This is a genomic window from Phycisphaerae bacterium, from assembly GCA_018003015.1.
Classification (GTDB): domain Bacteria; phylum Planctomycetota; class Phycisphaerae; order UBA1845; family PWPN01; genus JAGNEZ01.
This window is the reverse complement of record JAGNEZ010000010.1, coordinates 1-57,033: the sequence shown is the minus strand read 5'-3', so window position 1 is coordinate 57,033 and position 57,033 is coordinate 1. Positions and strand designations below refer to the sequence as shown.

The following is a 57,033-nucleotide window of genomic DNA, read 5'->3' as shown; positions in this document are numbered from 1 at the left end:
GAGCCGACCGTATCGGGCTCCGTGGCGTTTGGGCTGAACCTGTGGGCAAGGAGATCACCCCCATGAGCGAGAATGCGCTGGCACCCTCCAGCACGAGCACGCGGCCCGCACAGAACGCCGCGGATGCCCGCGCCCCAGAGGCACTCCAGCCGGACGATCCGCGGATCGCGGCACTGGGTGCCGACGACCCCGCAGCCATTCGAGGTGCCTTTAAGAGTCTTGTAGAGGCAGGAACAGCATCCGTGGCCGCGTTGGTGCCGGTGATGGACAGGGAGACCGGCGACCTGGGCAGAAACGCCCGAGAGGCGCTGCTCCAGATCGCGGCTCGGGCATGGGCCGACGGACACCAGAGGCAAGTGTCCCTGGCCCTCGTGGAACAGATGCAGCCCGGCTATTCGGTCGAGACGCGGCGGTGGATCTGCCGGATGCTGGCCGTGGTGGGGAACGCCGAGTGTGTCGATCCACTGTATCGCTGGCTGGCCGACGAGCAGATCGGCGAGGACGTGCGGCGAACCCTGATCGCCATCCCGTCTCGGAACACGCTTGAGGCCCTGGTGGGGGGGCTGCAGCTCGTCGTCGGCGATCGGCTTCTGGCGATCCTCGATGCCCTCGGCGAGAAGGCCGAGCGGGACGTCCTTCCTGTTCTGCGTGTGGGGGCCGAGAACGGGGAGGATCCCATCCGCACCAGGGCCCGAGACGCTCTGGCCCGAATCGCCGATCCGGCCGCCTTGGCGACAATCCAGAAGGCGTTCGAGGCCAGGGAGCCAAACGCAGCCCGGGCACTCCTCACCGCAGCCGAGACCCTGGCCGACAGCGGGGTCGAGGCGGATGCCCTCGCCGCCTTCCGCAGAATGGGTTCGTTTGGCGCCGCAACCGCCATCGACTACTGCCGCGCCCTGCATGGCCTGGGACGTCTTGGGGGGGCAGAAGATGCCAGAATCGTGCTCGAAAACCTGGCCAACGCTGCCCGCTGGGGCAAATTCGAGTCCCGGATCCAGGTGGCCTCGTGTGACGCTTTGGCGTCTATGCCCGGCCAGGGGGTGACCGAGACCATCACCGAGGCCGCCGCCAGACTCGACGGGCAGCTGAAGCAGGCTCTGCAGCGCGTCCTCGCCCGGCGGCAGGCAGGCCCGGATACTGGGTCCCTTCGAGAAACGGGGACTACAATACCGGCAAGCAAGCCCGCGTCTTCTTAGAGACGGTTTTCCGTCTAGCGGGCGCACTCAGGCAACGACGGCGCTCCCATCAGGAGAATGACCATGAACCGCAGGACCTTCCTCCAGTCGGCCGCAGCATCCGCCGCCGCGCTCGCCGCCGGACAGGCGGAGAGCATGGAAACCGCCCCCGCCGACGAGGCCCCCTCGGGCAACGCCCCGACGCTCCCCCGACGGGAGTATGGCCAAACCGGCATCAAGCTGTCGGTGGTGGGCTTCGGCGGCCTGGTCGTCTCGAGCATGGAACAGAAGCACGCCAACCGACTGGTGGCCGAGGCCGTGGAACGTGGGGTCAACTACTTCGACGTGGCCCCAACCTACGGCAACGCGGAGGAGGTGCTCGGCCCGGCCCTTGAACCACACCGCAAGAAGGTCTTCCTCGCCTGCAAGACCACGCAGCGCGGCCGCGACGGGGCGGCCGCGGAACTCGATCGATCGCTGAAACGGATGCGGACCGACCATTTTGACCTGTACCAGCTGCACGCGATCACCGACGTCGCCAAGGACGTGGACGCGGCCTTCGCCAAGGGCGGGGCGATGGAGGTCTTCAGCGAAGCGAGAAAATCTGGTCGGCTTCGGCATTTGGGCTTCTCCGCCCACTCGATCGCGGCGGCGGTGGCGGCCATGGACCGCTACGACTTCGATTCCGTCCTGTTTCCGGTCAACTTCGCCAGCTTCCTGAAGAACGACTGGGGGCCCAAGATCCTTCAGAAGGCCCAGGCCAAAGGTGTCGCCAGGCTGGCCCTCAAGGCCCTGGCTCGTCAGAAGTGGCCCAAGGACGCCCCCGATCGTTCCAGGTACAGCCGATGCTGGTATCAACCTCTCACCGATCACCGCGAGGCGGAACTGGGCCTGCGGTTCACGTTGAGCCAGCCGGTCACGTCGGCCGTCTCAGCCGGCGAGGAAGTGCTCCTCAAAATGATGATCGAGCTGGCCATGAACTTCCGGCCGATCGGTGGGGGGGAGGAGGCTGAACTCAGGACCTTGGCGGCGAAACTGACGCCGGTGTTTCCCTCCACTTAGCCCGGGGCCGCGCTGCCCACCCCGGGGAACCGGAGCAGCCATCATTCATCAACCCTGTAGGAGCTTGATACTTCTACTAACAAGTCATGGGAGGTGGAGCATAATGGTTCCATGTCCACACCCCTTTCCGTTCCCGGTAAGATGCGCTGCCCGCTCTGCGGCTACAGCCTCCTGGGCCTGCCCCCGGTCCACACCTGCCCGGAGTGAGGCTTTGCGTACGACCCTCACTGCATGGTGTGGCGTCTGGGTAGACGACGGTGGCATGCGGCGATCATCATCTCTGGAGGGCTCTGCGCGGTGAGCTACATGCGGCTCTCCTCATCCATCGTCTTGAGGAACGCCAGGGCCTCCTCGACGGTACACACCTCTACCCCGGTGCGACGAGCTCGGTCGTCGACGTCGCGCAGCGTCATGAGATCGTCGAACCACTCGGAGGCTTCGAGCGCGGCCCGGGCCCTGGCCCCAAGGGTAGGATCGCCGTACTCCAGCGCCGCCATGTGATGGCCAATGAGATACTCCTCGCGCTCGGTCAACGTGCCCTCGAGCGCCTCCAGCCCTGCGGACACGTGGTCGTGCGGGTCAATGGCCTTGCCCACGTCGTGCAGCAGGGCGGCGGTGATCAGCTCCTGGTCGTACGGCACCTCCTCGCGGGCCAGCTTAAAGGCCTGCAGCGAATGGTACAGGGCGTCGCCCTCGGGATGATGACGCGGGTCCTGCCCGACGCCCTCCAGGGGCGCGAGCAGCAGCGACCAGATGAGCAGCGGATCGACCGCCCCGATCGTTTCCGCTTCCTCGCTGGTGTCGGCACCCGGATGCTCACGGGCGATGAGCTGTTCGAGCTCCGCGATAGACGCCCGCTCGATGGCCGTCCCGGTAATCGAGCTCTTGAACGTGTAGTTCGCCAGATCGCGGGTGTAAATGGTGAGCTCGGAGGTGTAAATGCCCGCTACGTGAATGTGGGTGAACATCCGCTCGTTGTTGTGCTTGATCACCCGCTTGTGCTCGACCTCGTACTCGTGGCCGTAAGTGTCCAGCACGTCCGTGATCGCCCCTGTCTCGTTGCTAAATACGTGGATATCGATATCCGAGCCCTTGCGGATGTGCCCGGTGAGCGTGCTGCCGATCAGCCGGGGATTGAACGCGGCCAGCAGCCTCATGAGCCGCAGGGCCGTGACCCGCATATCCTGCAGCTTGCGCAGCCGGTTGTCGCCCTCGATCATCCGGGCCATGATCTGGACCTGGTCGCGGATCTCACGGTTGGAGGGCAGCTCCTGCGGATGGCGGACGAAGTTCACGCCCAGCTGTGCCGCGGCCTTGCGCTTGGCGGTGAAGTACTCTTTCTCGGACCGCTCGTACATGAGCCGAGCAGCCACGATGGCGATGTGACGCCGGAGACGGTTGTCGGACATCGGTTGCGTGCGCTCGATATACCGAAGGCCGTCGATGCGAGCGCTAGCCTTGGCCACGTTTCCCGAGCGGCCAGCCTTATTCTACGAGCGGCCGACCGAGGCGCCAAGGACGATGGTCGAGAAGCCCGCGGAGGTCGGCGGAAACACACTGTTCCCCAAGGCCGCCGTGTGGGCGGAAGCCGCTGGACGGACAAAGAATCTCAATTTCCGGCGGTGGAAACTCATCGACACCGCCTTTTGTAGGCGTACCATGGAGAAGGTGGCCGTCTTCCGGCAGACGGACAGGACGGATCACCCTACCACAAGGAGACACGTCAACATGACACCCCGAAGGACCTTCGTCTGGGCGGCGGCAGTGGGCGCTCTCGCGGCGGTGGCCCCGGCCCAGGAAGCGGCCATCACCATCCATGCCGACCAGGTTCGACATCGCGTGTCGCGCTACCTGACCGGTGCATGCATCGAGGACGTCAATCACGAGATCTACGGCGGAATCGACAGCCAGATGGTCTTCGGTGAGAGCTTCCAGGAAGCTTCACCCTCTCCAGAGTTACGGGGTTTCAGAGCGTACGGCGGCCGCTGGCAGCCAGACGGCGGTGAACTGCACGCCGCGGGCGGCGACGGGCCCAAGCTCATCGCCGACGTCCCCGCCTTGGCCGACGGCGAGGTCAGAATCCAGGTGCTCCTCCCCGACTCGAGGGACGGCAACGCAGGATTGATCGTCAAGGTACGCAGCCCCGGCAACGGCGCGGACAAGTTCACCGGCTACGAGATCTCCCTCGAATCTTCGGGACAGCTGGTCCTTGGTCGCCACCGGCAGAACTGGGAACCCATCGGCAGGGTGCCCTGCGAGGTGCCGGTTAATCAGTGGGTCACGCTCGCCGTACGCATGGTGAAGCAGCGCCTGGAAGTGCTGGTCGACGGCAAGGAGGTCATGCGATACGACGACAACGACTACCCGCTGGAAAGCGGGGCGGTGGGCCTGCGAACCTGGCAGCGCGAGGCGAGATTCCGCAGCCTCGCGGTTACCCTGGATGGGCAAGCTCGGAACTTGCCGTTTGAGCGCGTCGCCGAAGATGCCTGGCGCGACAACGTCAGCGGCATGTGGCGAGCCATGCGACGCGGCACGGCGACCGGCGGGTTCGCCCTCGAGCCCCGCGAAGCCTTCCTTGGACGCCAGAGCCAGCGAATCACCCTGACCGGAGGCGATGGCGAAATCGGCATCGAGAACCAGGGCCTCAACCGCTGGGGCATGTCCTTTGTTGCGGGCAAGCCGTACGAGGGTTGGGTGTGGGCGCGTGCGGCCAAGCCGGCGGAGTTGTCCGTAGCCCTGGAAAGCCGGGAGGGCGACCGTGTCCATGCGGAAGCGAGAGCGATGGTCGCGAGCGACAAGTGGCAGAAGATCGAGTTCGGGCTGACACCCGCCGCGACCGAGAAGACCGGACGGTTCGCACTCAAACTCAAGCAGCCGGGGTCCGTGGTCGTGGGCTACGCCTTGCTGCAACCCGGTCCCTGGGGCCGATTCAAGAATCTGCCTACACGCAAGGATGTCGCCGAGGGCCTCATCGACCAGGGCATTACCGTCCTCCGGCAGGGGGGGGGTATGGTCAACCACGCCGAGTATCGCTGGAAGAAGATGATCGGCCCTCGCGACCACCGGCCACCGTATCAGGGCTTCTGGTATCCGCATTCCTCCAACGGTTGGGGCATCCCTGACTTCCTGAACTTCTGCGAGGCGGCCGGTTTCCTGGGCATCCCCGACGTGAACATGGGCGAGACGCCGCAGGACATGGCCGATTTCATCGAGTACGTCAACGGCCCGGCTGACAGCGAGTGGGGCGGCAAGCGCGCCGCCGACGGCCATCCCGCTCCGTACCGCCTGAGATACCTCCAGCTCGGCAACGAAGAGAAAGTCAACGAAGACTACTGGGAGAAGTTCAGACCCATGGCCGAGGCGATCTGGGCCAAGGATCCGGACATCATTCTCGTTGTGGGGGACTTCTGCTACGGCCACCCAATCGTCGATCCGTTCCACATCACGGGTGCGGCCGGCGGCATCACCACCTTGGCAACCCAGCAGAAGATCCTGCGGCTCGCCAAGCAGCACAACCGCGAGGTGTGGTTCGACGTCCACATCAGCACGGAAGGCCCGCGGCCCGACTGGGGGGGGACCATTTCCTACATTGATGCCTTGGCTCGCATCGCCGATGGAGCCAAGCATCGGGTCGTGATTTTTGAGTTCAACGCCGGCAACCACTCGCAACGCCGAGCACTCGCCAACGCGATGGCCATCAACGCCATCGAGCGCGACGGCCGGATTCCCATCGCCACGTCGGCCAACTGCCTCCAGCCCGACGGTCAGAACGACAACGGCTGGAACCAGGGCCTGCTCTTCCTGAACCCCTCTCAGGTCTGGCTGCAGCCGCCGGGATACGTAACCCGAATGATTTCCCGCAATTACCAGCCCATGCTGGTCGCGAGCGAAGTGCACAGTCCCGGCGAGGTACTCGATGTCAGTGCGAAGCGCAGCGCGGACGGCAAGACGCTAGTTATCCAGGTGGTCAATCCCGGCGATCAGCCCGTGCCGACCGCCCTGCGCTGGAGCGGATTCACGCCTGCCCAGCCGGCCGCGGCCGTGGAGGTCCTGGCCGGACCCCTGGACGCCGTCAACACCGCGGCGAGCACGCGGAGTATCGTCCCTGCCCAGAGTCCCTGGACTCACCACGATGGGCGCTACACGTTCGCGCCGCGGTCGTTTACAGTGATACGCTTTAACTGAGAGAAGCTCAACCAGCTAGACCTTCTCGGGAAGCTCGTACCCTTGGCGCCGCTTGCGGTCCAGGTAGGCATTGGCCTCTTCGTCGCCGGCGAACGTTTCCCTGGCCGGATCCCACTTGAGCTTCCGGTTGAGCCAGCGAGCGATATTACCCAGATGGCACACGGTGGAGCTCCGATGGCCGGTCTCGACATCGGCCACGCACGGCCTCCTCGACTTCATGCACTCAAACCAGTTGCGCATGTGGTCGTCGCTGCGATAGAGATGGAGCTCGTTCTCCTTCGCCGGCTCCTTCACGATCTCGACCGGGTCGGATTTGACCTTGGCCCGGTCGATGGTGATCTTGCCCCTGTCGCCGATGAAAACCGCACCACCCTCGGGGCCGTTGTCCAGCCTGACGACCGTGCCGTTCTCGTACCGGTAGAAGATCATCGGCTGCTTGCAGCGAGCCTCGCCCACCGCCCGCGGACCCGCATCGGTGTAAGTTGGCGGGTCAAACTTCGGTCCCTCCACCCACACTTCGACCGGTCCCGACTCGTCCATTCCCAGCGCCCATTGGATCTGATCCAGCCCGTGGCTGCCCCAGCCGGTCATCTCTCCGCCGCTGAACTGTCGGAATGAGAGCCAGCCGGGGTTCGCCCGAGGGGCATAGAGGTCGTTGTGGAATGGCACCGGCTCGACCGGCCCGCACCACGTGTCCCAGTCCAGACCCTCCAGGATCGGCTTGGCCCGCATGGCACACTCCCACGGACTGGGGTAGTTGGCGCCAATGACCGTGTGTACCTTGCCGATGTGCCCGTTACGCACCAGCTCGCAGCCCAGCCGGTTGGCGGCCATCGACCGCTGCTGGCTGCCGGTCTGGAACACACGCTTGTACTTGCGGATCGCATCGACCAGCACGCGGCCTTCACGAATCGTCAGCGTGAGGCACTTCTCCGCGTACATGTCCTTGCCTGCCTGGGCCGCGTGAATGCAGCACAGCACCCGCCAGTGGTCGGGCGTCGCCACGATCACCGCATCCACCTCCTTGAGCTCGAGCATCTTGCGGTAATCCTGGAAGGCCTTGGCGTTGTGCTTGCTGGCGCAGGCCTGAGCCCTCGGTAGGTTGACGTCCGCCACCGCGACCACGCGACCCCGTTTCGCGGCGTCCGCCAGAACGGCCGAGCCCTGCCGGCCGGGGCCGATAATCCCGATGCCGATGCGGTCGTTCGCTCCTTCCCGGCCCGGCGCCGCCAGGACATGCGAAGGGATGATCGTCGGGAAGCCGATCGCGCCGGCCGCAACCGCCGCCCCACCCGTCAACACTTCTCGCCGCGAGATACGCTTGGCATCGCTCATGTTGTGGCCCCTTGGACCGGTTGACTCGCCGCCCCACACGCCGCCTCTGGGGCCGGGACGGCGGCTTGTAGTATACCACGAGAGACTCCCGGACTTCACTGTCGGCCGATGCTGGCGCGCCACCGCCTTGTCACGTTGCGTTCGCCGCCTTATCATTGCATCGCTGACGTGGGCCCCTGCACAGCACGGGGATGGAGATTCTGTCCATACTGAAAGGCAAGCGCATAGCGATGGCCAAGCGCAACGGTTCCTATCTGTTCACATCGGAGTCGGTTTCCCAGGGTCACCCGGACAAGGTCTGCGACCAGATCTCGGATGCGGTGCTGGACAGCCTGCTCCAGCACGACCCCGACGCGCGCGTGGCGGTGGAGACCCTGGTGACCACCGGCCTCATCGTCATGGCCGGCGAGGTGACCCCTCACAACGCCGCCGCGGCCATGGCCCTGGCGAACGCCGAGGCCACCGCCCGCGAGACGGTTCGCGAGATCGGCTACGACGATGCCAGCACCGGCTTCGATTATCGCAGCTGCGCGGTGGTTCGCGCCCTGCACGCCCAGTCGCCCGATATCAGCCAGGGCGTCACCAAGGGCCAGGGCCTGCACAGAGAACAGGGCGCCGGCGACCAGGGACTCATGTTCGGCTTCGCCTGCCGCGAGACCAAGGCCCTCATGCCCCTGCCCATCCATCTCGCCCACCGCCTCGTCGAACGCCTCACCGAGGCCCGCGAACAGGGCGAAATCAAGTGGCTTCGCCCGGACAGCAAGAGCCAGGTCACCGTCAAGTATGTCAACAATCTGCCCAGCCAGATCGACACCATTGTCGTTTCGACACAGCACACCGAGGATGTTGTCGATCGCAGCGGCAACATGTCCAAGGCCGCCCGCCAGCAGATTGTCAACAAGATCGTCAAGCCCGTCGTGGTCAAGGAGCGACCGGACCTCTGGCGCAGCGGCATCAAGTTCCACATCAATCCCACCGGCCGGTTCGTGGTCGGCGGCCCGCACGGCGATTCCGGCGTGACCGGCCGCAAGATCATCGTGGATACCTACGGCGGTCGCGGCCGTCACGGCGGCGGAGCCTTCAGTGGCAAGGACCCGAGCAAGGTTGACCGATCCGCGGCCTACATGGGTCGCTACATTGCCAAGAACGTGGTCGCTGCCCGACTGGCCCGGGAATGCGAGATCCAACTTGCCTATGCCATTGGCGTGGCCGAGCCGGTCAGCGTCCACGTGGACACCTTCGGTACTGGCCTGATCGACGATGTGAAGATCGCCGGCCTGATTCGCGACCTGTTCCCGCTGACGCCACAGGGCATCATCAAGCACCTGAGGCTCAAGCGCCCGATCTACCGCGAGACCGCCCGCAACGGGCACTTCGGGCGGAATCTGCCCGGGTTCACCTGGGAGAAGACCGATTTGGCGGCCAAGTTGAAGAGTGCGGCTGCCCGGTGGATCAAGTGACCGGGAGGGTGCCCCACCGCCTCCGTGGCATCGGTATCTCGCCGGCCTTGACAGGCCCATTCTCGTCCAGGTCGGCCACGATGCGTGGACTCCCGCCGGCTGCCCGCTACCTTCCCCCATTCAGCCTCAGCAGCGCCGCCAAGTCAGCCCTGGCCGTGGTGGCCGTGATCGTGCAGCGGTGGATGGCCGTCTCGCCGGGCTCCAGCGTCCTGAACCAGCCGCGCTGGCGGTCGACCGGCCGGCCTTCGACGCCGGCGGTCATCGGCTCGAGGGCCCCGGTGTACGAGCCGTTCGGCCCCCAGTGCTGCCAGTTGCCCAGTCGGGCGTAGTCACTGCGCGGGTACTCGACCTTGACGCCCAGCCCGCGCTTCCGGTTGACCAGCCCGCAGCAGACCAAGCCCTTCGCGTCGGCCTGCGGGTCGATGTAAGTGAAGACCTCGCCGGTGCCGCGGTGGGCTGCCTGCGGAGCGGGCGCGGAGCGGAAGTCCTTGCGCTTCGTGAACCAGTCCACGCTGTCGCCGCGGGGCGTGATCTTGCCCCTGTAGCAGTAAACGCTGGCACCGGGCTCCAGCAGCGGATAGCCGAAGTTGATGTGCAGCAGCCAGGCGTGCGGGACCGGTTGGTTGCCACGATTGGTGAATTCGTCGCGAACGCGGATGGCCGACTCGCCCAGCGTGCTACTCATCGTCCGGCGCAGCTCGACGTTGGGGCCGAAGACGCGGGCCGTACGAACCAGGGCGGTCATGCTCATGTCGAACTGCCCGCGGGCGGGGTCGGGATTGATGATCGACTCGACGATCGCGCAGGTGTGGGAGTGCGTCCCATGGAGGCCGTAGGTCTCTTTGTCCTCGACGAACGGCCCGCCGGTATTCAGCGGTCCGCAACTCACCATCAGGCCGCCGTAGAAGCCGCGCAGCCACTCCATCCAGTGGTTGTAGCTGTGCGACGGGGCCGTCGTGCCGGTCAGGGAATGCCAGGTCAGCGACTGCCCGCAGAACTCGGCGTCGGCGATGTCCAGCCCGCGGTCGATGACGACCTTGTATCGCAGGCCGGTACCGGTGTTCACCCAGGCGATGCGCACGCCGCGCCCGGGGCCGTTGTCCAGTACGGAGGTCTCGATGCCGCCGAGCTGAGAGGGGTTCTCAACCGGTGCATTCGCGAACGGGTTTCGGCCGGCTTGTGTCTTGCTCATGGCGTGCTCCTTCCTTGAAGGGTTGAATGATGCGTCCAGTGCGGGTCATTGTGCGGCCGAGTCCGGCGGCTGTCAAAACGCTGCCGCGTGGCTCCCGCCCCCCGGCCGCACCCTTCGAACAGGCGGAAACTGAGGTTCGCCGAAGGAGTGATGATACAATGGCTTGCCGTGGCGGTGTGGCCGGACGAGGTGTCACGGGAGAGGCGGACCATGCGGACGAGAGTGCTCATCACGGCTGCGGTCAGTCTTCTGTGGCTTCAGTCAGCCTTGGCGGAGGTCACCCTGGATCTGGGAACAGGGCGTCTGGTACTCGACGAGCACGGCTATGTCGCCGGCCTGTTCCTTGGTGAACGGGACACCGGTCTGACCGGAAGCCAACCGATGATGATGATCGAGACGGACCGGGGTGAGCAGTTTCCGCGGGCTCTGTCCTGGCAGGGCGATCGGCTGATCGCCTTGTTTGAAGACGGGGCCTCGGCGGAATGGTCTGTGGCCCGGCATTCGGGATTCGTGCTGCTTCGGCTGACCAAGCTGTCCTGCGACCGGTCGGTCAAGCGGCTCCGGACGGCTGGGCTGCCGGTGCCGGACGGTGCCCGCGTGGCCCACACGCTGAACGCCGCAGACGTGGGCGAGTGGACGGTCGCGGTGTTGGCCATGGATCCTAACGTTCACGCGGAACCCGGCCAGTTGGCCGCCCGCGCCAACCGTTCCGAATCCCGCCCGTCGAAAGCCGCCTCGTCGCTGGCGTTGATCGCCGAGACTTACGATCGCCACGGCATTGAGCCCGCGGGTGCGGCGATCGTGGTCTGCCCGACGTCGCAATGGACCGAGACCCTGCAGCGGCTTGAAGCGGCTGCCGGCCTGCCCACGCCACGGCCAGGCAATGAATGGAACAAACGCTCCCCCTGGATCGATCGCTCTTATCTGTTTCTGACCAGCTTCGACGAGTCCCAGTTTGACCGGGCTCTGGTCCTCGCCCGACGGGGCGGTTTTCACATGATTCTGCTCGGCCAGGAATCCTGGTGCGAGACAACCGGCCACTACCAGGTCAATCGGAAGCACTTTCCGGACGGCGTTGAAGGCTTGCGACGAACGATCCACCGCTTTCGTGAGGCCGGCTTCCGCGTGGGACTGCATCTCCTGGCCGCTTCCATCTACCCGCCCGATGCGTACCTGACCCCGATTCCGGACCCGCGGCTGGTTCGAGACGCCTTCGGCACGCTGGCCGTCGACATCGACGAGAACGCGGCCTTCGTCCCGGTCACGGCGGTACCGGGGGACTTTCCGAACGAGGACGGCGGTTATGAAGGGCCGGGGTCCGTGCTGCAGATTGGCAACGAGCTGGTCTGGTACGGGGCCCGCCGCATGCAGGCGCCATGGGGATTCGAGCAGTGCCGGCGAGGCTACCTCGGCACGAGGGCCGTGGGTCATTCCCGGGGCGATCGAGTGGCCCACGTACGCAAAGCCTATGGCTACTTCCTTTACGATATGGACACGAGCATCCTCGGGGAGATCGCTGACAACTTCGCAAAAGTGGCTAATACTGTCAACGCGGAGATGCTGTATTTCGACGGCTCGGAGCGACTGCAGGGCGATCATTGGTACTACAACGCCCTGTTGCACAAGACCATTTATGAGAAGCTGAGCAACAAGAACGTGCTGCTCCAGGCCAGCAGCTTCAGCCACTACTCCTGGCACCTGCTGGCCCGTTCCGCCTCGGCCGACGGGCACGGGGACATCAAGGGCTATCTCGACGAGCGGTCCAGTTGGTTCGATTCGTTCGCCCGGGACGGCATGCCGTTGGACATCGGCTGGTACTACGGTTACGACCCGATGGCCACGATCGATCAATTCGAGTACGTGCTGGGAGCCACGATCGGTTACGGCGCCTCGATGTCGTTCCAGGTTTCGGTGGACGCGGCGGCCCGGCATCCGTTCACCGCGGACATTCTCGATCTCATCGCGCGGTACGAGAAGTTGCGGCTTTCCGGCCGAGTCTCACCGGAGATGCGGCAGCGGCTGCGCGTCGATCCAGCGCTGGCGGTGAAGATGGAACCGGCACAGCGGCTGGCCCGGCTTGGGAGGCGGCGGGAGTATCGACTGCTCGATACGCCGCAGGGGCAGGTGTTTCAGCGCGTCGTCTATGAACCTTGGCGAGACGTGTCTCGAGTCGATGGAAAGGAGAACGTCTGGAACGTCCGCAGCGGCCAATCGGAAACGCGTTGCGGTTTTCAGATCCAGGCTCTCTCCGGCCCTTGGCTCGAAGCTGGGCCGGCCTATTCCGCGCCCGAGGCGGTGACGCTGGAACGCTTCGCGAGCCTCGAGCCGTATGAGCCGGGCGAGCGGGCCACGCTGCAGCAGGTGACGCAGAAGCTTGAACTGGGCGGCGAGGAAGTCCCCGGGGGTTCGAGCTGCGCGGTTTACACGGCGGTGAGCGATCGGAGCGGTGCGGATGGCTGGTCCTACATCGGCCGGCGATTTGATCCACCGCTGGATCTGACGCGGCACAGGGGAATCGGCTTCTGGCTGCGCGGTGACGGCAACGGGGGCGCGTTCAAGATTCAACTGCGTGACGAGAAAGGAGCGACCGACTACTACATTCAGAACAACTTCAACGGGTGGCGCTATCAGCAGTTGGATCGTCCGGCCCAGGATCCCATCGATTACCGCCGGGTCCGCTACCTCGGTTTGTACTACAACGGTCTGCCCGGCCGGAAGACCGTGTCGTGCGGAATCGGGGGGATCAAGGCCCTGCCGGTCCTTGACAAACGCACGATCAAAGACCCTTGGGTTGAACTCGCCGGCCGTCGATGGACATGGAAAGGGGAGTTGGAGGAGGGCCAATACCTGTTGCAGTGGCCCAGGGAGCCGATCCGTCGTTTCGGACCGCCGCTGAACGAACCTCAGGCGTTGCCGCAAGAGGCGGATGAACACATGCTCGGGGCGGGTGATTACCAGGCTCGTGTCGGCTGTGCGGGCGGTCTGCTCCTGCCGTTGCGGGTTCGGTTGACGATGCAGCCGCCGGAACGCCACGAGATCAAGTGACCGCTGGTCATCGGCGATATGGCATGGCCCATCGCGGAACACTGAGCTAAGCCAGGAGAGGGCCGGGACCTCACCCGGCATGTCCGGGGTCAGGAGGCGCTGGGTCCCGTTTCGCTGCCACCGCCGACCTCCTCGCGGACCACGTACAGCGGCCGGTGCTTCACCTCTTCGAACACTCGCCCGATGTACTCCGCGATGATGCCCAGGCAGATGAGCTGGACCCCGCCGAGGATCAGGATAGTCATGATCAGGGCGGGCCAGCCGCGGGCCAGATCCCAGCCATTCCACCAGGCGAATAGAACGTAAGCGGCGTACGCGAGCCCGGCCAGCAGCGTCACGAGACCCAGCAAAGACGCCAGCCGCAACGGAATGATCGAGAACGACAGCACCGCGTTGAGGGCCATACGGGCCGTTTGGTGCAGCGTGTAGGCCCGCTGACCGGCAAACCGCTCGCGGTCCTGGTATCCCACGCCGGCCTGCCGGAAGCCCAGCCAACTCAACATGCCCCGGATGAACCGGGTCCGCTCCGGCATGTGCCGGAAGGCCTCCACGACGCGGCGATCCATCAGCCGGAAGTCGGCCGATTCGGGGGGAATTCGCACCCTCATCAGCCGGTTGATGATTCGGTATCCCAGCCGCGGCTTGACCCCCTCCCGGTAGGCGTACACGATGTCGTAGCCCTCGCCCCATTTCTCGACGAAGCGGCGGATCAACTCCGGCGGATGTTGCAGGTCGGCGTCCATGACCACGACTGCGTCCCCCCGGGCATGGTCGATCCCCGCCGAGAGGGCCGCCTGGTGCCCGAAGTTGCGCGACAGGCTCACCGCCCGCACCCGCGCGTCCCGCCCGGCCAGACCGCGCAACCGGGCCAGCGTTCCATCCCGGCTTCCGTCGTCGACAAACAGGAACTCGGCGTCGCCGCTGACGCAGCTGACCACCTCACAGAGCTGCCGGTACAGCTCGGCCACGTTCTCGGCCTCGTTGTAGCACGGGATGACCACCGACAGCCTCGGCATCAGCGACCTCCGGCAGGTGCCGAAAGCTTCTCAAGTTCGCCCGGTCTCATGTGGATCGCGTCGGCCTCAACCGGAAACCGGCCCGCATGAATATCGTCGACGTAGTCTCGGAACGCCTTCGACAGGACCGCGGAGAGATCCAGGTACTGCTTGACCGCCCGTGGCCGATGACCTCCACCCAGTCCGAGCATGTCGTGCAGAACCACGACTGTCCCGTCGCAGCGCGGGCCGGACACGCATCCGATCACCGGCACTGACGCCCGGGCGGTGATCTCGCCCGCCACCTCGCTCGCCACGGCCTCCAGGAGGAGGAGAGAAGCGCCAGCAGCTTCCAGACGAGCGGCATCCTCGATCAGTTGGGCAGCCTCCTTCGCGTCGCGGCCGAACGCCCGGTAGCCCTCTCGTCCGGTGATCCACTGCGGCAGCAGACCCAGATGGGCCACAACCGGTATGCCCGAGGCACGGATCGCGGAGACCAGGGCGGCGTCCTTTCCTGTAACCTCGACTTTAACCGCGTCAGCCTGGGTTTCGCGGACGAAGCGCCCGCACCCGGCCACCGTGCCGGTCACGTCCTCCTGGCGGTAGAACCAGGGGAGATCGGCCATCACGAACGCCCCCGGGGCGGCGCGACGAACCGCCGCGGTGATGCCGAGCAGAAACTCCGCCGGTACGTCGCGGGTGCTCGACAACCCCAGGACCACTTCCCCCGCGGTGTCGCCGACGAGCAGAACCTCAACGCCGGACGCGGCCATAAGTCGTGCGAATGCCGCGTCATAGCAGGTCAAGACGCTGAACTTGCGCCCGGCCCGCTTGGCCGCCGCCAGCGTGCCCACCGTGATTTTCTCGGGCGTGCTCATCCAGTCCAGCATAAGGAGGAATTCGCGAGTTCACAAGCGATTCGGCCTTGCGAACGGTGCTCGGAACGCGGATAATAACTCCTTGCCCTTTGCTCGACATGGGCGCATCCGATCGACCGTGTCGGGGCACTGTCAGGGCGGCGTCTCCGAGCGGCGATCGGAACGCGGTTGACAAGCTGATACCTGCTGGTCCGCCGACCAAGACATGGAAATGTGAATATGGGAGCCACGCTGGACGCACTGCTTCGGCTGCAGACCATCGAGAATCAACTCCGCAACCTCAATGAGAAGATCCTCTCCAAGCGCCGAAGCGTTGAAGTCTGCCGCAAGCGAGTTTCCAAGCTGGAGCAGCAGATCGCCGAGACCCATCAGAGCATCAAGCAGGCTCAGGCCGGTGCCGACCGGTTCGAGCTCGACCGCAAGGCCAAGGAAGAACACATCCAGAAGCTCAAGGAAGCCCTCAATCGCACCAAGTCAAACAAAGAATACGCCGCCCTGTTGACCCAGCTCAACATGGAGAAGGCCGACAGCCTCAAGATCGAGGATCAGGTCCTCGCGGTCATGGGCCGCGTCGACGAGGAACGCAAGAAGGAACGGGACTTCAAAGCTAGGCTTGAGAAAGAGCACGCCCAGGTCGCCGAACTGACCCGCGTCGCCGCAGCCAACGAAGCCGAATTGGCCGCCGAGGTCAAGGAACTCGAGAGTCAACGCGCCGAAGCCGCCGCACTCGTCCCCTTGGGTGTCCTCCAGATCTTCGAGAAAACCTGCGAGAAACACGACGGCGAGGCCATGGCCCTCCTCCACAAGACCCACCCCAAGCGGGCCGAGTTCGTGTGCAATGGATGCAACATGTCCATCCCCCTCGAGATCGTCAACGCCCTGCAGTCCGGCGACAAGGTCTACCAGTGCCAGACCTGCTCGCGCATCCTCTTCCTTGAGTCCAGCGGCATCGCGGTCTGACGCCGGGGCGGCTCGAATGACGTAAGGCCTTGTAATGATTGAAGTAACGACCGAACCGAAAACAAGTGGTCCCGTGCCCCGGGCGATGGTATCATGTTTTCGCCCGTCCAGGCAGGGGTAGGGGTACGTCTCGGAACTCATTCCCCGGACGGCATCAACCGATGTTCGGACTGTCGGTATAATGATAGGGCAGGGATGGGCGGGCCGACCCTTGCAGGTCCCAGCCGCTCTGTGTGGATGAACACCCGGCTACTCGCGGGAGGATTTGCATGAAGCTTTCCCACTTACAGCGATCGTCACGTCGTCGCCTTATGGCTTTCGGGACCGCCATCCTGCTCGTGGTGGGCGCCGTCGGCTGCAACGATCCCGACGTGCAGACGGCTGTCGTCAACGGCTTGAGCGACTTCGCCCAGGCGATGATCGCCGCCTGGTTCACGACCCTGTTGCCGAATACCAGCAGCACAGTGACCACGAGCCTGATGAGCGCGATATCCGGAGGGTTCTGCTAACCCCGGCGCCTCCTCGTTGGATCGTTTCCTGACACCGTCTGCTGATCACCTCCGACCCGGGCACTGCCCCGAGCGAAGCGTGAACGTCACCGGCTCGGCTCGCGGTCAGGGCCTTGCAGCCGCTCCCATTTCTCCTCCGCCTCTGGACGACGGATGTACAAAGGCAGCAACTCGCCACTGGGTGTGAATTGCCCCTGCATGGCCCGGGTCCGACCCACGGCCAGCACATGCTCTGCCCGCGGCCACCACAGCTCCTCCGCCATCACCGTGACGCCGCCGTCGTCGATCGCCTGCCGATGGTATGGAATCCCCTCCCCCAGCACGCTCAGCGGACGCGGGCAGCGGGCCAGAAACTCGGCCGGAGGAGCCATGTGCGCGTCGATCACCTTCTCGTAGGCTCCATCGCGCAGCGAAAACGCCGCCGCAAAGACCTGGGCCTGCTTGGCATCCAGGAGCACGGCCACATGCTCCGGTCGCGGTATTGCCGAGAAGGCATTGTGCGAGAGGCCGTCAACGGTGGGGACCGCCACGATCCGGGTGCCGATCGACCACGCCAGCGTGCGGGCAACAGTGACCGCAATCCGCAGCCCGGTGAAACTACCCGGGCCGATCGAGAGGTAAATGTCGGTAAGGGTGTTCGCCGGCCAGCGCGCCTGCCTGAGCATGCTGTCCACGGCAGGCATGAGCTCACCCGCGTGCCGCATCCGTCCGGGCAATCGCTCGGCGCTCACCACGCCCCCGTCCGTCGCCAGGGCGACGCTGCCCACCCGGCTGGAGGTCTCGATCACCAGGATGCGCGGTCCTTGCAGGGTCACGACCACCATTGTAGCGGCTCCGGACTTGCGTCGGCGATATCCAACCGTTCTACTGTCCGCATGGCCGCACCCCGGATCATTCTGTTTCCTGGCATGGGCTGTGACGAGCGGCTCTTTGGCCCGCAGCGAGAAGGGGGGCTGGAGATCGAAACGCCTCCAATGCCGGTGGCGGAGGCGGACGAAAGCCTCCCGGCGTACGCGGCCCGCACTGCCCGGTCCCTGGCGATCGACCAAACCTGCGTGGTTGGCGGCGTCTCATTTGGCGGTATGCTAGCTTGTCAGATCGGGTCACTCGTCCACCCGAGATGCGTGCTGCTGATTGCCTCCTGCCGCGGCAACGCCGCCATTCCACGCACGTTCTGGCCCTTGAGATGGCTCTCGCACTTGTGTCCCGATTGGTTCATTCGCCGGCGCGGCCAGGCGAGCTGCCGCCTCCTCGCCCGGCTCGAATCGCTCACTGAGCACCAGTCTCGGCTCATCCGGGACATGTCCTTGTCAGTACCTGTGCCCCACCTGCGCCGGATCGGCCGGATGATCCTGCAGTGGAACGGAGACCCACCACCCACCTGTCCCGTTCACCACATCCACGGCGCAAGGGATCGGATCATTCCCCTCCGCAAGGTCAAGCCCGACCTGGTCATTCCCGACGGGGGTCACATGATCAACCTGACCCATGCGGATCGGGTCAATGAGTTCATCGCCCGACACGCCACCGACGCCGGGGACGCGAGCCGGCATCGATGAGCGGAACCGACCAGGAGATCGACCGCCCTGCGGCCTGCTGGGATGGCCCGTGGCGCGGCCGCGAAAACAGGCCGAGCCGGGTTCGTCGCCCGGCTCGCCTGGTGGAATCGTACGCGGCAACGTACGAATCAGCCTGTAGGGTCCAGTGTACCGCCCACTGTCGCTCGCCGCAACGTCGCCGAACGACCCAGCCAGCGCATTTGGAGGGATCTCCCCGGATCCGCGACGCCCGCTTACTTCGGCAGGTAGAGGTTGCCCAGGGTCACCGGGCTGTAAAGATGCCTTCGGGACCCCGACCAGGAGCCGTACTCGCCCAGGCGGGGGATGAACCGCCCGAAATTGACACCGCAGAATGTCGCTCGCGGACCGAGCGAGGCCAGGGGAATGCGGATCTCCACGCTCCACCGGCCCGAACGAGATTGATCATCCACCGCCGCCGTGACCCGGGCCGGCCAGTCCTCGCACCGGGCCACCCGGGCAAGACACGGCACCCCTTGCTGGGTGATCACCGCCCCATTGGCCTTGATCACGACATGGAACAACTCGCCGGGGTCGACCACCTTCCCGCTCGGGTCGAGCACCACTTCGACCAGATCCTCGCCCGTCGGCCATAGTTCGTCGTAACGCACCTGATTGTCACGAGAGAGGCGGCGCTCGGCCATCTTGTCGTCGTCGCAGGCAAAAGCGATGTACAGGTACTCGTCGTCATGGGTGACGAATGCGGTGGTGATCTGGGACAGTCGATCGGGTGAAGGACGGCCCTGCTTGGGTATGTCCAGGGCCCCCACGAGGACGAAGTCACCCGCCACGTTGCCGGCCCCGAGCGGCCAGTCGTCGAGCTTGCCGTCGATGGTGAGTGGCCGGGCCAGCCGCTGCGAGGTCAGGACGCACAGTCGGCCGGTTGCCATCACCGCGTCACCACTCTCCGGGGTGAACGCCAGCTTGAACGGCGTGACACCCTCGAGACGGGCCTCCAGCGACGGGGCTTCCATGACCACATCGCGCCGGGCGGTGCGGGCCGAGGCGAGACTCTGAACCGTGGCCGCCGTCTCGCCCTGGGTCCAAGCCTGCGGCGCCTCGGCGACGGTCAGACGCCCGCTCACTGCCTGACGAGTCGCATTGAACACCGCGACCGTCGCGGTCACGCTCAGCCCGTCGGGCGTGCCTGGCGAGCCCTGCACCCGGATACCCTCCACTGCCACGCGAACGTTGCGCACCGCCCGGGTGAGCCGGGCCCACTCAATCTGTTGTGAGAGCCGCTTTGTTTCGCTGGCCTCGTCCTGGGTCGGAGCGGAGGCGGGCTGCTGGATCGCCGCGGTCAGCTCGTTGGCCATCAGCTTGCGAGCCAGGGACCACGCGGTCGGGTCAGTTGCCCAGCCGTTCGGCCGCCCGTCCAGCAAGTGCTCGCCATAGCAGCCGGCGCCCCCGAACGGGAAGAGATCCTCGGAGAAGATGCGGGCAATCCCCGGACGACGGTTTCGCGCCAGCAGCCAGAGGTATTCATAGTCCTGTAACCCGCGGCGCAGTCGTTTCAGCCGGATCGAGGGTACCGGACCCTCCAGCCCGTAGGGCTTGCCGGGCCAGAGCAGGCAACCTTCGCTGCCCGAAGACCGCGGTACGCCGTCGTCCGCCCATGCGTTGATGCCGGGCAGCAGGATGGCATCACAGCCGAACCGGTACGCCTGCCAGGCCAGCGTTTGGGCATCCACCGGCGCCGCCAGCATGGAGAGTGAACCGCTGTACGGTGGTCGGTCGGGGTTCAACCACGTTCGCCGCCCCGCCGCCCGCTGCCGGGCGAGTTCTTCGGCGTCGGCCAGACTGGCGGGCACCGCCCAGACCGCAACCAGCTCGCCCAGGTCCACGAAACCGTCATCACGCCAACCGTAGGCGGCCATCGACTCCGACGGGACCGGGCACACCATCCTCAGCCGACCATCGATCTGCTTGAACAGCTCACCCAGGGCCCTGTACTGGCGATATCGTTCAGCCTGCGATCGCCCCGGAACCCCCATGAACGCATAGTGCTGATCCATCCAGCGGCGCTCGACGAAATGCCCGATGCACTGCCGGAGATAATCCGTCAGCATCCGTTGGTAGTCGGGAGATCCCCACCCGCCATACAGTTCCGGTGGCGGCCGGCGCTCGTCGATGGGCAGGGGCCACGCAGGAGCTGCTGCCCGGTCATCGAAAACCGTACCGTCGATCAGGCCCGCGACCAGCCGGTCATAGTCCGTCCAGTCCAGTTCCGCTTCTCCGGACCCGCCCAGGCGGCGGAAGGGCTGGATGTCGGCCAGAATCGGACTACACCGATGATCGTGAAGCAGGTGCGTGGCGCTATCCAGGACGGTCACTGCCCGTTGATAGCCGGGATCGTCGAACGTCAACCGGTTGGGGGTGTACGGACGACCATGCAACTCAACGTGCTGACGCAGCAGCTTGGCGGTATCGACGGTGGCCAGGGCGGCCAAGTGGCTGGTCTGGGGCAGGGCGAAGGGCCAGACCTCCAGCGTCAAAGCCAGGTTCACAGCCGGACCCCCTGCGGGGGTAATATGAATGGCGGAGTCGTATGGGCCCGCCGGCGTGCCGGGCGGAACGCGAACCTCAGCCCAGACCACCTCGCATTCACCGGCGCGAAGCGAGATCGGCAAGGCGCCACGCGGGGCGGTCAGCGGCACGAGAACGTCCGGGAAAAACCGGAGCTTGCGTAGATCCGGCGTCAGCCGAAGATACCAAGCCGGGTAGTCCTCGACGGCCACGCGGACCTCACGAAACAGGGCAATTCGATCGAGTCCGACCGTCTGGTCGCCCAGGCGAAGTGGATCGAGAGCGACACTCATGACCCTGCCGACCTGGCGGGTTCGCATCACAACCTGAAAAGCCACGGTCTCATTGACGGCGGCGCTGAGCCGGACCCGCCCATCAGCCTCACGGTAGACCTCGTTTTCGCCCTCGGGCAGGGCATCGGGATGGACGGTCACCGATTCCGGCACGACCCAGACCTGGATCGGGCCGGTCGCCGCCGTGAACGAGGCGCATCCCGCCATGATCGGCAGGCTCAGGCCAACGATGCTGAGCGGTAGGATTCTCACCGTCGAACGACTCACCTGGGTATCCGGGCGCAGGGCTCGGCGACCTCGATTCTCCCCCGTCAGGTACGGCCATTCCTATACTGGCAACTCAACTTTGTGGCAACCGTTGCCGACATTAAGAAGATCTGGGCGGGGGTCTGGCACGGGGAGCCCGCACCAGGGGTGGAGGTTCTCATGCCGGAGAACAGTGGGGTCCCATCGACGTTTCATCAACAACTGCTGTGGGGGAGATGACGTATGGTCACCCAGTTACCCGACGGTTCGGTCGAGTTCACCTTCTATCGTCCCCAGGCGCGCCAGGTCTGCTTGGCCGGCGATTTCAACGCCTGGCAGACCTGTTTCCTCATGATCCGTCATCTGGACGGCTGGTGGCGATGCCGGTTGATGCTCGCTCCAGCCACCTACCAGTTCCGCTATTGCGCCGACGGGGTATGGTTCAACGACTATGCGGCCTTCGGGCTGGAACATGGCCCCTACGGGCTCAATTCCGTGGTCAAAATCGACCCTGTGCCTGCCGGCGAACGGGTCGCGGCCTGACGCCGAGGACCCAAGATTCCCACCCCGCGGTCGGGGCTCGAGGCTGGCCCGTCGACTTGACCGCCGACCCACAGGCGATTAGCGTAGGGTGTGCGCCAGCCGAGAGGATTGAGCCCTTCAGGCTGACAAGCCCCCAGCCCGGGTGGCGGAACTGGCAGACGCGCATGGTTGAGGGCCATGTAGCCGAAAGGCTGTGGAGGTTCGATCCCTCTCCCGGGCAGTCATTGTCTTCAAGGCTTCCGATTCCGGTGCGGGGTAGCATCGTAGTCCGCCTCACGACAAGACCTTGTTTTAACTGGAGTTAAATAATGATCCGAGTTCTAAGCGCCCTCGCTGTCGTTCTCTTTTTGTCCACGAGCATGGTCTGGGCTGAAGAAAAGCCCGCCGCCGCAGCGACGGAGACCGTCAAGGCAACCACCCCACCCTCCGCCGCCGATGGCGTCTTCAAGACCCAGATCGCCAAGGTCAGCTACGCCATCGGTATGAACATGGGCAACATGCTCAAGGCCCAGTACATTGAGCCCGATCTCGACGCCCTGACCCGTGGCATCAAGGATGTTCTCGCCGGCGGCAAGCCCCTCATGACCGACAAGGAGGTCACCGAGACCTTCAGGGCTTTCCAGACTGAGCACCAGGTCACCGTCGAGAAGAAGAAGAAGGAACTCGGCGAGAAGAACAAGGCGGAGGGCGACAAGTATCTCGCCGCCAACAAGACCAAAGAAGGCGTGAAGACTACGGCCAGCGGTTTGCAGTACAAGGTGATCAAGGAAGGCACTGGCGCCCAGCCCAAGGACACCGATACCGTCAAGGTTCACTACACGGGCAAACTGCTCAATGGCAACGTGTTTGACAGCTCCGTCGATCGTGGCCAGCCGGCCACGTTCCAGGCCAACCGCGTGATCAAGGGTTGGACCGAAGCCTTGCAGCTCATGAAGGTCGGTTCGAAGTGGGAACTCACCATCCCCTCGGAGCTGGCCTACGGCCCGAACGGCTCGGGCGCCCGGATTCCTCCGAACTCCGTGCTCGTCTTCGAGGTCGAGTTGCTCAACATCGAGCCGCCGAGCACCGCCCCCGCCCCGCGCATTCGCATGAACCCGCCGGCGGGCGGCGCCACCACCAAGCCGGCCACCCCGGCCGCGCCGAAATGATCGCGGCGCCATCGGGACCGTGGGCCTGGTGAGAGGTCCTGCCCGGCCCCTGGTCTGATCGGCTGACGACGACGATTCACGGTCCAGAATCGCTCCTTCCCCGATTCTGGACCGTTCTCTTTTGATGCCGCTACAATACGCCCATGTCCCCGATTGACGTCCATCAACTGAGTAGGATCTTCAAGGTGCCGGAGCGCGAGAGCAGCTTTAAGGCCGCACTGGCCAGCTTATTCAACCGCCGGTACCGTGAGGTTCGGGCCGTCGATGACATCAGCTTCAGCATCGAGCAGGGTGAAATCGTCGGCTTCCTCGGCCCCAACGGGGCCGGCAAGACCACTACCCTGAAGATGCTGGCCGGCTTGCTCCACCCGACCAGCGGGACCGCCTCCGTCCTAGGCTACACACCCTGGCGACGCGAGGCCGACTACCTCAGTCGCATCAGCATGGTCATGGGCCAGCGGAGCCAGCTCCTCTGGGACCTGCCGGCCATGGACTCGTTCCGCGTCCAGCTGGCGGTCTACCGCGTCGACAAGAAGACTGGTCGCGATACCCTCGACGAGATGATCGCCATGCTCGACATTGGCGACGTCCTGCGCAAGCAAGTTCGCACCCTCTCTCTCGGCGAGCGGATGAAGTGCGAGATCTGCCTGTCGCTCCTTCACCGCCCGGCGGTTCTCTTTCTCGACGAGCCCACCCTCGGCCTGGACGTCACCATGCAGGGCCGGATCCGCGATTTCGTAGCCGAGTACAACCACCGCCATGGGGCCACCATCATTCTGACCTCGCACTACATGGCTGACGTCACCGCCCTGTGCAAACGCATCGTGGTGATCGACCACGGCAAGATTCTCTTCGATGGCCCTCTGGTCGATCTCAGCGCCCGTCTGGCCCCGTTCAAGGTCATCTCCATCGATCTGGAGACCAGCCCTGACGGCTACGACTTCGATCGCATCGGCGAGGTTTGCGCCCGCAAGGATCAGAAGGTCTCGATCCGCGTTCCTCGCGAACGCGCCGCGGAGCTGGCCGGCCGACTCTTAGCCGAGCTGCCCGTCCGCGACGTGACCGTTGAGGACCCGCCCATCGAGGATGTCATCAAGATGGTCTTCGCTCGGGGCATGGAGCAGACGCCGTGACCGTCCTGCGGGTTATCCTGTCAGCCATGCCGGCCTACCTGCGGGCCTCGATGCAGGGCATGTTCCAGTACCGGGGCGAGCTGATCCTCTGGGCCCTCTGGGGTGTGGTTTATCCCACTGTGGCGATGGTTGCCTGGCAGGCCGCGGCTCGCGATCCGATCGAGGGAAATACCATCAAGGGCTACGGGGCCCAGGAGTTCGCGACCTACTTCCTGTTGACCATGGTCATTGGGCACCTGTGTACCGCGTGGGACATGTTCGAGATTGGCTACCTCATCCAGAGCGGCAAGATGTCCACCAAGCTTCTCCGGCCGATCCTGCCGATCTGGGAGAGCATCTCGGACAACCTGGCCTACAAGGTTTTGACCCTGGTGATCCTCCTGCCGCTGTGGTTGCTGGTTGCCCTGTGGGCCCGGCCGCGCTTCGACGTGAGCGGCATGCAGGCCCTGCTCGGGGTGATGGCCATCGGCCTCGGCGCGGCCCTGAATTACATCTTCAACTATGCCCTCGCCATGCTGGCTTTCTGGATTACCCGGACTGATGGGCTGGGCCAGTTGTGGTTTGGCATGAGTCTGTTTTTCGGCGGCCGGTTGGCCCCGGTGACGATCATGCCGTCACCGATGCAGCCGCTGATCTCTATGATGCCCTTCAAGTGGATCATCTGGTTCCCCAGCGCGGCCCTGATGGGCCAGCTCTCCGAGCGCGAGATCCTCATCGGCCTCGTCTGCCAGTTCGCCTGGCTCGCCGCCGGCCTGGTTCTCTTCCGCATTCTCTGGCGGGCCGGTGTCAAGCGCTTTACCGCCGTGGGGATCTGAAAAGAGCCTCTTCCCCCTTTTTGCGTAAGCCGCGCCCGAACGGGCAGCGCCGGACCACCGCATTGTCCAGCGGACGCGAAGCCGCTCAGCCGTTATCCTGGTGAACGCCGGCGGGGAGTCGTAGACGCCTTGGTCGTCACACCCACTGGCTGTGGAACACGCCGGGCATGTCCACCCGCTCGTAGGTGTGGGCCCCAAAGTAGTCGCGCTGGGCCTGCAGCAGGTTGGCCGGCAGACGGTCTCGACGGTAGCTATCGAAGTAGGCCAGGGCGGACGCGAACGCCGGAACCGGAATGCCTCGCTCCGCGGCCGTGGCCACCACCTTGCGCCAGCTCTTCTGGCTCCGTTCGATGATGTCCTTGAAGTACGGATCGAGCAGCAGGTTGGCCAGGTCCGGGTTGCGGTCGTAGGCTTCCTTGATGCGGTTGAGGAAGTGGGCCCGGATAATGCACCCGCCGCGCCAGATCATCGCGATCTCGCCGTACTTGAGCGACCACTGGTATTCGTGGCTAGCCGCGCGCATGAGCTGGAAGCCCTGGGCATATGAGCAGATCTTGGAGGCATAAAGGGCGTCGTGGATGGCCTGGATGAAGGCCTCTTTGTCGCCGCTGTAACGGGCCGATGGTCCCTTGAGCACCTTCTTGGCCGCGACGCGTTCCTCCTTGATCGCCGAAATGCACCGAGCAAAGACGGCCTCGGCGATGGTCGGAGCGGGCACCCCCAGAGTGAGGGCCGACTCGCTGGTCCACTTGCCGGTGCCCTTCTGGCCGGCCTTGTCCAGGATCTGCTCGACCAGGGGCTTGCCGGTCTCCTTGCGATCGTCCTTCTTTTTGAAGATGTCGGCGGTGATCTCGATGAGGTAGCTGCTCAGGTCGCCTTCGTTCCACTTCCTGAAGATCTCGTGCAGGGCGTTGGCCTCGAGCCCCAACGCCGTCTTGAGGATGTAGTAGGCCTCGCAGATCAGCTGCATGTCGCCGTACTCGATGCCGTTGTGAACCATCTTGACGTAGTGGCCAGCACCGTCCGGTCCGACGTAGGTGCAGCACGGCTTACCGTCCTGCGTGGCCTTGGCGGCAATCGCGGTCAGGACCGGTTCGATCAGGGCGTAAGCCTCGGGCTGGCCGCCGGGCATGATGCTCGGGCCCTTGAGGGCGCCTTCCTCGCCGCCGGATACTCCGGTTCCGATGAACAGCAAGCCCTTGGCGGCCAGATCCCGGTTCCGCCGGATGGTATCCGGGAAGTGACTGTTGCCGCCGTCGATAATCAGGTCGCCCCGGTCGAGCAGGCCGGCGAGCTGATCCATCACGTCGTCGACCGCCTTGCCGGCCTTGACCATGAGCAGGATCTTACGCGGGGACTCCAGGGCACCGACGAACTCCTGCAACGTCTTGGCGGCCACGAACCGCTTGCCCGCCCCCCTTTCGGCCATGAACCGCTCGGTTTTCTCCGTGGTCCGGTTGTACAAGGCCATCGAGTAGCCCCGGCTCTCGATATTCAGGGCCAGGTTGCTGCCCATGACGTCCAATCCGATCAAACCCACCTGCTGATTGCCCATGACGTTACAGCTCCGATTGAAAAACACCTGTCGCGAGGGGACGAGGCCCCTGCGTGCCAGCGGGCTTGAGCCGGCTGGCCGCACGCGGGCGAATTCTACAGCCGGCCAGCCCAACCGCAAGACGTTGAAGGATGCCCCCAGCGGCGGTCCTGGTTGGAGCGGGACCGCTGGGGCGGTGACGCCCCGTAGGTCCTTCGGACGCCTGACCTCCCGACGGCGAGCCCATGGCCAGTCGTATGACCGGCGGTGCACGGGGAACCGCCGTGCGTTTGCTTTCTTCGCCGGTTTCAGCCGGCTTGGCGTCTCGTGGGTCCGACCTGACGGTCAACCGCCTACCACTCGTGGGATGGCCGACGGTTCGCTTGCCAACATCGCGGTGCTTCTGCTACACTGAGCCATTCACGGCGACGGGCACCAGGAGTCATCAGAACATCGTTGCTTGAGCTGGACACGGCCGTTCGGGAGCCGCTGTCAACGGGTCAACACAGATCCGAGCCAAGGGAGTATGGACAGTGAATCCACCCCGGCCGAAGCGGTCGAGCCCGGTCGGGGTGCCGGAGCGACCTCATCTCTTATCACCACCCATCATTACGCAAGGAGCAAACGCATGAGCAAAGCGGAGTCCAGCGGCGTGAGCGCTTCCCAGGTTTTCCAACCGCCGGCCGGTTTCGCCGCCAAGGCCCACGTCAAGTCGATGGATCAGTACCGGCAGATGTACCAGCGGTCCATCACCGATCCGGAAGGTTTCTGGGGTGACATCGCCAGCACGTTCTACTGGAAGCAGAAATGGACCAAGGTTCGGGAGTATGACTTCAAGGGGGACATCTCGATCAAGTGGTTCACCGGAGGTAAGACCAACATTACCTACAACTGCCTGGATCGCCACCTGGCGACCCGCGGCGACCAGGTTGCGATCATCTGGGAAGGCAACGAGCCATCCGAGGACGCGAAGCTGACCTACAAGCAACTCCACGAGCAGGTCTGCAAGTTCGCCAACGTGCTCAAGAGCAAGGGCGTCAAGAAGGATGACCGCGTCTCCATCTACATGCCCATGGTCAAGGAGCTGGCCATCGCCATGCTGGCCTGCGCCCGCATCGGGGCGATCCACTCGATCGTGTTCGGCGGGTTCAGCGCCGAGTCGCTGGCCGACCGCATCGCCGACTCTGGCTGCAAGGCCTTGGTGACGACCGACGGCGTGTACCGCGGCTCCAAGGCGGTGACGCTCAAGGCCAACGCCGACGAAGCCATGAAGCTGGCGGAGAAGCAGGGCGTGGCGGTTAATACCTGCATCGTCTACGAGCGCGTCGGGCAGGACAAGCTGCCGATCAACATGCAGGCCGGCCGCGACCACTGGTGGCATCACCTGATGAAAAACGCCTCCGCCGACTGTGAGCCGGAGTGGATGGATGCGGAGGACCCGCTGTTCATCCTCTACACTTCCGGGTCGACCGGCAAGCCCAAGGGCGTGCTCCATACCATCGGCGGCTACATGGTCTTCACGGCCACGACCCACAAGTACATCTTCGATTACCACGACGGCGACGTATACTGGTGCACGGCCGACATCGGCTGGGTCACGGGCCACTCCTATATTGTGTACGGTCCGCTGGCCAACGGGGCGACCACGCTGATGTTCGAAGGCGTGCCCACCTACCCCGACGCCGGGCGATTCTGGGCGGTCTGCGACAAGTACAAGGTCAACCAGTTCTACACCGCCCCGACCGCCATCCGGGCCCTGATGCGCGAGGGCGAGTCCTGTGTCAACAAGCACAGCCTGGCTAGTCTTCGCTTGCTCGGCTCGGTCGGCGAACCGATCAACCCCGAGGCCTGGCTGTGGTACTACAAGCACATCGGCAAGGAACGCTGCCCGATCGTGGATACCTGGTGGCAGACCGAAACCGGCGGCATCCTAATCACGCCGCTGGCCGGCGCCATTCCGCTCAAGCCCGGCTCGGCCACCTTGCCGTTCTTTGGGGTCAAGCCCGTGATGCTCACCCCGGAAGGCAGACGCATCGAAGGCCCCGGCTCCGGCGTGCTCTGCATAGAGGAGCCGTGGCCGGGCATGATGCGCACCGTTTACGGGCAGCATCGCCGGTTCAAAGAGACCTACTTCAGCACCTATCCGGGCCTCTACTTCACTGGCGACGGCTGCAAGCGCGATGAGGATGGCTACTACTGGATCACCGGCCGGGTGGATGACGTGATCAACGTCTCCGGTCACCGCATCGGAACGGCCGAGGTCGAAAGCGCCCTCGTGTCCCATCCCACCGTGGCCGAGGCCGCCGTCGTCGGCTTCCCACATCAGATCAAGGGGCAGGGCATCTACGCCTATGTCACCCTCAAGGTCGGGCAGGAGTACACCGACGAGCACAAGAAGTCGCTGCTCCAGCACGTCCGCAAGGTGATCGGCCCGATCGCGACCCCCGACGTGATCCACTGGGCTCCCGGCCTGCCCAAGACAAGGTCGGGCAAGATCATGCGGCGAATCCTGCGCAAGATCGCCGAAGGAGAGCCGGACAAGATCGGCGACACCACCACCCTGGCCGATCCGACCGTGGTCAAGAATCTGGTCGAGAGCTACAAAGCCGTCAGCTGATCGCTGATAGACGGCCGTCCGCGGGGCGAAAGCTCGTCGCCCCGCGGATGACCGGGCCCTTGCCCGGCTACTCATCTCACCACGGGGCAGCACCCCTCGGCCCCCGTGTGCCGTCTCCCGAGAGGGAGTGGGTTCCTATCCCGGCAGACTACCGTGCATGCCTCCGCGTGCATTCGAAAGGACGGATACATGAGCAAGCCAGTCGACCCCGTCGAGACTCAACCGAAAGACCCCGCCACGACGCTTCCCTATGGAGTGCCCCGAGGTCTTGTGCAGGTTCCCAACCGCGGACGGATCGTCACCTTTGCCGGCTTGGGCATCAATCTGGCCCTCGGCGTGCTTTACAGCTGGAGCGTGTTGAGCAAGGAGATCCCGTCGGCCTGGGGCTGGACGGAGACCGGCAAGTCGTGGCCCTACGCCTGTGCCTGCCTGGTGTTCTGCCTGGTCATGGTCCCGGCCGGCCGCATGCAGGACCGGATTGGCCCCCGGATTGTGGCAACCCTCGGCGGCGTGCTGGTCGGCATCGGGATGATCCTCGCCAGTTTCACCACCACGCTGACCGGTTATCTGATCGGCTTCGGCCTCCTGGCGGGAGCTGGCATCGGCTGCGGTTATGCCTCGGCCACTCCCCCGGCAGTGAAGTGGTTTCCGGCCAAGAAGACCGGGCTGATCGCCGGCCTGGTGGTCGCCGGTTTCGGTTTGGCCAGCGTGTACATTGCCCCCTTGGCCACGCATCTTGCCCAGGAGTACGGGCTGCAGACGACCATGCTGTTGTTTGGACTCGGCTTTCTCGTCGTGGTGGTCGGGCTGGCTCAACTGCTGGCGGCGCCACCCAAGGGCTACATTCCCCCCGGCACACCGCCCGCCAAGCCCGGCTCCGCCGCGGCTAGGAAGGAGGATTTCACGCCCGGCGAGATGCTCGCAACCTGGCAGTTCTACGTGCTCTGGTTCATGTACGCCTGCGGGGCGGGCGCCGGCCTGATGATCATCTCCAAGCTCGCCAAGATCGCTCAGGACCAAGCCGGCCTCAAACTGGGCTTCGTGCTCGTCGCGGTGCTGGCTATCGGTAACGGCGGCGGCCGCATCGGCGCGGGGCTCCTCTCCGACCGCATTGGTCGCAAGGCAACCATGTTCATCTGCTTCGTTGTTCAGGCGGTGGCGATCATGGCTCTCTCCAGAGCGAGGGCCGACAGTTTCCTTGCTCAGCCGGTCGTCCTTGCCCTGCTCTCGGCCGTCATCGGGGCCAATTACGGTGCCAACCTGGCCCTGTTCCCGTCGGTCACCAAGGACTACTACGGTCTGAAGGACTTCGGTGTGAACTACGGGCTGGTATTCACCGCGTGGGGACTCGGCGGCTTCATGCTCTCGCTGCTGGCGGGCAGGGTCTACGACCAGACCCACGCCTTCACCTTCGCCTACTACTGCTCGGCCGGACTCCTGCTGGCCGCGGCCCTGGTGACCTTCGTTGTTCAAGCGCCGCAGGCCAAGACGCAGGCTCCTGCGGCTTGACGCGAGCCCCTTCTGGTCCGACGCCGGATCCAATCCCGCCCGGACGCGCGTTCGTACGCCCGGCACGCCGGCCCACGGAGCGGACCCATCACGCCCCGAAATGGCCAAGGCCGAACTCGCCCGCCGCTCGGCGCAGCTTCCAGCCACTCGGGGTGCGCACGACTTCGAGATCCCATCGGCTGGGTACTCGCTGAGAGCTGGTCCCGCCGCCCATGCGGATGTCAGCCATGACCTGGCAGACCACCTTGGCGAGGTCGCCGAGAACCTCGATCCGGTACCCGCCTACGCGGACCCGCTTGACGGTGTTCTGCTGGAGAACAACGTGGGCCCGGGCGATCACCGCTTCCTTACCGGCCAGGCTGCCGAAGTAGCCTTCCTTGATCACCACGCCATCATCGAAGTGCTCGGCCAGCGTGGCCATGTCGCCGTCATCGACCGCCACGGCCAGCGTGTGAACCAGGTCCTTGATCGCCTCGCGGTCGGTGATCACCAGGCGCTGGACCACGATCTGAGCCAGGCAGGTGGCCACGACCACCCACAATCCGATTCGCGTCCGTCGGGTTGCGTAGCGGCGGTGAATCGCCAGCGCGATCGCGACGATCACGACCGCAACCAGGAAGAGGAGAATCGGGTCCTCGAACAGCATGCGAGTCAGGAAGTCGAGCATAGGCAGACAACCAAACGCCGAGAAGACGAAAGAGAGAACCGAGAGCCGAAAGCGGGAACAGAAGAGCCAAACGGCGGATCACCATCGTGGCTGAACGGCCCGGCGTTCTCCCTTCTCAACTCTCCCTTCTCGCCTCCGGCGGTACGTCGGCAGCGCCGGGACCACCGCGATCCTCCGCGCCGGCCGCGATCAGGTGGCCAGGCCCGACTCGACGAACGACCGGTGGCCAGCCTTTCGCCGGATCGTACCATCGATCCAGCACCGCCTGCCAGTCGTCCGGCTTGGCCACGGCGATGAAGGCATCGCGTACCTGGCGGTCCATGGGGTGCAACTCACTGTACTTGATGCCGAACTTGCGCATGATCTTGCCCGCGACAAGCGGGCCATAGGTCTCCACTGCCCAGGCGTAGTGTTGCCGGATGGTGATGCCCTGCTCTGCGACCGTCGGTGGCACGGGAAGGGACCGGCCCGCGAGCAGAGCCCGGATCTCGGCGAAGATCCAGGGATTGCCGATGCATCCCCGGGCGACGGCGACTCCATCCACACGGGTCTGCTCGATCATTCGCAGACAGTCCTCGGCGGCAAAAAGGTCGCCGCTTCCCAGGACGATTCTGTCACCCACATGCCGCTTCACCCGGGCCAGGAACCGCCAGTCGCTGCGCCCGACATACCGCTGCCTGACCGTCCGCGGATGCACGGTCACGGCATCCACCCCAATCTCAAAAGCCCCTTCCAGAATCTCAAAGAAGTAACGCTCACTTTCCGGCGAGTCGTCCATCCCCCGACGCATTTTCACGGTCAGCGGGCAGCGGCCGGCAACCGCGGCATGAACCGCGCGCACGATAGCCCGGGCCGTCGCGGGCTGGCTGAGCAGGAAGCCTCCCCGGCACCGGCCCAGCACCTTGCGCACCGGACAGCCAAAATTGAGGTCGACGCAGTCGTAACCGGCGGTCACCAGGGCGTCGGCCGCCCGGGCGAGACTCGCCGGCTCGGCTCCCATGAGCTGTCCCCCGACCGGATGATCGTCCGCCGCAACCCGCGTCAGCGCCCGCTGCTTCTTGCCTTTGGTGAGCACGAGCTGGTCGAGCACTACTTCATTGAGGGCATAGACTGCGCCCTGCAGGCGGGCAACGCGGCGCATGGGCAGGTCGCTGTAACCGCTCAGGGCCGCCTGGACCACGGGGAATCCAATATCCAGCGAACCGATCCGGAACATGCGTCTATTGTATGGTCTTGACCGGCTCGGGGGGCGGGCGGGCAATCACTTCACCCCCCGGAGGCAGTTCGGCCAACGTCTGGGCATCCACCTGGCCTTCCAGCCCGGCTCGGACCACCAGTCGTTTCTGCCGGCGGTGTAGGTACAGCCCGGCGGCCAGAACGATGATCGCGGCACAGGCCACGACAATCGTGTGCGTGACACTCTGCACTTCGCCCACCAATGCTTCAAGATTGTCACCGAAAAACCGGCCCAGGAACTTGCCCAGCAGAACCAGCGTGGGAACGCTCAGCAGCGCAGCACTGCCATCGGCGAGCAGAAACGTCGCGTACGGCACCTTCAGGACACCCGCGGCCATGAAGGTCATCCCTCGGATCGGCGGCATGAACCGGGCCGCAAAGATGATCTTGACCCCGTGCTGGGCGAACAGACGCTCGGCCATGACCAGCCGCGGAGGATTCACCAGCTGCCGGACAAAGCGGTACTCCACCACGTGGTGCCCGAACCGCCGGCCGATGGTGAAGAGCAGAAGGTCACTGCCCAGAACCCCCACCATGGCCACCAGGATGGTGAGCCAGACATTGGCGCCTTGGGCATAACACAGGTAGCCGCCGGTGAGCAAGGGTACGTCCTCGGGAAGGGGTAGTCCGAGTCCGGTTGCCAGGAGAATCAGAAAAAGCCCCAGATATCCCCACTGCTCCCAGGACATCGTTGCTCCCGTCACGTCGTGGAACCTGCCGCCCTTGGGTATGTGGGCCAGGCTTCCAGCCTTTCATCTGAACAGCGAGGGGCCCGTCCCGCACCAGGCGAGATAGGTTCCTAGGCGACACTGCGGCACAGTTCGGATATCGTAACCGGCCTCAGCTGATCGGTCTACGCGTGGCTGCCGGGCGAGCCGGGGAGCCTGTAATCACCGTGGAAGGAGTCATCGTTGGCCAGCGAGAGATGGTATCAGGGGGGGCTGCGGTTCGAGTGTACCGCCTGCGGCAACTGTTGTACCGGCGCTCCCGGCTACGTCTGGCTAACGCGTGAGGAAATCCGCCGGATCGCCGAGTTTCTCGGTCGCAACGATGAGTGGCTTCCCAAGGAGACCCTCCGGCGAGTGGGCCTGAAGTACTCCCTGACTGAGAAGACCAACGGCGACTGCGTTTACCTGGTGAACGCAGGCAACGGCCGACGAACCTGCTCGATCTATCCGGTCCGCCCGCTTCAGTGCCGTACCTGGCCCTTCTGGTCGGTCAATCTGAAGAGTCCGGCGGCCTGGGCCGACGCTTCCGAAAAGTGCCCGGGCATGAACAGCGGCAAAGAGCACGACTATGCGGCCATCGAGGAGATCCGGCTGAGACAGTCGTGGGAATAGGTGGACGGCCAGGATCACCGGTCTGCTTCCGTCCTGCCGATCCGAGGCGGGCGACGCCTTTCCGTCCGGCGCAGCCCTCCGCCGGCGCCCGCTTGCGATCGTTGTCTCTGCTCCGGCCGTTGCCATCGCCTCCTTGACAAAGCATATCGGTTGGTACACTATACCATCGGTGCCGACCATGACCGCGGAAGCCAGACGCAAGCGGATTGAGCAGTTCGAGCGCGCCTGTCGCGAGCGGGGTCTGCCCGTGACCACTCAACGACGCGTGGTGCTTGAGGAGATGCTCGTCCGCAAGGACCACCCCACCGCCGATCAGATCTACGATTCGCTCAAGAGTCGGCTCCACGGCCTGTCGCGAACCACGGTCTACCGTATTCTGGACACCCTGGTCCAGTTCGGCATTATCACCAAGATCTGCCATCACGGCTCGGCCGCCCGATTCGATCCGGAGGTGCGTCAGCATCATCATCTGGTGTGCATGCACTGCGAGGCGATCATCGATGTTGAGACTGGTCCTCGGGACAGGATCGCCTGGCCCAGCGTTCGGGGTCTTGGCTTCCAGATCCAGGACTATCTCATCCACTTTCGGGGGATCTGCGACCGGTGCCGCCAGACGTGCGCCGCCGAGGTGCAGCTGCCACCCCCAGCCGCGCGACACCCTACCGAGAAACCGGCGTGGCCGGTGTTGGAACGTACCAGGCGGAAGAAGGAGAACCAAACCATGAGATCGCGGCGCAAACCGATCAGCAAAGGAGGTTCCCATGATTGACCGAGGTGTCAGAGATACGAACCGCGCACTCTACTGGCGCGGGAAGGGCCGGGTAAAACCCTTGGAGGGGGGGACAACATCCAAGGGCATGAGCCGGCGGGCCAAGGTCCTGTCCACGGCCGGTGCAACGCTGCTGGCGGTGTCCTTGTCCTGCGCGAACCAACCGGGTGACTGGCTGGGCCGGCGGGTGCCGCAGACCCAACACGGCGCCGCGGCCATGGACTACCAGGCGCGCGAGTACGACAAGCTGATTCCCCCGACCGACGCCGCTCAGGTTCCGTGCCGCATCGACCCGCATATCTGGGACGCTTTCGTGCCCGCCGACAACAAGATGACGGTGGAACGTGTCGCTCTCGGCAAGAAGCTCTTCTTTGACAAGCGCCTTTCAAAGGACGGCACGGTTTCCTGCGCGACCTGTCACGACGTGACTCGGGCGTTCACCGACCAACGGCCCACCTCCGAAGGAATCGGCGATAAACTTGGCCGCCGGAACGCGCCCACAACGATGAACGCCGTTCTCCTCCAGACGATGTTCCTCGACGGCCGCTCCCCCACCCTCGATCATCAGGCTACCCTGCCGATCATCAATCCCATCGAAATGGGCTTCCCCGATGGGGAGTCGGCCGCCAGGGCGATCGCCGGAGACGTCGAATACCAGCAGATGTTCAAGAAGGCCTATGGTCGCGAGGTCAATTACGAGGACATCGGCCGGGCGATCGGGGCTTTCGAACGAACCATGGTCTTCCTCGACTCGCCGTTCCGGCGGTATCTCGAGGGTGACCCCAAGGCCATCTCCGCCGATGCCAAGGAAGGCTGGCGGCTGTTCAACGAGAAGGCCCGCTGTGTCAGCTGCCACCACATGAGCCTCTCCAATCCGCTGGGCACCGACAACCGGTTCCACAACATCGGCGTGTCCGCCCGCCACCAGGACTTCGAGGGACTCGCCCGCAGAGGCCTGAAAGCCCTGCAGGAGGATCCGTCCGAGAGACGGCTCGAGGAGCTCGCCCTGAACACGGATATGAGTGAGCTCGGACGGTTCATGATAACCAAGAACCGCTCGGACATCGGAGCGTTCCGCACCAGCATGCTGTTGAACGTCGGGATCACTCCGCCGTACATGCATGACGGCACCGTCACGACTCTGTGGGACGTGATGGATCACTACAACAAGGGCGGCGAGGCCAACCTGTTCCTCGACGGTGGCATGGAGCCGCTGGCTCTCACCGAGAAGGAAATCGACCAGGTCGTGGCCTTCCTGTTCACTCTGACCGATCTGCGTTTCGCGGAAGAGAACCAGCGCCAGATGGGGCTGCAACGCGCCCAGGCGCTGAAGAGCCGTCCGCTTCGCGACGACCAGACGGCTAATCGGAAGAAGCTGGCCTTTGAGGATCGGATCAGCAAGTAAGGAGTCGTCTCATGAAGCCAAGACACAAGAGCGTTGAAACCCGATACATGGAAGAACGTCAGACGTTCTTCGACGATCTGAGGAGGCTCGACCGGCGGAGTTTCCTCAAGGTGTCGGCGGCGGCCCTGGGTATCACCGCGGCCAACGGCCTCGTCGCCCCCACCTCGTTCCAACCGGTCAAGCTCGCTTACGGGGCAACCCCGGAAGGCGGCGAAAAGTCGTTCCGCTTCGCCTACATCTCCGATTCCCACCTTTACGAGAAGGAGGTGAACGACCGTTTCGCCCGCTCCCTGATGCGGGCGGTCGACGACGTAAATCGCCTCGACCCGCAGCCGGACTTCGTCTTCTACGGCGGCGATCTGGCCCAGCTCGGCCAGGCCAAAGAGCTCGAACTCGGCGCCCAAATCCTCAAGAACCTCAAGGCCCCGCTCAAGATCATGGTCGGTGAACACGACTGGTACCTGGACATGGGCGAGAAATGGCAGGCTCTGTTCGGCGAACCCACCGAGTCCTGGGACCACAAGGGGGTCCATTTCGTCAAACTCCTGAGCGTGATCGAGGAAGACTTCTGGACCGCACGCGGCATGAAGCCCATGGAGCGGATGCAGACCGTGGCCGGCCTGGACAACGGCGTCCAGAAACCGTTCACCGTCGGGCCCGAGCAGCGCGCCTGGCTCAAGAAGGATCTGGAGAAGCTCGCTGACGACGCACCTGTCGTCGTCTTCTCCCACTCGCCGCTCTACAAGATCTACAAGAACTGGAACTTCTGGACCGACGACGCCGATGAGGTCCAGGCCATCCTCAAGCGGTTCAGGAACGTGACCGTCATCCACGGCCACACCCACCAGATGCTCACCAACCGCATCGGCAATATCCACTTCCACGGTCTCCTCGCGACCGCCTGGCCGTGGCCCTACGCCCCCGAGGGGATGCCGGAGCTCACGGTTCAGATGACCCGCCCCGATCCGTTCAATCCCCAGGACGGCTGCGGGGATGGTGAGGTCTGCGTGTATTCCGATGGCATGGTGGACAAGATCCACAACTTCTGGAACCGCAATCCAGTCACGGTGACGAGAGCGTATATGTCGAGCCGGGGCAGGCAATCAGTGCCCGCCAGACCGAATCGCCCGGCTTATTGAGCAGAGAGGAGAACGACGATGCGGAAGAACACACGAAGCGTTCTGCTGGCCGCGTTGTGCGCCGCTTGCGCCGCGGTGTTGTGGGCGACCTACAACTACAGCGTGGCCGCGGACTGCGACGCCGGAACCCAGTCGGTGGCCGACGTGGCCGCGGGCAAGGTCGGCGGCAAGGGGCTGGCTGACGCCCACATGGACCAGTGGAAGCGAAGGAACCCCGTGCGATCCAAGGACTGGGTGGCCGAGGAGAAAGAGCGGCACAAGATCCAGCCGCCAGCCGACAACTCCTACTTGCTGAAAGGCGAGCAGGGCAAGGGACACAGCTACGGGCAGTACACCGAGCTCGATATCCTGACTTGGTCGCGTGAAGCCGAGAAGATGGTGGTCGAAGGATCGAGGATCTTCCACAGCGCCACCGAGCTGGGCAGCACCGTCGCGGTCTCCTGTGATATGTGCCATCCGGATGCGGCCAACACTCATCCGGAGACCTACCCGAAGTTCCAGGCCCAGATGGGCCGGGTCGCGCTGCTCCGCGATATGATTAACTGGTGCATCGAGCATCCCGTGCGCGGCAAGCGCTTCGAGGCCGACGATCCGAAGATGCGGGCCCTGGAGGCCTACATCCTCGCCCAGCGCAAGGGAACGCCGCTCAACTACGGCAAGCATTGACGCCCGAATCCCGCTTCGCTGATGCGAGAGCGGCGTCCGGTCGGACGGGTGACGGTCCGGACGTCCGCCCACCGCCGCGGACGGGAAAGGCGACCGATCACCTGGATACGGTGCTTTGGCCGTCGCGGATGTGGCGAGCCCCCATCCGGCGGCAAGGACCTGAAAGTACGAGTGTCACCTGAAGAGGAGAAATCATGGACAGTACCGAAAAGAATCTCAAGGAGGCTTTAGCAGGCGAAAGCCAGGCCAACCGCAAGTACCTAGCCTTTGCCAAGAAGGCCGAGCAGGACGGATACGCGAACGTCGCCCTCCTGTTTCGGACGGCCGCGGAGGCAGAAACCATCCACGCCCACGCCCATCTGGCCGCACTCGGCGGGGTCAAGTCGACTGCCGAGAATCTGAAGGCGGCCATCGAGGGCGAGACCTATGAGTACACCAAGATGTACCCGCCGATGCTGCAGCTCGCGGAGAAGGACAACCACAAGGCCAAACGCATGTTCGCCTTTGCCGTCAAGGCCGAGGCGGTGCACGCGGAACTCTACAAGCGGGCCCTCAAGGCTGTCGAGCAGGGCAAGGACCTGACCGAGACTTCGTTCTACCTCTGCCCGATCTGCGGGCACATCGAGATAGGCAAGCCGCCGGCATCCTGCCCGATCTGCGGAGCCAAGGCCGACAAGTTCATCCAGGTGTGACCGGCCCGCAGCGTGCGAGATGGCAGGGAAACGCCGATGGTGGGACTGGCCGGGAGGTGCCCGTGACTGCACAGAACGTCCAGGCGTGGGAGTGCATCGTCTGCGGTTACATCCACGAGGGACCCGCGCCGCCCGACGAGTGTCCACTCTGCGGCGCCCCCCGCAGTGAGTTCAAACTGCGCCGGTCAAGCACCCCGCGTCTACCCGCCGTCGGCGGGCCCGAGGCCGTTCGTGTTGCCGTTCTGGGGGCAGGAATCGCCGGACTGACCGCGGTCGAGTCGATTCGGTCCGCCTCCCCGACCGCCCAGGTCACCCTAATCTCCGAGGAGCAACACCTCCCTTACCAGCGATTGAACCTCACCCGATACCTGGCCGACGAGATCGCTGAGGATCAGCTTCCAATCCACCCCGCCTCGTGGTACGAACAGCACCACTTGCAGCTTCTGCTCGGCACCGAGGCCGCCAGGATCGACCTGAGCCGGCGGTCCATCGTCCTGGCAGATGGCCAAAGCATCGCTTTCGACAAGCTCATCCTGGCGACCGGGGCAACGGCCGCCGTTCCGCCCATTCCGGGCGCCGCGGCGGAGAACGTCCGGTGCCTTCGGACTCTGGACGACGCCAAGGTGGTGCTCGGCTGGGCCAGGCCGGGAGCCCGCTGCGTCTGTATCGGCGGCGGTATTCTGGGCTTGGAGGCGGCCGGGGCTCTCGCTCGTCGCGGTGTCGAGGTCGCCCTGATCGAAGGTCAAGCATGGCTCCTGCCCCGACAGCTGAACGAGAGGGCGTCCCGCGTGCTACAGAAGCAGGTCACCGGCCTGGGGATCCGGCTCTACCACCGCGCCGGCGTGTCCCGTATCGCCGGCGAAGGCCGGGCTCGCGAGGTGCTCCTGCAGGACGGCTCAAGCCTGCCCGCGGATTTCGTCATCCTCGCCACCGGCGTGAAGCCCACCACCGCACTGGCCGAGCAGTGCGGGCTGACCGTGAATCGAGGCATCGTGGTCAACGATCAGCTGGTGACCTCCGATCCGAACATCCTGGCCGCCGGCGACGTCGCTGAACACCGGGGGACGGTCTACGGCCTGTGGACGGTGTCACAGAATCAGGGCCACATCGCCGGGCTGAGCGCACTCGGCGGGCAGGTGGCATTCGACGGGGTGCCAAGGTCCAACTTCCTCAAGGTGCTCGGGGTGGGCCTCTTCAGCATCGGGGCCATCGAACCCGAGGGCCCCGAAGGGAGGGCACTCGAGCAGGAAACGGACAGTGGATATCAGCGGTTCGTGTTCCGCGGCGGTCGCCTCGTCGGGGCCATCCTCCTCGGTGACACCCGCGCCGCGACGGCGGTCAAGTCAGCGGTCGAACGAGCGGATGATCTCGGTGGTCTCCTGCAACGGCGCCTCCCCGCCGCGGTAGTCCTTGCGCACCTCGTGGATCAGGAAGCCGGGGCTCGGCGGAGCTGACTCATCTGCCCAGGCGAAACAGCCGCCCGTCCCCCGGCGCGAGCTTGGTGCTCACCTCGCGTTCAGCGCTCAACGCCGGCCGGTCAATCCATCTGCCCGGCTTGCGGTCAAGTTCTTCCAGTCTGTCGCCGGGCAAGCCGAACCGGTTCTTCCGTGGTGTTGTTGAAGCCCCATGGGCAGGATGGGAACCCTGTCGGGGATGCATCGGTGGGTTCGTCACGTGGGCGGCGCGTTTCTCGAACCGATGAGTCCTGCCAGGGCCTGCCGCACCTGATCATTGAAACCGGAAAACGCTTGCCCCTGGAAGAAAATGACGGGCAGGTAGCCGAAGCTCGCCGATACCCCCTGGCTCTGCTCGTACTGAGCCCTCAGCTCCTGGAAATAGGCAAGGCCGGCCGAATCGGTAGTCAAGTGCTCCTCGATGATCAAATCCGGATACTCCGACCGCACGTCCGCGAGCCAGTTCAATGCGTCCAGGCACATCGACCCCATGCCGTTGTGGAAGATCATGAGCGTATCTCTGCCGGCCGGCGTCTCCTCCGAGGACGGAGGGGCACATCCGCCGCTCATCAGGCAAACCGTCCAGGCAGACATCAGCCATCCAAGGCATCGTCTCACGGGGCACCACAAGGGTTGTACATCTGATCCACATCCGCCAGCTCATCCAGCGTCGTCGTCGGTGCAGGCGTCGTATACTGTACTTCACGGTTGATCGGAATCAAGCTTATCGGCAGCCGTAGACAGACTCCGTTCTCCGGTTTTAGCCACTCGTCGAAATCGGCTGCCCACCGGATTTCCCCGGCATCGAGCAGCCAGTCATACACATCCCACCACGCCTGTTTCATGCCGCCGAGGTAGGTGTGGGAGGCGAACATGATCCGCTTGGGCATCTTGGCGATGGATTGCTCGATGACCTGCTTGAATTCCTGAGCCGTGGAGCCCCTTGCCCACAGCGAGTAGTCGCAAAGGCTGCCCCGGCCCATATCCGCAAAGGTCACGTTGCTGACCGAGATAATATCGCACTCGTATTCGTCGGGATCGTAGACGATGACCTCGACATCGCTAGTTCCTCGGGCCAGGATGTAATCGATGCCTAACGCGTCCGCGGCCTTCAGCGTATTCTCGTCGTAGGCGAAGTACTTTGAACCGAAGACCCGCATCGGTTTTCCGGTCACCTGTTCGACGAGAGTCTTCGTCTCGGTCATGATCTGCAACTGGGTCTCGTAGGCCACATCCCACATCGCCAGTTCGGCATATCCACCGGCGATTTCGTGCCCCTGGTCCGCCAACCATTTGATTTCGGCGGGGTACTCCTCGATCATGTTCTTCTGGATGAATGCCAGAGACTTCAGGCCTCGTTGCTGCAGTTCGTGCGCCCAGTTACGCAGTCCCTGAATCTCTTCGAATTCGATCAACTGGATCAGCCCTGAGGGTTTCGCCGTATCGTCTGAAGAGGTCGTCTCCGGCCAGGGCAGGCAGCCCGCCATCACCACTAATACAGACGCCGCACTCATGATCCTTCGCGTTGGTGTCATGGCAACCTCCTCAACCGGATGGCCAGCTCGGCCACGCGTTCTCCAAGGTGGCGAGCGGTCTGCAGACCGAAATCGTCACCTTCTACTCCACCCTCGCCGCCACTAAGCACCGTTGCGCCAGAGTGAGCCGTCGGCCGTTCATCGCTGACGCAAATCATATCATGGCATTGCATGGCCGCCTGCACAACCTGAATAGCCAGTTCCTGCCCGCCGTTGCGAACGCCACCAACCGCCAGAACGCCGCTGATGCGGTCGCGAAAGACCCATCCGTTCCTGCGGAACATCGCGCAGCGGTCAAGGAAAGCCCTGCACTGAGCGGTTACGCTGCCGAAGTATACTGGTGTGCCGATGATCATCCCAGCAAGCCGCTCCGGCGGCGCGAACCTTGAATCGGGAATCGGTTCCATGGAGCACCTGGCCAGGGTTCAGCCTCACGAGGCGTCGGGCACACAGCGATCGAGTTCCGACCGAACGTTGGCCCACAGACTCCGGACGTCCATCGCCACGCCGTCGTCGCGAGCTTCCACGATGGTCCGCCCCTGCACCTGGGCAGCCGTGATTGCCCGGTCGTAACGGATCCGTCCGGCCACGACGATCGAATTCCCACCGCAGAACTCCTCGATCCGAGCCGAAACCTCAGGATTGATGTCCCATTTGTTGATGCACACGGCCAGCGGTATATCAAAGTGGTGAGTGAGCTGGGCGACGCGTTTCAGGTCATGCTCGCCGCTGGGGGTGGGCTCAGTGACCACGAGGACGAAAGCGGCGCCGTTGATGGATGCGATGACCGGGCATCCGATTCCCGGAGGGCCGTCCACGATGATGAGTGAACGGCCCTGCTCTTGGGCCACACGGCGGGCTTCCGTACGAACCGTGGAGACCAGCTTGCCGGAGTTCTCGGCCGCGATGCCCAAACGTGCATGAACCAGCGGTCCGCAGCGGGTATCGGAGACCATCCACTCGCCGCACACACGTTCCGTGAGCGCGATAGCCTGAGTCGGGCACACGCGAACGCACACACCGCATCCTTCACAGGCTACGGGGTCGATCGCGTAGGCGCCCACCTCCCTGTCTCCACCGGTCTCCCTCATGGCTCTGATCATGTCCAGCATCTTGGCCGGGCACGACCGTTCGCAGGAGTCGCAGTCTTCGCAGTTGGCGCTGGGCACGCGACCCGTCGGAACCAGGCCGGCGTCTGATGCGCGGACCACCGCTCCGTAACGGCAGTGAGTCAGACATAGGCCGCAACCGATGCACAATTCCTGCCGAATCGTCGCCTCGTGTCCACAGCGGAATTCATGACGTTCGCGAACCTGAGGAGAGAGAAGCAGGTGCAGGTCGGCCGCGTCCACATCGCAGTCGGCGACCACGGGGCGATCGGCCAACGCGGCAAAGGACGCCGCCGCGCTGGTCTTGCCCGTCCCGCCCTTGCCGCTGATGATAACGAGTTCTCTCATGAAACGCTCCCCTGGCTTGCCGCGGACACAGCTGACGATCGTGGCACAACGGTGACCAGACTGTGGAGGAGGCGCTCAAAGATGGACCGGTACTGCGATGAGACCGAGGAGGCCAACTCGCCGTGCGAGTAGGCTTCGGCGACCTTTCGGTCATCGGGGATCTCGATCAAGATCGGTACTTCTTCACTCCGACAGTAGTCCCGTACGAGAGAGATCCCTGTCTCGGCACGGTTCACAACCACGCCCAGCGGTAGGCCGAGAGCCCGCACCATCTCCACGGCCAGTCTCAGGTCATGTAGTCCAAAGGGCGTCGGCTCGGTGACCAGCAGTACGTAGTCCGAACCCCGAGTGGCCTCGATGACCGGGCAACTTGTCCCCGGTGGTGCGTCGATCACGGTCAGGTCGGCCCGCGGTGACGCCGTCTTGACCTGGCGAATGAGAGGGGTGCTCATCGCCTCGCCGACATTGAGCAGCCCCTGGGTGACCTGGACATCGGCCGACCAGCCCATCTCCAGGGTGCCGATGGTCCGGGGCACTTCCGAGATGGCTGCGCTGGGGCAGGCCAATACACATCCTCCGCATCCGTGGCACAGCTCTGCATAGACCAGGACGGTCACACCCAAGGGGACGATCGCGCTGAACTGACAGGCTTCTTGGCACCGTCCACAGTGCGTACACTTGGCTTCGTTCACCCGCGGCACAGGGCGTGTCACCGGCCGGCAAACCGTCCAATCCGGCTTGAGAAACAGGTGCCCGTTCGGAGCCTCCACGTCGCAGTCGACAAAGGCAACGCTACGGCCATCTAGCGACGCCACATGAGCCAGGTTCGTCGCGACGGTCGTCTTGCCGGTTCCGCCTTTGCCGCTGGCAATTACGATTCTCATGATGCTCGATGGATCTCCTTACCGGCGCACAATCAGCGCGCCCACGCGACACTGGAGACCTCTGGCGATAACGGTGCATTCGGCCTTAAGCAGAAAGAACAGATTCGCACGCGCTCTCCATAGTCGGCGAAGCGCCAGCGAGAAAGCCCCGGCCAAACGGTTCGGTGTGCCCTCAGCCCGCAGGCCTTCCCGCCGAATCGGATGCGAGGAGCCACGTTCTCCCCGGCTCCCCTGCGGGCGTGCGACGCCCCGTCTGGTTCGCCTAATCTCAGTCCGTCTTTGCCTGTTCTGACTCCAGCGCCGCGATGCGTTGCCGAAGCTGCTCCAGGGTCTGCTCGAGATGGCCAGCCTGGTTCTTCAGCATCTGCACCTCGTCGGCCGGTGCCGGTGCGGGGCCCAGAGGTACGACGCCGGGGACTTCTTCGCGGGCCCAGAGCGGCTGGCCGGTCGCGTAGTACTGGTGCCGCCACCCATGGCGACCGCCACCTCGTCCCCTGCCGAAACCGCCCATGCCCCGGCCGCGTCCGGGCATCGGATTCATGAATCCGGGCATGGTGTACCCCGTGCAGTAGCCCGCACCTCGGCCGGTCATTGGCCCCATTCCCATCGGTCCGGTTCCATCGCCTGCTGGCATGTTTGTATCTCCATTTCAATTGTCTCGTTGTTCATCAGGGTCTCGATGCGGTCACCTCGTGACCGCTCCGATCCACGCCATTTCTTCAGTGTCAGAGCTCCCGGCGATGCCCGTGCATCCGCCGCTGCCGTGCTCCTCGCCCTCCCGCACGCTCCGGTTCGTTCTCCCGCGAACAACTGCCACCGTGCCCCCCTCGAAACCTCCGGCGCCGGCAACAGCCAGGCATGCGGAACACATCGTTTGCCAGGTCGCCGATCAGGAAACTCCGAATCACGTCATTCACCTGTCCGCAGATCTGAGAGATCACCTGTACCCCGGCCGCGTTCAAGGCCGTCTCAAGAGGCCAGGAGATCGCTCCGCAGATGAGAATGCTCGCCTGGAGTTGGGCGACCTGCTGGGCTCGCCTGGCAGGATCGTTGGTCGTCGGCAGAGCGACCTCCTGCCGCCCGATTTCGCGACTCTCCTCCACCTCGATCAGCAGCAGATTGGTCGCCACGTCGAAAACGGGGGACACGCGATCCTGCCATTGGGGGACGACCATTCTCATCGTGGTTTGAGAGGACACACGCGGTGTGCCAAGCGGCCAGGGCATCGCGCTATCGATATAAAAACTTATGTATTAAAGGTTTATGGCCTTATGGACCCCTGTGGTTATGCCGGGATTATATTGCAGAATGCAATGACTACCCCATTTCAGATATTGCAGTTTGCATATCTGGCACTATCATACGGACGGCAGAGTGTTGCCCTGGAGGCTGACTTGGTGAACGCGGCCAAGTTGCCCGAATCGCAGAGTGTTATTCTCGACTCGATCAATGAGGGCGTCTTCACCGTTGACCTTGAGTGGCGGGTCACGGCCTTCAATCAGGCGGCCGAGCGGATCACCGGCATCGACCGGCAGGACGCCCTGGGCGGACCGGGCTGCGAGGTTTTCCGGGCCAGCATTCGTGAGAGCGCCTGCGTCTTGCGGCGCACCCTCACGACCGGCAAACCGATCGTGAACGCCACCGCCCACATCGTGAGCGACACCGGGCAACTGATCCCGATTCGGATTTCCATCGCCCTGCTTAAGGACGCCGGCGGGGCGGTCATCGGAGGCGTGGAGACGTTCCAGGATCTTAGCCAGATCGTGCAACTGAAAAAGGAACTCGAGGCGCGTTACACGTTTGAGGATACTGTCGGCCGAAGTCCGGCCATGACCAGCCTGTTTCAGGTGCTTCCTCAGATCGCCGAGACGGACAGCACTGTCCAGATCGAGGGAGCCAGCGGGACGGGCAAGGAGTTGTTCGCCCGGGCGATTCACAACCTGTCACGCCGCAAGAAGAAGCGTTTCATGGCCATCAACTGTGCGGCCTTGCCGGATACGCTGCTGGAATCCGGGCTCTTTGGTCACAAAGCAGGGGCCTTCACCGATGCCCGCAAGGACAAGCCTGGCCGCTTCGCACTGGCCGACGGTGGAACCATCTTCCTCGACGAGATCGGCGACATCTCTCAGGCGATGCAGGTCCGCCTGCTTCGCGTTCTCCAGGAGAGATCTATCGAACCCCTGGGTTTCGCTCGAGTCAGTCGAAGTGAACCGATTGCAGGGCAAAGACATCGTCGGCGTGTCGAACGAAGCTCTCGCCCGGCTCATGGAGCACGAGTATCCGGGCAACGTTCGCGAACTCGAGAATATCATCGAGCAGGCCTTTGTGCTCTGCCACGGCGGGGTAATCGAACTCCACCACCTGCCGCCCGAGCTACATGCCGCTCCCGGTCACTCAGACGGCGAGGTCGGTAGCCTCACTTCCTTGGCGGTGATGGAACGACTGCTCATCGCCGAGGCCCTCCGCCGACATCAGGGCAACCGCCGAAAGGCCGCCCGCGACCTAGGCATCGACCCCAGCACCCTGTTCCGCAGGCTCAAGACCCTGAGGATCGAATTGCCGCCGACTGACAGTCGAAGCCATCGCCGGTAGAATTGCACTTTGCAACATTATCCCGTCCTGTTCGCGCCGTCGGGGCGGCCGTACGAAACCCAGATGGCATCATAATCATCTTCTAGAAAAGGAGTTACGAATTAGCCGGGCGCAGGCGGCCCCCGATGGAACGTCGCATGCACGGAGAGCGATCGTTGTCTTGAGGACGAAAGGAATCCAATGCGCATCATCGTGACGGCTCGCCATCCGGAAACGAACGCACCCGAGCCGGACGAATCGAATTGACTGTCATTCAGTAATTGTCGAGAGGAGCAACTCATGAAGATTGCCGTGCCGGTCGCCAATGGCCGCTTATGCCTGCACTTCGGGCACTGCTCGCAGTTTGTCATTCATGAAGTGGACCCCGCGGTCAAGAGAACGCTGCGAAGGGAATACCTGACCCCACCACCCCACGAACCGGGTGTGCTGCCCCGCTGGCTCCACGAAAAGGGCGTGAATGCCGTCATTGCCGGCGGCATGGGCCAGCGGGCACAGCAGCTGTTCGCGGAGAATGGAGTCGAGGTCATTGTCGGCGCGCCCGACGGCGATCCTGACGAGATCGTCGCCGCCTATCTGTCGGGGAACCTGAAAGCCGGTGACAACATCTGTGATCACTGACCTCAGCCGCAAGTGCCATCCCTCGTGCCTGGTGTGCGGCAGCGACCGGCCGGACGGCCTGGGTCTGCGTTTCCAGCGGCAAGCCGACGGGAGTGTTATCGCCGAGTTCGACTGCGGTGCGACGTTCCAGGGCTATCCCGACCGCATGCACGGCGGCGTCACCGCCATGTTGCTCGATGCCGCGATGACCCATTGCCTTTTCGCCAGAAACGTTGCCGGACTGACCGCGAAGCTCGCCATTCGCTATCACCGTGCGGTGACCGTCGGCGTGCCGGCCACCGTTCGGGCGCGGATCGTGGACGCCCAGCCGCCGCTCTACTACCTCGAGTCCGAGGTTGTCCAGAACGGTGACATCCGTACCACCGCGAAAGCGACCTTCTGGGATTCGGCTTACGGAGACTTGGTCTGCGAATCCGACCTCGATTCGGCGGAGCATCGACCCGTCTGTTCGTCGCAGACCTGAAACTAAGAAGAGGCCGAGGAGCCGATTGTCCGTTCAAAGAGGTGATGACTCGTCGTGGTCAAGCGATTAGCGATCACGGTCCTCGCGGAGAACACCGTCATCCGAGGCGGCCTGCTGGCGGAACACGGGCTGGCGCTCTGGGTCGAGTCCCTTGATTGGCTCGCGTCGCGCGTAGGACGGATCTTCTCGACTCGCGCCAATCCGGTGGAGTTGAGTGCAGGAGTCTGGCTTACCGGCCAGATCCCGCGGCACCACGATTGTGAGGACACCGGCGGGTCGTTCTTCCTCGACGAGTCACTCACCGAACTGGATGCGATCATCGATGACCAGGCCCTCTACGTGAAGACCGGCAACGGCATCGTCGTGTTGTTGGGCTGCGCCCATGCCGGCGTCGCGAACACGCTGGACCACGTCTGTGCATCGACTGGAGAAGATCGGATCCACGCTGTTCTCGGCGGCATGCATCTGCTGAACGCGAACGAGCGACGCTTGGATCGGACTAGCCAGAGGCTTCGTGATCTTGCGGTGCAACGAATCGGCCTCGCTCACTGTACCGGCTTCGGCCCGATGGTCAGGTTGTATCAGGAATTGCCGTATCGGTGTTTCCAATGTGCGAGTGGAATGCGAGTCCAGTTTGAGTGATCCCGGTGGAAGGAGAGCCGCTTTCCGGTTTGGCCCCACAGGGGGCTCCTGCGTCAATCCGGAGAACTGGAACGGCTCATAGACGGAGCAGGCGCTGCAGGACCGGAGTCGCGGTATAATCGTTGGGCCACGCTCGGCGGACCAGCCGGTCAAGGTCCAGAAGGCGTTTTTGCTGGATGGCGGACGGACCGTGGACTGGAGTCAGGTCATCCTCTCCATCGCAGCCACGGGGCATGCAGGGCAAGTCGCTTCCGATCATCGCGATGTCGGGAGTAACGTCCAAGGAGACTCCTGATGACGAGATTCCTACCTAGGCTTTATCCTGGATGGGTGTATGACTACTTCTGCCGTCAATTCCTCAGAAGTCGTCGCTACTCGTATGCTCAGTGCGGCGAGGACATGATATTGGATGTGATCTTCCTGAACAGGGACAACGGTTTCTATGTTGATGTGGGGGCGAACAATCCCTTTGAGCAATCGAACACATGTCATTTCTACAGAAAGGGCTGGACGGGCATCAATATCGATGCTCTTCCCAACAGCATGAGGGAGTTCAACAAGCACCGGCCCCGCGACATCAACCTGGAGATACCGATCTCAGATATAGAAGAGGTTTTGATCTACCATATGTATGAAACCTCCTTTTATAACGGGTTTTCTCCCGCGGAGCCTGCGGACATTGATCACGTGAAGCTAATCGGTACGAGGTCGGTGCAAACGCAAACACTGTCAAGAGTGCTGGACGGACATGTTTTGGGTCATGAGATTGACTTCTTGTCCGTTGATGTGGAAGGATGGGACTTGAGAGTGCTTAAGTCAAATGACTGGTCGAGATTCAGGCCCAAGGTGGTGGTCGTCGAGTCCTTCGCGTACGGCGATAGTGCAAGCAGCACTACAGCTGGAATTGGCGGGTATCTGGACCAAAATGGCTACCTGTATCTGTGCGGTACGCTCGTGAATGCATTCTACATCGAGCGCTCCTTCTGCCGAAGTCGGTTCGGCGGGTGTCGAGAGCCTGGACCCTGATCAAGTGCAACCCGCGTTCCTCCCCTTGTTGCCGTAACCACAGCCAGCATCATTCAGGGCATTGTGAGAAGCCCTGTCCCAGCACTCCGCGATCCCAATCGTTCCCTGGGTGCGCTCACCGTCGTCGGGCCGCAACCGTTCGTGCTCGGCTGCGATGTAGCCGGCGATGATGGCGTGCAGGGTGTTCCCGATTTTCGGGTTGGTCGCGGGCTCCGGGGTGCTTCCGTCGTCATCGTCGCGGTCCCTCCCGTAGCTGGCCCGGATCCAGTGACGGTACTCCCGCTCGGATTCGTCGTGGGATCGCTGTAAACGGACCTGGCACACCTTGCCATGGGCATCCCGAGATGATATACCATAGCAATCGGATGCGTCCGACATGCGCGGGAGTCTGGGAATGCGGTGGCGTCGTTTCTTGTCCTGGACCATGCGGATGAGGATATGGACTGCCCATTGTCGGGTCAGCTGAACGGGTCGAGAAGGGCCTTCTGGAAACGCGACTTGTCAACTTAACGACTTGCCCCGATGACGCAGAGTTGGGTGTAAGTCATTATGAATTAATGAGTTCGCACCGCTAGCTCAATTGGATAGAGCATCGGCCTACGGAGCCGAAGGTTGCAGGTTCGACTCCTGCGCGGTGTAGTTTGCCAGCCGTTGACTTTGAACGACAAGCCCTGTCAGATTCAGCAGTTGCGGCACAATCCAGCGAAGACAGATTCCCGCCCGATGCGTCAGCGGATGCCCCGATTTGTGCCGGTTTGTACTCTGTAAAACAAACTGCGTCACAAACTGGCGATTCAGTTACCTCTGCACTTCTGGCGTTGTGCGTCCCCGTCGCCCGCAGCCGTTCCCGGCCATCATCCAGGGGAACCAAGGGCAGCTTGGCCAAGGCTCCCCGAAGATCGATCAGGCTTACGTCGGTGTAGTCATCGGTGACCGTGTTCCGAGCGTGCCTCATCAGGATTTGCCGGGTGGTTAACGGCACCCCGGCGGCGGCCAGCAGACTGTTGAAGTCGTTCAACGCGGTGGGATAGTGGTAGGCGTTCACGATGGCGATGGCATGGGACCCTCCGGTCGAAGGCATGTTGTAGAAGGACCGGATCTACGCCGGCGTCATGCCCCCGGCCGGCCCCAGGCCGCCCCCAGGCGTCAACAGCACCCGGTAGTTGGTCTGGAACCGCAGTCCCTGCTCCAGGGGATTCCTGGCGTTGCTGGGCGGTACGAGCACGTTCGGCGGTGGCCCGACTTGCGCCTGGACCGGCCCCGCCAACACGGCGGCAAGCACGGCCAAGCCGAATAAAATGGCCGCGCTGTGCGCTTTCATGGGATATGCCTCCTTTTTAGAGTGCTGTGAATTCTCCTACGGAACCTCTCTCGATAAGCCGCTCACCCGAGCTATGGTCAGTTGTTTTGTTGCTCTTCTGCCTTCCACAGGAAGGCATGGTTGTCTTCTCGGTTGACGGAACTCCAGGCATAGCCGACGATGTTGCCGGCAGCGTCAATGCCGGTAGCCACGGCGTTGGTGAATCCCGCCGGGAGGAAGGTGTTCAGGTCAACCACGCCGGCTGCGTTCCCCGCCCACAGCAGGGCGTGCTGTGTCCCGTCTGCGTCAAAGCCATAGCCGACCTGCTGCCCGCCGCACACGCCAAAGGCCAGTGAGGACGTGAATCCGGCGGGATGCAGATCCACGACGCTGGCCGCGCTCCCCGTCCACAGCAGGGCGTGCTGTGTTCCGTCTGTGCGGGTGCCATAGCCCACCTGCTGCCCGCCGCCCACACCATGGGCCGCCGAGGCCGTGAACCCGGCAGGATTCAGATCCACCACGCTGGCCGCGCTTCCCGTCCACAACAGGGCGTGACACTGGGCGACGGAGGAGCCTCCTTTCTTGTTGGTGTTGTGTTGGACGAAGCCATAACCCACCTGCTGCCCGCCGCCCACGCCCCAGGCCAGGGAAAATGTGAACCCGACGGGATGCAGGTCAACAGCACTGGCAGCAGTTCCCGTCCACAGCAGGGCGTGAGACTGCGTAACGTAGGAGCCTCCTTTCTTTGGCGTGTAATGGTAGATGCGGCCTTCACCCACCTGCTGCCCGCCGCCTATGGCATAGGCCCACGATTCCGCGAACCCGGCGGGATGCAGGTCCACGGCGCTGGCCGCACTCCCCGTCCACAGCATGGCGTGGACATAGTTGACGAGGTACGGGGCGACGTATGGGTAACGACCTCCAATCATGTAGTACACCCTGCCCCAGCCCGCCTGCTGCACGCCGTCCGTGTCTTCGGCGCCCGACCACGTAAACCCGGCGGGATTCAGGTCCACAGCGGTGTCAGCGCTCCCGGTCCACAGCATGGCGCTGACTGAGTAGCTGCTGGCCAGGCCATAGCAGCCGTAGCCCACCTGCTGCCCGCCGCACACGCCGGAGGCCCACGACTCAGTAAGCCTGGCGGGATTCAGATCTACGGCCTGGTAAGGAGTTCGCGTTGGCGGCGCCGCGTCGAGAACGGACGCCGCAAGCCCCATCACGAGCACAACGATGGATGGCAGACTCCTTCGCTCAAATGCGGCATCCACCGGTGCCGCGCAGACGGTACTGCGTTTGGCTGCTTGTCGATCTTCCATTTTCCGTGTTCCTTTCTTTTGCCCGCTCGGACAACAGGCGCCCGAGCGTGCGTTCTTCCTTACGTCATGTCTCCACTCTCGCCGCCGTGCGCGGGCGGTGAGGGCCGGGATTAGAATTGAAAGGCGTCGTCCGGCTCGTTCTGGTCAACCCGACTTCCGCCAGTGAGTGTGACTGAGGAAGTGTCCGGAGCACCGAAGAGGACGCCGGTGCCAACTGCGTAACCTCCGCCCATAGCCGCACCGCCCCCGGCACCGCCCATAGCCCGATTGTGGCGGATCGTGCTGTCTGTAATGGTCAGGGTCGTACTCGTGCCAATGGCCGTGGCCCACGGGACAAACTCAACGTCAAGGCCCCCCCCCACGCCGGGGCCACCGGGCGCACCGCTGCCGCCGGCACCGCCCACGACTTCGTTGTCGAAGAGCAGGCACTTGACGATGGTCGCCGGAAGGCCGCTGTGAACCTCGATAGCGCCGCCCAGGGCAGCACTCCCCTCACCGCCATCACTGCCAGCGGACCCGATGACTTGATTGCCCACGAAGCTGCTTTCGCGGATGTCCAGAGTCCCCCCCCAGGTTGCGAGGGCACCACCCACGCATGCGGTGTTGAAGTCGTTGGGTGCGGCGTCGGGTCTCAGCGCAGCACCGACGGCCCGGTTACCCCTGAAAGCAGAGTTCAGGATGGTCGTGTTTCCGGAAGTATCAATGGCCCCACTCTGCCCGTAACCATAGCTCCAAAGCGGGTCAGCCGCGTCGCCGCCTGGTGTGCCTGTGGCCTCGTTGTCCTCGAACGTTGAGTTCGAAATGATCAGGGTCGCCCCGGAACCGTCGTCTATGTTCCAGTCGGCGTTCCGGATGGCGCCGCCAACGCCCACTCCTCCGATACCGCCGCCGACAGCCTGGTTATCGGTGAATGTGCAGTTGGCGACGGTGGTCAAGGTGCTGGCAAGCGAGAGGGCCGACTCCACGTTGAGAACCCCGCCAGTGCCGTAACCCCCGAAGCCGCCGTTGCCTCCGAGGGCCTGATTGGAAGTGAAGGAACAGTCAGTGACGGTCATGGTCGAGGTATCCTCCGAGAACCCGTTCGAGAGAGCGCCGCCGATGCCAGCGCCGTCCATGTTGCCGGGGCTGCCGGCGTCGGAAGCGATGGTCTGATTACGGGTGAACGTGCAGCGCTGGATGGTACACACGGGGCTGTAGGCGGCAGGGCCGCCACTGCCGATCGCGCCGCCCACGCTATACCCGCCATCGACGCCCTCGTCGGCGGGGCCGCCGATCGCTTGGTTGTCGGTAAACGTGCTGTCTGTGATCCAGGCGGTCCCCCAATTGTCAATGGCACCGCTAGACCCGATGCCATCAAACTCGGCGCTCGGAGAGTGGCGGCGGCCGCCGATGGCCTGATTCCCGGTGAACAGGCAATTACTAACAGTGAGTGTTCCGAGGTTCCCACAGGCAACAGCACCGCCCCCGCACAAGCCGCCCATCTTTTGCCCGTTAGGATTCCTGGTGGCGCCGCCCATGGCTTGATTGCCGTTGAACGTATCGTGATTGAGGGTGGCTGTTCCTTGATTCCAGATAGCGCCCCCAAGGCCTAGGCCGCCGGGCTGACGACCGCCGTCGCCACCAACGGCCTGGTTGGCGAGAAAGCTCATGTGGCTCGCGGTCAGGGCACCCCCGGCCAGAGTCAAAACGGCGCCACCGCCGGCATCCTTGCCGGGCGCCCCAATTACCTGTCCATTGGCAAGGGTCAGGTTTTTCAGGGTCAGGGCCGCCCCAGGGGCTACAACGAACAGGCGGAACGCGGGCGTGCCCGGGGCCGTGCTCCGGGCGATGGTGGCGCCGCTGCCTCGAATGGTAAGGTTGTTGTTGGCGGCGATCACCGGGAGCCCCGTCGGCCCGTTGGTGGTGTTATTCACCGCGGTCAGGGTGAAGGTCGCGCCGCGCGCCAGGGTGATGGTGTTCGATCCGCCGGCCAGGTTGGAAGCGTTGATGGCGGCGATCAGGTCGGCGACGCTGGCGGCGGTCCAACTCCTTCCGCCATCAACTCGTATTGCGGTCTGCCCGGTCGCCGGCCCGGGAAGCAGAACGAGGGCCATTACCGCGAGCACGGCGCATACCATGTAACGTCTCATCGCATTGCTCCTTTGTGTTTGGGTTCCTCAGTTTGAATCTCCAATCTTCCCGATAAGCCCCGCAACCTGCTCTCCCGTTGCCGCGTCGCGATTGCCGGTTGTCGGGCATCACGTCCTTTCGTGTCGTTTCTCCTGCCGGGCACGGGTCTCAGCAGGCAGAAGGGGCGACAGGCCGTCAGTGCCGTGGCAGCGAGGGAAGCACTGTGTTAATCACCCAGTCGATGAAGTCCAGCGTTTCGGGGAGGTCCACGCGCCAGGCAACGTTGATGGCCACGAGGTTTGGATCGCCGTGGCCCGTCAGAGCCACGAGCACGAGGGTTCCATCGGGCTTGACCCAGAACGCGGGTCCGCCGGAGTCGCCGTAGCCCGTGCCGCCGTTGCCGGTGGCGGGATTCATCAGGGTGTAAAGCCACCCCGGGCTCAAGGCGAGGTAGTCGGAGTGGGCGAAGCGGCGCAGGCCGTCGACCGGCACGACCTCCGGAGGGGGCTGAGGGGGCCAGTTGCCGGTCGAGCCGTAGCCTGCGACGATAAAGGGCACTCCGCCCTGGCCCGGTTCGCGGAGCAACCCCGCCGTCTTCAGGTCGTCAAGGAAGCCTTCATCGGGCAGCTTGGCCAGCGGCACTTTGCGGATTCTGACGGGCCTCTTCAGTATGATGACGCCCACATCGTTGCAGGATTGGTTCCAGGCAAGGGGATTGTAATTGGGGTGCGTGATGACCGTTTGGACCTCGTGCCAAGTCGAGGGGTCAAGAGCATTCGTGCCGAAGCTGACGAAGGACAAAGGGATAACCCACGGATTCTCCTCCGGGAATATCGTGCCATGCCCGGCGGTAAGGAGCACACGCGGATGGATCAGTATTCCCGAACACCCCACGCTCGGCCCCGAACCATCTGGTGGCAGCCACACGACAGCTCCGACGTTGGAATAGGTGTTGTTTTCGTCCACCTCGCCGCCGGTGATGGCCCAGGCCGGGCCGCTGAAGCCGGTCGTAATCAGCGGCAGCGCAACTGCGCCTGCGAGCAGCCTGGAAACCCACTTCGTTGGGAAAAGCACTTTCGCGTTCATGACAGCAGCCTCCTTCTGAATACAGGGATCGAAAGATGCAAAACTTGTCTCACACGTTTTCCTTCGGCATCTGAGTTTCGCTCTGGGCATGACCTCCTTCCATGTCAGTTGTCATGCTCGGCGCGGGTGGCACCGAACAGCAAAAACGAAGGGCCGCCCCTACTATGGGAGCGACGGAAGCACTGTGTTGATCACCCAGTCGATGAAATCCAGCGTTTCGGGGATGTCCACTCGCCAGTAGAAGTTCATCGCCACGCAGTTCGGGTCGCCCCAGCTTGTGATGCCCACGAGCACACGCGTTCCGTCGGGCTCAATCCAGAACGCGGGCCCGCCCGAGTCGCCGAAGCCCGTGCCGCCGTTGCCCGTTGCGAAGTTCTGCTGGGCCAGCAGCCAGCCGGGGAGCAAGGCGAGGTAGTCGGAATCGGCGAACCGACGCCAGCCATCGCCAGCCGTGATTACCGGCGGGGGCCGATCGAGCGTCGAGCCGTAGCCTGCCACGGTGAAGGGCGCCCCGCCTTGGTCCGGCTGCCGAAGCAGCTTCGCCTTCTTGAGATCGTCAAGGAAGCCTGCGTAAGGGAGGTTCGCCAGCGGCACGTTGCAGATGGGTTCCTTTAGGATAATGACGCCCACGTCGTGCGGAGACTGCTCGGGAATGGGCTCGTAGTTGGGATATGTGATAAAGGCTTCGATCTCGAGCCAGGTGCTGGGATCGAAAGCGTTCTTCCCAAAGCTGAAATAGCAGTCAGGGGTTAACTCCGGATGCTGCTGCGAGTAGATTGTGCAATGCCCGGCGGTGAGGACCACGCGCGGATGGATCAGTGTTCCCGAGTGAGCAACGATCGGCTCCGAACCTGGTGGCGCGTACACCATAGCCCCGACGTTGCGGTAGGTGTTGTTTTGGTCCACTTCGCCACCGGTGATGGCCCAGGCCGGGCCGCTGAAAGCGGCCGAGACCAAGAGCACGGCAACGGCACCTGCGAACAGCCTGGAAGCCCGCTTGGTTGGGAAAAACGCTCTCGCTTTCATGACAGTAGCCTCCTTATTGACATGTGGTGAAGCTGAGCCCTTGTCCTCGATTCGGTACAAGCCGTACGCTTGGACCGGGGCGTGCAGGTCTGCCATCCGAGGCAATCCTGGACCGGTGAAGACCCTCCTCGCGTGCGGGATGCTGCGGGCCGCCCCAAAGCGGGGGCAATCCCCAGTAGATCAGGCGAGAACGAAGGGGAGAATTCACGCTTGTGGTCCGGAAATGCGAAAGATATCATGTAAGTTTGTCATTTCCGGAAGACGTCTCAGCACCTGAGTGGCGGGCACCTCTGACGACAGCCGTTCGCAGGGAGACGCTCATGCCCAAGGCGGAGAGCGAGTTAGTGTCCCGAGCGTGTGAGGGTGACGACGAAGCCCTGATGGTCCTCTTGCGCGCCCACGGGCCGGAGGTCCGCCGTCGGGTGGGGGCCGACATCGATCCCCGGTGGCAGCGGCAAATCGAGCTCGACGATCTCATGCAGGTCACTTACATGGAGGCGTTCTTGTCCATCCGCGGTTTCCCCCCGCACGAAGAGGGCGCGTTCGGGGCCTGGCTGCTGCGGATCGCCCGCAACAACCTGTGCGACGCCATACGGGCACTGCGGGAAGCCAAGAAACCGGACGCTCGGAAACGCATCGAGCTGGCGGGCGATGAGTCCTATGTCGGGTTGATGGAAACGCTGACCCGCTCGTCGGCCACGCCGAGCCGTAGCGCCATCCGCCACGAGGAGGTTGCCATGATGAAGTCGGCCATCGACAAGCTCCCGGAGACGTACCGCCGCGTGGTCGAGCAGTTTGACATCGAGTTCCGCCCGCCCGCCGAAATCGCGCGGGCCCTGGGGCGGTCCGTCGGAGCGGTGTACATGGTCCGGAC

At 63.9% G+C, this 57,033-nt stretch carries 53 protein-coding genes and 2 tRNA genes (1 of these 55 only partly in view); 31 read left to right on the top strand and 24 right to left on the bottom strand.

Going from position 1 to position 57,033, the window contains the following annotated elements; genetic code table 11:
- From KA354_06655 to KA354_06645, 3 genes are all read left to right on the top strand, one after another.
- A protein-coding gene (locus KA354_06655) for a Gfo/Idh/MocA family oxidoreductase (GenBank protein ID MBP7934312.1) crosses the window boundary here: on the top strand, positions 1-37 show its 3' end. Its footprint begins 1,232 nt before the window's first position; 37 of the gene's 1,269 nt are visible here — the last part of the coding sequence; its start codon lies off the left edge, out of view; it ends in the stop codon at positions 35-37.
- A gap of 25 nt (positions 38-62) precedes the next feature.
- Positions 63-1,196, top strand: a complete 1,134-nt coding sequence (locus KA354_06650; protein ID MBP7934311.1) for a hypothetical protein — start codon at positions 63-65, stop codon at positions 1,194-1,196.
- Positions 1,197-1,331: 135 nt separating this feature from the next.
- Positions 1,332-2,237 (top strand): aldo/keto reductase, encoded by a 906-nt coding sequence (locus KA354_06645; protein ID MBP7934310.1) that lies wholly within the window; start codon positions 1,332-1,334, stop codon positions 2,235-2,237.
- Positions 2,238-2,539: 302 nt separating this feature from the next.
- Here KA354_06645 and KA354_06640 read toward each other — a convergent pair whose 3' ends face one another.
- Positions 2,540-3,646 (bottom strand): HD domain-containing protein, encoded by a 1,107-nt coding sequence (locus KA354_06640; GenBank protein MBP7934309.1) that lies wholly within the window; start codon positions 3,644-3,646, stop codon positions 2,540-2,542.
- A gap of 319 nt (positions 3,647-3,965) precedes the next feature.
- Between KA354_06640 and KA354_06635 the strand changes: the two genes are divergently transcribed.
- Positions 3,966-6,422 carry a DUF1080 domain-containing protein gene (locus KA354_06635; protein ID MBP7934308.1) on the top strand — a complete coding sequence of 819 codons (2,457 nt, stop codon included), beginning with the start codon at positions 3,966-3,968 and terminating at the stop codon, positions 6,420-6,422.
- A 15-nt stretch (positions 6,423-6,437) separates the two neighbouring features.
- Here KA354_06635 and KA354_06630 read toward each other — a convergent pair whose 3' ends face one another.
- Positions 6,438-7,757, bottom strand: a complete 1,320-nt coding sequence (locus KA354_06630) for a Gfo/Idh/MocA family oxidoreductase (protein MBP7934307.1) — start codon at positions 7,755-7,757, stop codon at positions 6,438-6,440.
- Between the two features lie 230 nt (positions 7,758-7,987).
- Here KA354_06630 and metK point away from each other — a divergent pair, with 230 nt between their 5' ends.
- Positions 7,988-9,217, top strand: coding sequence for a methionine adenosyltransferase (metK, locus tag KA354_06625; GenBank protein ID MBP7934306.1), 1,230 nt, complete (start codon positions 7,988-7,990; stop codon positions 9,215-9,217).
- Positions 9,218-9,323: 106 nt separating this feature from the next.
- On the opposite strand, the gene KA354_06620 is transcribed toward metK, so the two are convergent.
- Positions 9,324-10,409 (bottom strand): DUF4432 family protein, encoded by a 1,086-nt coding sequence (locus KA354_06620; GenBank protein MBP7934305.1) that lies wholly within the window; start codon positions 10,407-10,409, stop codon positions 9,324-9,326.
- A gap of 210 nt (positions 10,410-10,619) precedes the next feature.
- Here KA354_06620 and KA354_06615 point away from each other — a divergent pair, with 210 nt between their 5' ends.
- Complete coding sequence (locus tag KA354_06615; protein MBP7934304.1) at positions 10,620-13,454, top strand: hypothetical protein; 2,835 nt, start codon at positions 10,620-10,622, stop codon at positions 13,452-13,454.
- A gap of 89 nt (positions 13,455-13,543) precedes the next feature.
- Here the strand turns inward: KA354_06615 and KA354_06610 are convergent, their stop codons facing one another.
- Complete coding sequence (locus tag KA354_06610) at positions 13,544-14,473, bottom strand: glycosyltransferase family 2 protein (protein ID MBP7934303.1); 930 nt, start codon at positions 14,471-14,473, stop codon at positions 13,544-13,546.
- Positions 14,470-15,339, bottom strand: coding sequence for a 3-methyl-2-oxobutanoate hydroxymethyltransferase (gene panB / locus KA354_06605; GenBank protein MBP7934302.1), 870 nt, complete (start codon positions 15,337-15,339; stop codon positions 14,470-14,472). The genes KA354_06610 and panB overlap by 4 nt, the downstream gene beginning before the upstream one ends.
- A gap of 207 nt (positions 15,340-15,546) precedes the next feature.
- Here panB and KA354_06600 point away from each other — a divergent pair, with 207 nt between their 5' ends.
- Together KA354_06600 and KA354_06595 are read left to right on the top strand one after the other, a co-directional pair.
- Positions 15,547-16,287 carry a hypothetical protein gene (locus tag KA354_06600; protein ID MBP7934301.1) on the top strand — a complete coding sequence of 247 codons (741 nt, stop codon included), beginning with the start codon at positions 15,547-15,549 and terminating at the stop codon, positions 16,285-16,287.
- 269 nt (positions 16,288-16,556) lie between these two features.
- Positions 16,557-16,796 carry a hypothetical protein gene (locus KA354_06595; GenBank protein MBP7934300.1) on the top strand — a complete coding sequence of 80 codons (240 nt, stop codon included), beginning with the start codon at positions 16,557-16,559 and terminating at the stop codon, positions 16,794-16,796.
- Positions 16,797-16,882: 86 nt separating this feature from the next.
- Here the strand turns inward: KA354_06595 and tsaB are convergent, their stop codons facing one another.
- On the bottom strand, positions 16,883-17,620 hold the full coding sequence (gene tsaB, locus KA354_06590; protein ID MBP7934299.1) for a tRNA (adenosine(37)-N6)-threonylcarbamoyltransferase complex dimerization subunit type 1 TsaB: 738 nt from the start codon (positions 17,618-17,620) through the stop codon (positions 16,883-16,885).
- 51 nt (positions 17,621-17,671) lie between these two features.
- Between tsaB and KA354_06585 the strand changes: the two genes are divergently transcribed.
- Entirely contained in the window at positions 17,672-18,355 is a 684-nt protein-coding gene (locus KA354_06585; protein ID MBP7934298.1) for an alpha/beta hydrolase, read from the top strand.
- A 233-nt stretch (positions 18,356-18,588) separates the two neighbouring features.
- Here the strand turns inward: KA354_06585 and KA354_06580 are convergent, their stop codons facing one another.
- Positions 18,589-21,459: a DUF4091 domain-containing protein gene (locus KA354_06580; protein MBP7934297.1), complete on the bottom strand. Its 2,871-nt coding sequence runs from the start codon at positions 21,457-21,459 to the stop codon at positions 18,589-18,591.
- A 222-nt stretch (positions 21,460-21,681) separates the two neighbouring features.
- On the opposite strand from KA354_06580, the gene KA354_06575 reads away from it, so the two are divergent.
- From KA354_06575 to KA354_06555, 5 genes are all read left to right on the top strand, one after another.
- Positions 21,682-21,981, top strand: coding sequence for a glycoside hydrolase family 13 (locus KA354_06575; GenBank protein MBP7934296.1), 300 nt, complete (start codon positions 21,682-21,684; stop codon positions 21,979-21,981).
- Positions 21,982-22,117: 136 nt separating this feature from the next.
- A tRNA-Leu gene (locus tag KA354_06570) sits at positions 22,118-22,201 on the top strand.
- 88 nt (positions 22,202-22,289) lie between these two features.
- Positions 22,290-23,129 (top strand): FKBP-type peptidyl-prolyl cis-trans isomerase, encoded by an 840-nt coding sequence (locus tag KA354_06565; protein ID MBP7934295.1) that lies wholly within the window; start codon positions 22,290-22,292, stop codon positions 23,127-23,129.
- Positions 23,130-23,272: 143 nt separating this feature from the next.
- Positions 23,273-24,262 carry an ATP-binding cassette domain-containing protein gene (locus tag KA354_06560; protein ID MBP7934294.1) on the top strand — a complete coding sequence of 330 codons (990 nt, stop codon included), beginning with the start codon at positions 23,273-23,275 and terminating at the stop codon, positions 24,260-24,262.
- Positions 24,259-25,077 carry an ABC-2 family transporter protein gene (locus KA354_06555; protein ID MBP7934293.1) on the top strand — a complete coding sequence of 273 codons (819 nt, stop codon included), beginning with the start codon at positions 24,259-24,261 and terminating at the stop codon, positions 25,075-25,077. Before KA354_06560 ends, KA354_06555 begins: the two co-directional genes overlap by 4 nt.
- A gap of 136 nt (positions 25,078-25,213) precedes the next feature.
- Here KA354_06555 and gndA read toward each other — a convergent pair whose 3' ends face one another.
- Entirely contained in the window at positions 25,214-26,632 is a 1,419-nt protein-coding gene (gene gndA / locus KA354_06550; protein MBP7934292.1) for an NADP-dependent phosphogluconate dehydrogenase, read from the bottom strand.
- 607 nt (positions 26,633-27,239) lie between these two features.
- Here gndA and acs point away from each other — a divergent pair.
- Both acs and KA354_06540 read left to right on the top strand, forming a co-directional pair.
- Entirely contained in the window at positions 27,240-29,228 is a 1,989-nt protein-coding gene (acs, locus tag KA354_06545) for an acetate--CoA ligase (GenBank protein ID MBP7934291.1), read from the top strand.
- 189 nt (positions 29,229-29,417) lie between these two features.
- On the top strand, positions 29,418-30,737 hold the full coding sequence (locus KA354_06540; GenBank protein MBP7934290.1) for an OFA family MFS transporter: 1,320 nt from the start codon (positions 29,418-29,420) through the stop codon (positions 30,735-30,737).
- A gap of 88 nt (positions 30,738-30,825) precedes the next feature.
- Here the strand turns inward: KA354_06540 and KA354_06535 are convergent, their stop codons facing one another.
- From KA354_06535 to KA354_06525, 3 genes are all read right to left on the bottom strand, one after another.
- Positions 30,826-31,404, bottom strand: coding sequence for a nuclear transport factor 2 family protein (locus KA354_06535; protein MBP7934289.1), 579 nt, complete (start codon positions 31,402-31,404; stop codon positions 30,826-30,828).
- A gap of 115 nt (positions 31,405-31,519) precedes the next feature.
- Entirely contained in the window at positions 31,520-32,620 is a 1,101-nt protein-coding gene (locus KA354_06530; GenBank protein MBP7934288.1) for a tRNA-dihydrouridine synthase, read from the bottom strand.
- 4 nt (positions 32,621-32,624) lie between these two features.
- On the bottom strand, positions 32,625-33,344 hold the full coding sequence (locus KA354_06525) for a DedA family protein (GenBank protein MBP7934287.1): 720 nt from the start codon (positions 33,342-33,344) through the stop codon (positions 32,625-32,627).
- A 207-nt stretch (positions 33,345-33,551) separates the two neighbouring features.
- Between KA354_06525 and KA354_06520 the strand changes: the two genes are divergently transcribed.
- The 7 genes from KA354_06520 to KA354_06490 all read left to right on the top strand — a co-directional run bounded on the left by KA354_06520 (position 33,552) and on the right by KA354_06490 (position 40,105).
- Positions 33,552-33,980, top strand: a complete 429-nt coding sequence (locus KA354_06520) for a YkgJ family cysteine cluster protein (GenBank protein MBP7934286.1) — start codon at positions 33,552-33,554, stop codon at positions 33,978-33,980.
- A 178-nt stretch (positions 33,981-34,158) separates the two neighbouring features.
- Positions 34,159-34,749 (top strand): transcriptional repressor, encoded by a 591-nt coding sequence (locus tag KA354_06515; protein MBP7934285.1) that lies wholly within the window; start codon positions 34,159-34,161, stop codon positions 34,747-34,749.
- A gap of 217 nt (positions 34,750-34,966) precedes the next feature.
- Positions 34,967-36,154: a cytochrome-c peroxidase gene (locus KA354_06510; GenBank protein ID MBP7934284.1), complete on the top strand. Its 1,188-nt coding sequence runs from the start codon at positions 34,967-34,969 to the stop codon at positions 36,152-36,154.
- A gap of 11 nt (positions 36,155-36,165) precedes the next feature.
- A complete protein-coding gene (locus KA354_06505; GenBank protein MBP7934283.1) occupies positions 36,166-37,293 on the top strand; it encodes a metallophosphoesterase in 1,128 nt (375 codons plus the stop codon).
- 18 nt (positions 37,294-37,311) lie between these two features.
- Positions 37,312-37,959, top strand: coding sequence for a hypothetical protein (locus KA354_06500; GenBank protein ID MBP7934282.1), 648 nt, complete (start codon positions 37,312-37,314; stop codon positions 37,957-37,959).
- Positions 37,960-38,153: 194 nt separating this feature from the next.
- The gene (locus KA354_06495; protein ID MBP7934281.1) at positions 38,154-38,651 is read left to right on the top strand and encodes a rubrerythrin family protein; all 498 of its coding nucleotides are present in this window, start codon (positions 38,154-38,156) and stop codon (positions 38,649-38,651) included.
- 62 nt (positions 38,652-38,713) lie between these two features.
- The gene (locus tag KA354_06490; protein MBP7934280.1) at positions 38,714-40,105 is read left to right on the top strand and encodes an FAD-dependent oxidoreductase; all 1,392 of its coding nucleotides are present in this window, start codon (positions 38,714-38,716) and stop codon (positions 40,103-40,105) included.
- Positions 40,106-40,321: 216 nt separating this feature from the next.
- On the opposite strand, the gene KA354_06485 is transcribed toward KA354_06490, so the two are convergent.
- The 7 genes from KA354_06485 to KA354_06455 form a co-directional block, all read right to left on the bottom strand.
- Positions 40,322-40,699, bottom strand: coding sequence for a hypothetical protein (locus KA354_06485; GenBank protein ID MBP7934279.1), 378 nt, complete (start codon positions 40,697-40,699; stop codon positions 40,322-40,324).
- Positions 40,700-40,719: 20 nt separating this feature from the next.
- Positions 40,720-41,640: a polysaccharide deacetylase family protein gene (locus KA354_06480; GenBank protein ID MBP7934278.1), complete on the bottom strand. Its 921-nt coding sequence runs from the start codon at positions 41,638-41,640 to the stop codon at positions 40,720-40,722.
- Positions 41,637-42,047 (bottom strand): flavodoxin family protein, encoded by a 411-nt coding sequence (locus tag KA354_06475; GenBank protein ID MBP7934277.1) that lies wholly within the window; start codon positions 42,045-42,047, stop codon positions 41,637-41,639. The genes KA354_06480 and KA354_06475 overlap by 4 nt, the downstream gene beginning before the upstream one ends.
- A gap of 24 nt (positions 42,048-42,071) precedes the next feature.
- Positions 42,072-43,097 carry a 4Fe-4S binding protein gene (locus KA354_06470; protein MBP7934276.1) on the bottom strand — a complete coding sequence of 342 codons (1,026 nt, stop codon included), beginning with the start codon at positions 43,095-43,097 and terminating at the stop codon, positions 42,072-42,074.
- Complete coding sequence (locus tag KA354_06465) at positions 43,094-43,981, bottom strand: ATP-binding protein (protein MBP7934275.1); 888 nt, start codon at positions 43,979-43,981, stop codon at positions 43,094-43,096. The genes KA354_06470 and KA354_06465 overlap by 4 nt, the downstream gene beginning before the upstream one ends.
- A 268-nt stretch (positions 43,982-44,249) precedes the next feature.
- On the bottom strand, positions 44,250-44,615 hold the full coding sequence (locus KA354_06460) for a DUF5320 domain-containing protein (GenBank protein ID MBP7934274.1): 366 nt from the start codon (positions 44,613-44,615) through the stop codon (positions 44,250-44,252).
- Positions 44,616-44,706: 91 nt separating this feature from the next.
- On the bottom strand, positions 44,707-45,207 hold the full coding sequence (locus KA354_06455) for a hypothetical protein (protein MBP7934273.1): 501 nt from the start codon (positions 45,205-45,207) through the stop codon (positions 44,707-44,709).
- Between the two features lie 87 nt (positions 45,208-45,294).
- Between KA354_06455 and KA354_06450 the strand changes: the two genes are divergently transcribed.
- The 6 genes from KA354_06450 to KA354_06425 all read left to right on the top strand — a co-directional run bounded on the left by KA354_06450 (position 45,295) and on the right by KA354_06425 (position 49,322).
- A complete protein-coding gene (locus KA354_06450; GenBank protein ID MBP7934272.1) occupies positions 45,295-46,395 on the top strand; it encodes a sigma 54-interacting transcriptional regulator in 1,101 nt (366 codons plus the stop codon).
- A gap of 19 nt (positions 46,396-46,414) precedes the next feature.
- Positions 46,415-46,573 carry a hypothetical protein gene (locus KA354_06445; GenBank protein MBP7934271.1) on the top strand — a complete coding sequence of 53 codons (159 nt, stop codon included), beginning with the start codon at positions 46,415-46,417 and terminating at the stop codon, positions 46,571-46,573.
- A 279-nt stretch (positions 46,574-46,852) separates the two neighbouring features.
- Positions 46,853-47,191 carry a NifB/NifX family molybdenum-iron cluster-binding protein gene (locus tag KA354_06440; protein MBP7934270.1) on the top strand — a complete coding sequence of 113 codons (339 nt, stop codon included), beginning with the start codon at positions 46,853-46,855 and terminating at the stop codon, positions 47,189-47,191.
- Positions 47,181-47,654, top strand: a complete 474-nt coding sequence (locus KA354_06435; protein MBP7934269.1) for a PaaI family thioesterase — start codon at positions 47,181-47,183, stop codon at positions 47,652-47,654. Before KA354_06440 ends, KA354_06435 begins: the two co-directional genes overlap by 11 nt.
- Before the next feature lie 54 nt (positions 47,655-47,708).
- Positions 47,709-48,296, top strand: a complete 588-nt coding sequence (locus tag KA354_06430) for an MBL fold metallo-hydrolase (GenBank protein ID MBP7934268.1) — start codon at positions 47,709-47,711, stop codon at positions 48,294-48,296.
- Positions 48,297-48,590: 294 nt separating this feature from the next.
- Positions 48,591-49,322, top strand: a complete 732-nt coding sequence (locus KA354_06425; protein ID MBP7934267.1) for an FkbM family methyltransferase — start codon at positions 48,591-48,593, stop codon at positions 49,320-49,322.
- Here the strand turns inward: KA354_06425 and KA354_06420 are convergent, their stop codons facing one another.
- On the bottom strand, positions 49,323-49,700 hold the full coding sequence (locus KA354_06420; GenBank protein ID MBP7934266.1) for a hypothetical protein: 378 nt from the start codon (positions 49,698-49,700) through the stop codon (positions 49,323-49,325).
- 187 nt (positions 49,701-49,887) lie between these two features.
- Between KA354_06420 and KA354_06415 the strand changes: the two genes are divergently transcribed.
- A tRNA-Arg gene (locus KA354_06415) sits at positions 49,888-49,961 on the top strand.
- A 460-nt stretch (positions 49,962-50,421) separates the two neighbouring features.
- On the opposite strand, the gene KA354_06410 is transcribed toward KA354_06415, so the two are convergent.
- From KA354_06410 to KA354_06390, 5 genes are all read right to left on the bottom strand, one after another.
- A complete protein-coding gene (locus tag KA354_06410) occupies positions 50,422-50,643 on the bottom strand; it encodes a hypothetical protein (protein ID MBP7934265.1) in 222 nt (73 codons plus the stop codon).
- Between the two features lie 77 nt (positions 50,644-50,720).
- On the bottom strand, positions 50,721-51,938 hold the full coding sequence (locus KA354_06405; GenBank protein ID MBP7934264.1) for a hypothetical protein: 1,218 nt from the start codon (positions 51,936-51,938) through the stop codon (positions 50,721-50,723).
- 110 nt (positions 51,939-52,048) lie between these two features.
- Positions 52,049-54,067 carry a hypothetical protein gene (locus tag KA354_06400; protein ID MBP7934263.1) on the bottom strand — a complete coding sequence of 673 codons (2,019 nt, stop codon included), beginning with the start codon at positions 54,065-54,067 and terminating at the stop codon, positions 52,049-52,051.
- Positions 54,068-54,242: 175 nt separating this feature from the next.
- Positions 54,243-55,133 carry a trypsin-like serine protease gene (locus KA354_06395; protein ID MBP7934262.1) on the bottom strand — a complete coding sequence of 297 codons (891 nt, stop codon included), beginning with the start codon at positions 55,131-55,133 and terminating at the stop codon, positions 54,243-54,245.
- 162 nt (positions 55,134-55,295) lie between these two features.
- Positions 55,296-56,159, bottom strand: a complete 864-nt coding sequence (locus tag KA354_06390) for a trypsin-like serine protease (protein ID MBP7934261.1) — start codon at positions 56,157-56,159, stop codon at positions 55,296-55,298.
- 320 nt (positions 56,160-56,479) lie between these two features.
- On the opposite strand from KA354_06390, the gene KA354_06385 reads away from it, so the two are divergent.
- Positions 56,480-57,033: sigma-70 family RNA polymerase sigma factor (locus tag KA354_06385; protein MBP7934260.1), on the top strand; the 554-nt coding region annotated here is incomplete at its 3' end.

Excerpts from the sequence above, each read along its gene's own strand:
- KA354_06650 (MBP7934311.1), top strand. The coding sequence starts at position 63 with ATGAGCGAGAATGCGCTGGCACCCTCCAGCACGAGCACGCGGCCCGCA.
- KA354_06645 (MBP7934310.1), top strand. The coding sequence starts at position 1,332 with ATGGAAACCGCCCCCGCCGACGAGGCCCCCTCGGGCAACGCCCCGACG.
- KA354_06640 (MBP7934309.1), bottom strand. The coding sequence starts at position 3,646 with ATGTCCGACAACCGTCTCCGGCGTCACATCGCCATCGTGGCTGCTCGG.
- KA354_06635 (MBP7934308.1), top strand. The coding sequence starts at position 3,966 with ATGACACCCCGAAGGACCTTCGTCTGGGCGGCGGCAGTGGGCGCTCTC.
- KA354_06630 (MBP7934307.1), bottom strand. The coding sequence starts at position 7,757 with ATGAGCGATGCCAAGCGTATCTCGCGGCGAGAAGTGTTGACGGGTGGG.
- metK (MBP7934306.1), top strand. The coding sequence starts at position 7,988 with ATGGCCAAGCGCAACGGTTCCTATCTGTTCACATCGGAGTCGGTTTCC.
- KA354_06620 (MBP7934305.1), bottom strand. The coding sequence starts at position 10,409 with ATGAGCAAGACACAAGCCGGCCGAAACCCGTTCGCGAATGCACCGGTT.
- KA354_06615 (MBP7934304.1), top strand. The coding sequence starts at position 10,620 with ATGCGGACGAGAGTGCTCATCACGGCTGCGGTCAGTCTTCTGTGGCTT.
- panB (MBP7934302.1), bottom strand. The coding sequence starts at position 15,339 with ATGCTGGACTGGATGAGCACGCCCGAGAAAATCACGGTGGGCACGCTG.
- KA354_06600 (MBP7934301.1), top strand. The coding sequence starts at position 15,547 with ATGGGAGCCACGCTGGACGCACTGCTTCGGCTGCAGACCATCGAGAAT.
- KA354_06595 (MBP7934300.1), top strand. The coding sequence starts at position 16,557 with ATGAAGCTTTCCCACTTACAGCGATCGTCACGTCGTCGCCTTATGGCT.
- tsaB (MBP7934299.1), bottom strand. The coding sequence starts at position 17,620 with ATGGTGGTCGTGACCCTGCAAGGACCGCGCATCCTGGTGATCGAGACC.
- KA354_06585 (MBP7934298.1), top strand. The coding sequence starts at position 17,672 with ATGGCCGCACCCCGGATCATTCTGTTTCCTGGCATGGGCTGTGACGAG.
- KA354_06575 (MBP7934296.1), top strand. The coding sequence starts at position 21,682 with ATGGTCACCCAGTTACCCGACGGTTCGGTCGAGTTCACCTTCTATCGT.
- KA354_06565 (MBP7934295.1), top strand. The coding sequence starts at position 22,290 with ATGATCCGAGTTCTAAGCGCCCTCGCTGTCGTTCTCTTTTTGTCCACG.
- KA354_06560 (MBP7934294.1), top strand. The coding sequence starts at position 23,273 with ATGTCCCCGATTGACGTCCATCAACTGAGTAGGATCTTCAAGGTGCCG.
- gndA (MBP7934292.1), bottom strand. The coding sequence starts at position 26,632 with ATGGGCAATCAGCAGGTGGGTTTGATCGGATTGGACGTCATGGGCAGC.
- acs (MBP7934291.1), top strand. The coding sequence starts at position 27,240 with ATGAGCAAAGCGGAGTCCAGCGGCGTGAGCGCTTCCCAGGTTTTCCAA.
- KA354_06540 (MBP7934290.1), top strand. The coding sequence starts at position 29,418 with ATGAGCAAGCCAGTCGACCCCGTCGAGACTCAACCGAAAGACCCCGCC.
- KA354_06535 (MBP7934289.1), bottom strand. The coding sequence starts at position 31,404 with ATGCTCGACTTCCTGACTCGCATGCTGTTCGAGGACCCGATTCTCCTC.
- KA354_06530 (MBP7934288.1), bottom strand. The coding sequence starts at position 32,620 with ATGTTCCGGATCGGTTCGCTGGATATTGGATTCCCCGTGGTCCAGGCG.
- KA354_06515 (MBP7934285.1), top strand. The coding sequence starts at position 34,159 with ATGACCGCGGAAGCCAGACGCAAGCGGATTGAGCAGTTCGAGCGCGCC.
- KA354_06510 (MBP7934284.1), top strand. The coding sequence starts at position 34,967 with ATGGACTACCAGGCGCGCGAGTACGACAAGCTGATTCCCCCGACCGAC.
- KA354_06505 (MBP7934283.1), top strand. The coding sequence starts at position 36,166 with ATGAAGCCAAGACACAAGAGCGTTGAAACCCGATACATGGAAGAACGT.
- KA354_06500 (MBP7934282.1), top strand. The coding sequence starts at position 37,312 with ATGCGGAAGAACACACGAAGCGTTCTGCTGGCCGCGTTGTGCGCCGCT.
- KA354_06495 (MBP7934281.1), top strand. The coding sequence starts at position 38,154 with ATGGACAGTACCGAAAAGAATCTCAAGGAGGCTTTAGCAGGCGAAAGC.
- KA354_06485 (MBP7934279.1), bottom strand. The coding sequence starts at position 40,699 with ATGTCTGCCTGGACGGTTTGCCTGATGAGCGGCGGATGTGCCCCTCCG.
- KA354_06480 (MBP7934278.1), bottom strand. The coding sequence starts at position 41,640 with ATGACACCAACGCGAAGGATCATGAGTGCGGCGTCTGTATTAGTGGTG.
- KA354_06475 (MBP7934277.1), bottom strand. The coding sequence starts at position 42,047 with ATGGAACCGATTCCCGATTCAAGGTTCGCGCCGCCGGAGCGGCTTGCT.
- KA354_06470 (MBP7934276.1), bottom strand. The coding sequence starts at position 43,097 with ATGAGAGAACTCGTTATCATCAGCGGCAAGGGCGGGACGGGCAAGACC.
- KA354_06465 (MBP7934275.1), bottom strand. The coding sequence starts at position 43,981 with ATGAGAATCGTAATTGCCAGCGGCAAAGGCGGAACCGGCAAGACGACC.
- KA354_06460 (MBP7934274.1), bottom strand. The coding sequence starts at position 44,615 with ATGCCAGCAGGCGATGGAACCGGACCGATGGGAATGGGGCCAATGACC.
- KA354_06455 (MBP7934273.1), bottom strand. The coding sequence starts at position 45,207 with ATGCCCTGGCCGCTTGGCACACCGCGTGTGTCCTCTCAAACCACGATG.
- KA354_06450 (MBP7934272.1), top strand. The coding sequence starts at position 45,295 with ATGACTACCCCATTTCAGATATTGCAGTTTGCATATCTGGCACTATCA.
- KA354_06445 (MBP7934271.1), top strand. The coding sequence starts at position 46,415 with ATGGAACGACTGCTCATCGCCGAGGCCCTCCGCCGACATCAGGGCAAC.
- KA354_06440 (MBP7934270.1), top strand. The coding sequence starts at position 46,853 with ATGAAGATTGCCGTGCCGGTCGCCAATGGCCGCTTATGCCTGCACTTC.
- KA354_06425 (MBP7934267.1), top strand. The coding sequence starts at position 48,591 with ATGACGAGATTCCTACCTAGGCTTTATCCTGGATGGGTGTATGACTAC.
- KA354_06420 (MBP7934266.1), bottom strand. The coding sequence starts at position 49,700 with ATGTCGGACGCATCCGATTGCTATGGTATATCATCTCGGGATGCCCAT.
- KA354_06410 (MBP7934265.1), bottom strand. The coding sequence starts at position 50,643 with ATGAAAGCGCACAGCGCGGCCATTTTATTCGGCTTGGCCGTGCTTGCC.
- KA354_06405 (MBP7934264.1), bottom strand. The coding sequence starts at position 51,938 with ATGGAAGATCGACAAGCAGCCAAACGCAGTACCGTCTGCGCGGCACCG.
- KA354_06400 (MBP7934263.1), bottom strand. The coding sequence starts at position 54,067 with ATGAGACGTTACATGGTATGCGCCGTGCTCGCGGTAATGGCCCTCGTT.
- KA354_06395 (MBP7934262.1), bottom strand. The coding sequence starts at position 55,133 with ATGAACGCGAAAGTGCTTTTCCCAACGAAGTGGGTTTCCAGGCTGCTC.
- KA354_06390 (MBP7934261.1), bottom strand. The coding sequence starts at position 56,159 with ATGAAAGCGAGAGCGTTTTTCCCAACCAAGCGGGCTTCCAGGCTGTTC.